The 56,506-nt window shown below is 61.3% G+C and carries 57 protein-coding genes and 2 tRNA genes (2 of these 59 running past the window's edge); 24 read left to right on the forward strand and 35 right to left on the reverse strand.

Annotated features, from left to right (window positions below; all coding sequences use genetic code 11):
* The 4 genes in view from LC298_RS13615 to radC are tightly spaced (at most 38 nt apart) and all read left to right on the forward strand, a layout consistent with a single transcriptional unit that may run on beyond the window.
* Positions 1–65, forward strand: the 3' portion of a protein-coding gene (locus LC298_RS13615; RefSeq protein ID WP_131570562.1) for a PHA/PHB synthase family protein. 1,768 nt of this gene lie to the left of the window's left edge; 65 of the gene's 1,833 nt are visible here — the last part of the coding sequence; the start codon falls outside the window, past its left edge; it ends in the stop codon at positions 63–65.
* Positions 66–84: 19 nt separating this feature from the next.
* Complete coding sequence (gene sfsA, locus LC298_RS13620; RefSeq protein WP_131570560.1) at positions 85–789, forward strand: DNA/RNA nuclease SfsA; 705 nt, start codon at positions 85–87, stop codon at positions 787–789.
* 19 nt (positions 790–808) lie between these two features.
* Entirely contained in the window at positions 809–1,636 is an 828-nt protein-coding gene (map, locus tag LC298_RS13625; RefSeq protein ID WP_131570557.1) for a type I methionyl aminopeptidase, read from the forward strand.
* Positions 1,637–1,674: 38 nt separating this feature from the next.
* Entirely contained in the window at positions 1,675–2,445 is a 771-nt protein-coding gene (gene radC, locus LC298_RS13630; RefSeq protein WP_131570555.1) for a RadC family protein, read from the forward strand.
* Between the two features lie 12 nt (positions 2,446–2,457).
* Here radC and LC298_RS13635 read toward each other — a convergent pair whose 3' ends face one another.
* From LC298_RS13635 to cpaB, 10 genes are all read right to left on the reverse strand, one after another.
* On the reverse strand, positions 2,458–3,246 hold the full coding sequence (locus LC298_RS13635) for an ATP12 family chaperone protein (protein ID WP_131570553.1): 789 nt from the start codon (positions 3,244–3,246) through the stop codon (positions 2,458–2,460).
* 96 nt (positions 3,247–3,342) lie between these two features.
* On the reverse strand, positions 3,343–3,903 hold the full coding sequence (locus tag LC298_RS13640) for a cytochrome c (RefSeq protein ID WP_131570551.1): 561 nt from the start codon (positions 3,901–3,903) through the stop codon (positions 3,343–3,345).
* 98 nt (positions 3,904–4,001) lie between these two features.
* Positions 4,002–4,463: a tetratricopeptide repeat protein gene (locus tag LC298_RS13645; protein WP_131570549.1), complete on the reverse strand. Its 462-nt coding sequence runs from the start codon at positions 4,461–4,463 to the stop codon at positions 4,002–4,004.
* A gap of 108 nt (positions 4,464–4,571) precedes the next feature.
* On the reverse strand, positions 4,572–5,507 hold the full coding sequence (locus tag LC298_RS13650) for a type II secretion system F family protein (protein ID WP_131570547.1): 936 nt from the start codon (positions 5,505–5,507) through the stop codon (positions 4,572–4,574).
* A gap of 181 nt (positions 5,508–5,688) precedes the next feature.
* Positions 5,689–6,654 (reverse strand): type II secretion system F family protein, encoded by a 966-nt coding sequence (locus LC298_RS13655; RefSeq protein ID WP_223385666.1) that lies wholly within the window; start codon positions 6,652–6,654, stop codon positions 5,689–5,691.
* A gap of 1 nt (position 6,655) precedes the next feature.
* Positions 6,656–8,071, reverse strand: a complete 1,416-nt coding sequence (locus tag LC298_RS13660) for a TadA family conjugal transfer-associated ATPase (protein WP_131570544.1) — start codon at positions 8,069–8,071, stop codon at positions 6,656–6,658.
* The gene (locus tag LC298_RS13665; RefSeq protein ID WP_131570542.1) at positions 8,071–9,303 is read right to left on the reverse strand and encodes a CpaE/TadZ family protein; all 1,233 of its coding nucleotides are present in this window, start codon (positions 9,301–9,303) and stop codon (positions 8,071–8,073) included. The genes LC298_RS13660 and LC298_RS13665 overlap by 1 nt, the downstream gene beginning before the upstream one ends.
* A 27-nt stretch (positions 9,304–9,330) precedes the next feature.
* Positions 9,331–9,600 carry a hypothetical protein gene (locus tag LC298_RS13670; protein ID WP_223385667.1) on the reverse strand — a complete coding sequence of 90 codons (270 nt, stop codon included), beginning with the start codon at positions 9,598–9,600 and terminating at the stop codon, positions 9,331–9,333.
* 4 nt (positions 9,601–9,604) lie between these two features.
* Positions 9,605–10,978: a type II and III secretion system protein family protein gene (locus LC298_RS13675; RefSeq protein WP_223385668.1), complete on the reverse strand. Its 1,374-nt coding sequence runs from the start codon at positions 10,976–10,978 to the stop codon at positions 9,605–9,607.
* Positions 10,975–11,967, reverse strand: a complete 993-nt coding sequence (gene cpaB, locus LC298_RS13680; protein ID WP_131570540.1) for a Flp pilus assembly protein CpaB — start codon at positions 11,965–11,967, stop codon at positions 10,975–10,977. Before cpaB ends, LC298_RS13675 begins: the two co-directional genes overlap by 4 nt.
* Positions 11,968–12,203: 236 nt before the next feature.
* On the opposite strand from cpaB, the gene parE reads away from it, so the two are divergent.
* Positions 12,204–14,261 (forward strand): DNA topoisomerase IV subunit B, encoded by a 2,058-nt coding sequence (parE, locus tag LC298_RS13685; protein WP_131570681.1) that lies wholly within the window; start codon positions 12,204–12,206, stop codon positions 14,259–14,261.
* A 33-nt stretch (positions 14,262–14,294) separates the two neighbouring features.
* On the opposite strand, the gene LC298_RS13690 is transcribed toward parE, so the two are convergent.
* The 3 genes from LC298_RS13690 to LC298_RS13700 are packed head-to-tail and all read right to left on the reverse strand — an operon-like array spanning position 14,295 to position 16,268.
* Positions 14,295–15,113 carry a hypothetical protein gene (locus LC298_RS13690; protein ID WP_131570538.1) on the reverse strand — a complete coding sequence of 273 codons (819 nt, stop codon included), beginning with the start codon at positions 15,111–15,113 and terminating at the stop codon, positions 14,295–14,297.
* Positions 15,114–15,123: 10 nt separating this feature from the next.
* Positions 15,124–15,858: a HupE/UreJ family protein gene (locus tag LC298_RS13695; protein ID WP_131570536.1), complete on the reverse strand. Its 735-nt coding sequence runs from the start codon at positions 15,856–15,858 to the stop codon at positions 15,124–15,126.
* Positions 15,859–15,905: 47 nt separating this feature from the next.
* Entirely contained in the window at positions 15,906–16,268 is a 363-nt protein-coding gene (locus tag LC298_RS13700; RefSeq protein ID WP_131570533.1) for a hypothetical protein, read from the reverse strand.
* 103 nt (positions 16,269–16,371) lie between these two features.
* Here LC298_RS13700 and LC298_RS13705 point away from each other — a divergent pair, with 103 nt between their 5' ends.
* From LC298_RS13705 to LC298_RS13715, 3 genes are read left to right on the forward strand one after another with little or no spacing between them, the layout of a single operon-like run.
* Positions 16,372–16,650 carry a metal-sensing transcriptional repressor gene (locus LC298_RS13705; RefSeq protein WP_131570531.1) on the forward strand — a complete coding sequence of 93 codons (279 nt, stop codon included), beginning with the start codon at positions 16,372–16,374 and terminating at the stop codon, positions 16,648–16,650.
* Positions 16,651–16,673: 23 nt separating this feature from the next.
* Entirely contained in the window at positions 16,674–18,005 is a 1,332-nt protein-coding gene (locus LC298_RS13710; RefSeq protein ID WP_131570529.1) for an MFS transporter, read from the forward strand.
* Positions 18,006–18,032: 27 nt separating this feature from the next.
* Complete coding sequence (locus LC298_RS13715; protein WP_223385669.1) at positions 18,033–18,776, forward strand: nickel/cobalt transporter; 744 nt, start codon at positions 18,033–18,035, stop codon at positions 18,774–18,776.
* A 116-nt stretch (positions 18,777–18,892) separates the two neighbouring features.
* Here LC298_RS13715 and LC298_RS13720 read toward each other — a convergent pair whose 3' ends face one another.
* From LC298_RS13720 to LC298_RS13730, 3 genes are all read right to left on the reverse strand, one after another.
* Positions 18,893–20,032, reverse strand: a complete 1,140-nt coding sequence (locus tag LC298_RS13720; protein WP_131570527.1) for a DUF2336 domain-containing protein — start codon at positions 20,030–20,032, stop codon at positions 18,893–18,895.
* Between the two features lie 111 nt (positions 20,033–20,143).
* Entirely contained in the window at positions 20,144–20,764 is a 621-nt protein-coding gene (locus LC298_RS13725) for a flavin reductase family protein (RefSeq protein WP_131570525.1), read from the reverse strand.
* Positions 20,761–21,291 (reverse strand): nitroreductase family protein, encoded by a 531-nt coding sequence (locus LC298_RS13730; protein ID WP_131570676.1) that lies wholly within the window; start codon positions 21,289–21,291, stop codon positions 20,761–20,763. Before LC298_RS13730 ends, LC298_RS13725 begins: the two co-directional genes overlap by 4 nt.
* Positions 21,292–21,440: 149 nt before the next feature.
* Here LC298_RS13730 and LC298_RS13735 point away from each other — a divergent pair, with 149 nt between their 5' ends.
* Complete coding sequence (locus LC298_RS13735) at positions 21,441–22,457, forward strand: hypothetical protein (RefSeq protein ID WP_199223326.1); 1,017 nt, start codon at positions 21,441–21,443, stop codon at positions 22,455–22,457.
* Here LC298_RS13735 and LC298_RS13740 read toward each other — a convergent pair.
* Both LC298_RS13740 and thrS read right to left on the reverse strand, forming a co-directional pair.
* Entirely contained in the window at positions 22,451–23,317 is an 867-nt protein-coding gene (locus tag LC298_RS13740) for a lysophospholipid acyltransferase family protein (protein WP_131570523.1), read from the reverse strand. The two genes, LC298_RS13735 and LC298_RS13740, sit on opposite strands and share 7 nt — an antisense overlap.
* A gap of 60 nt (positions 23,318–23,377) precedes the next feature.
* Positions 23,378–25,372 carry a threonine--tRNA ligase gene (gene thrS / locus LC298_RS13745; protein ID WP_131570521.1) on the reverse strand — a complete coding sequence of 665 codons (1,995 nt, stop codon included), beginning with the start codon at positions 25,370–25,372 and terminating at the stop codon, positions 23,378–23,380.
* 211 nt (positions 25,373–25,583) lie between these two features.
* On the opposite strand from thrS, the gene otsB reads away from it, so the two are divergent.
* Together otsB and LC298_RS13755 are read left to right on the forward strand one after the other, a co-directional pair.
* Complete coding sequence (otsB, locus tag LC298_RS13750) at positions 25,584–26,357, forward strand: trehalose-phosphatase (RefSeq protein ID WP_158284797.1); 774 nt, start codon at positions 25,584–25,586, stop codon at positions 26,355–26,357.
* Positions 26,354–27,745: an alpha,alpha-trehalose-phosphate synthase (UDP-forming) gene (locus LC298_RS13755; protein ID WP_131570517.1), complete on the forward strand. Its 1,392-nt coding sequence runs from the start codon at positions 26,354–26,356 to the stop codon at positions 27,743–27,745. The genes otsB and LC298_RS13755 overlap by 4 nt, the downstream gene beginning before the upstream one ends.
* Positions 27,746–27,785: 40 nt before the next feature.
* Here the strand turns inward: LC298_RS13755 and LC298_RS13760 are convergent.
* A tRNA-Leu gene (locus tag LC298_RS13760) sits at positions 27,786–27,870 on the reverse strand.
* A gap of 145 nt (positions 27,871–28,015) precedes the next feature.
* Here LC298_RS13760 and lipB point away from each other — a divergent pair.
* The gene (gene lipB, locus LC298_RS13765) at positions 28,016–28,777 is read left to right on the forward strand and encodes a lipoyl(octanoyl) transferase LipB (RefSeq protein ID WP_131570515.1); all 762 of its coding nucleotides are present in this window, start codon (positions 28,016–28,018) and stop codon (positions 28,775–28,777) included.
* Positions 28,778–29,002: 225 nt separating this feature from the next.
* On the opposite strand, the gene LC298_RS13770 is transcribed toward lipB, so the two are convergent.
* Positions 29,003–29,935 carry a DMT family transporter gene (locus tag LC298_RS13770; RefSeq protein ID WP_131570513.1) on the reverse strand — a complete coding sequence of 311 codons (933 nt, stop codon included), beginning with the start codon at positions 29,933–29,935 and terminating at the stop codon, positions 29,003–29,005.
* Between the two features lie 116 nt (positions 29,936–30,051).
* Between LC298_RS13770 and LC298_RS13775 the strand changes: the two genes are divergently transcribed.
* The 5 genes from LC298_RS13775 (at position 30,052) to LC298_RS13795 (ending at position 33,944) form a co-directional block, all read left to right on the forward strand.
* Complete coding sequence (locus LC298_RS13775) at positions 30,052–31,161, forward strand: S-(hydroxymethyl)glutathione dehydrogenase/class III alcohol dehydrogenase (protein ID WP_131570511.1); 1,110 nt, start codon at positions 30,052–30,054, stop codon at positions 31,159–31,161.
* Positions 31,162–31,317: 156 nt separating this feature from the next.
* Positions 31,318–31,806, forward strand: a complete 489-nt coding sequence (locus LC298_RS13780; protein ID WP_131570672.1) for a YaiI/YqxD family protein — start codon at positions 31,318–31,320, stop codon at positions 31,804–31,806.
* A complete protein-coding gene (gene fghA, locus LC298_RS13785; protein ID WP_131570509.1) occupies positions 31,806–32,651 on the forward strand; it encodes an S-formylglutathione hydrolase in 846 nt (281 codons plus the stop codon). The genes LC298_RS13780 and fghA overlap by 1 nt, the downstream gene beginning before the upstream one ends.
* Before the next feature lie 11 nt (positions 32,652–32,662).
* Positions 32,663–33,046 carry a helix-turn-helix domain-containing protein gene (locus LC298_RS13790; RefSeq protein ID WP_223385670.1) on the forward strand — a complete coding sequence of 128 codons (384 nt, stop codon included), beginning with the start codon at positions 32,663–32,665 and terminating at the stop codon, positions 33,044–33,046.
* A gap of 61 nt (positions 33,047–33,107) precedes the next feature.
* The gene (locus LC298_RS13795) at positions 33,108–33,944 is read left to right on the forward strand and encodes a class I SAM-dependent methyltransferase (RefSeq protein WP_131570505.1); all 837 of its coding nucleotides are present in this window, start codon (positions 33,108–33,110) and stop codon (positions 33,942–33,944) included.
* A 571-nt stretch (positions 33,945–34,515) separates the two neighbouring features.
* Here the strand turns inward: LC298_RS13795 and mnmC2 are convergent.
* On the reverse strand, positions 34,516–35,169 hold the full coding sequence (gene mnmC2, locus LC298_RS13800) for a tRNA (5-methylaminomethyl-2-thiouridine)(34)-methyltransferase MnmC2 (protein WP_131570670.1): 654 nt from the start codon (positions 35,167–35,169) through the stop codon (positions 34,516–34,518).
* Positions 35,170–35,219: 50 nt separating this feature from the next.
* Here mnmC2 and LC298_RS13805 point away from each other — a divergent pair, with 50 nt between their 5' ends.
* Positions 35,220–36,368, forward strand: coding sequence for an NAD(P)/FAD-dependent oxidoreductase (locus LC298_RS13805; protein ID WP_131570503.1), 1,149 nt, complete (start codon positions 35,220–35,222; stop codon positions 36,366–36,368).
* Here the strand turns inward: LC298_RS13805 and LC298_RS13810 are convergent.
* The 4 genes from LC298_RS13810 to LC298_RS13825 form a co-directional block, all read right to left on the reverse strand.
* Positions 36,349–37,890, reverse strand: a complete 1,542-nt coding sequence (locus LC298_RS13810; RefSeq protein ID WP_131570501.1) for a cryptochrome/photolyase family protein — start codon at positions 37,888–37,890, stop codon at positions 36,349–36,351. The genes LC298_RS13805 and LC298_RS13810 overlap by 20 nt on opposite strands.
* A 9-nt stretch (positions 37,891–37,899) precedes the next feature.
* Positions 37,900–38,622 (reverse strand): SDR family NAD(P)-dependent oxidoreductase, encoded by a 723-nt coding sequence (locus LC298_RS13815; protein WP_131570668.1) that lies wholly within the window; start codon positions 38,620–38,622, stop codon positions 37,900–37,902.
* A gap of 159 nt (positions 38,623–38,781) precedes the next feature.
* The gene (tig, locus tag LC298_RS13820; RefSeq protein ID WP_131570499.1) at positions 38,782–40,215 is read right to left on the reverse strand and encodes a trigger factor; all 1,434 of its coding nucleotides are present in this window, start codon (positions 40,213–40,215) and stop codon (positions 38,782–38,784) included.
* Between the two features lie 81 nt (positions 40,216–40,296).
* Positions 40,297–40,381: transfer RNA gene (locus LC298_RS13825), tRNA-Leu, on the reverse strand.
* Positions 40,382–40,962: 581 nt separating this feature from the next.
* On the opposite strand from LC298_RS13825, the gene LC298_RS13830 reads away from it, so the two are divergent.
* The 5 genes from LC298_RS13830 to LC298_RS13850 all read left to right on the forward strand — a co-directional run bounded on the left by LC298_RS13830 (position 40,963) and on the right by LC298_RS13850 (position 45,389).
* Complete coding sequence (locus tag LC298_RS13830) at positions 40,963–41,109, forward strand: DUF1127 domain-containing protein (RefSeq protein WP_131570497.1); 147 nt, start codon at positions 40,963–40,965, stop codon at positions 41,107–41,109.
* Positions 41,110–41,284: 175 nt separating this feature from the next.
* Positions 41,285–41,572 (forward strand): DUF1127 domain-containing protein, encoded by a 288-nt coding sequence (locus LC298_RS18205; protein ID WP_428977565.1) that lies wholly within the window; start codon positions 41,285–41,287, stop codon positions 41,570–41,572.
* Positions 41,573–41,745: 173 nt separating this feature from the next.
* Positions 41,746–43,164: a methylenetetrahydrofolate--tRNA-(uracil(54)-C(5))-methyltransferase (FADH(2)-oxidizing) TrmFO gene (gene trmFO / locus LC298_RS13840; RefSeq protein ID WP_131570495.1), complete on the forward strand. Its 1,419-nt coding sequence runs from the start codon at positions 41,746–41,748 to the stop codon at positions 43,162–43,164.
* Positions 43,165–43,319: 155 nt separating this feature from the next.
* On the forward strand, positions 43,320–43,742 hold the full coding sequence (locus LC298_RS13845; RefSeq protein ID WP_223385671.1) for an NUDIX hydrolase: 423 nt from the start codon (positions 43,320–43,322) through the stop codon (positions 43,740–43,742).
* 114 nt (positions 43,743–43,856) lie between these two features.
* Positions 43,857–45,389 (forward strand): inorganic phosphate transporter, encoded by a 1,533-nt coding sequence (locus tag LC298_RS13850; protein WP_131570491.1) that lies wholly within the window; start codon positions 43,857–43,859, stop codon positions 45,387–45,389.
* A 23-nt stretch (positions 45,390–45,412) separates the two neighbouring features.
* Here LC298_RS13850 and LC298_RS13855 read toward each other — a convergent pair whose 3' ends face one another.
* From LC298_RS13855 to yajC, 6 genes are all read right to left on the reverse strand, one after another.
* Positions 45,413–46,405: a sterol desaturase family protein gene (locus LC298_RS13855; protein WP_131570489.1), complete on the reverse strand. Its 993-nt coding sequence runs from the start codon at positions 46,403–46,405 to the stop codon at positions 45,413–45,415.
* Complete coding sequence (locus LC298_RS13860; protein WP_131570487.1) at positions 46,405–46,821, reverse strand: hypothetical protein; 417 nt, start codon at positions 46,819–46,821, stop codon at positions 46,405–46,407. The genes LC298_RS13855 and LC298_RS13860 overlap by 1 nt, the downstream gene beginning before the upstream one ends.
* A 76-nt stretch (positions 46,822–46,897) precedes the next feature.
* The gene (locus tag LC298_RS13865) at positions 46,898–47,713 is read right to left on the reverse strand and encodes a phytoene/squalene synthase family protein (protein WP_158284796.1); all 816 of its coding nucleotides are present in this window, start codon (positions 47,711–47,713) and stop codon (positions 46,898–46,900) included.
* A gap of 44 nt (positions 47,714–47,757) precedes the next feature.
* Positions 47,758–48,153: an Mth938-like domain-containing protein gene (locus LC298_RS13870; protein WP_131570483.1), complete on the reverse strand. Its 396-nt coding sequence runs from the start codon at positions 48,151–48,153 to the stop codon at positions 47,758–47,760.
* 9 nt (positions 48,154–48,162) lie between these two features.
* Positions 48,163–50,730, reverse strand: a complete 2,568-nt coding sequence (secDF, locus tag LC298_RS13875; RefSeq protein ID WP_131570481.1) for a protein translocase subunit SecDF — start codon at positions 50,728–50,730, stop codon at positions 48,163–48,165.
* A gap of 119 nt (positions 50,731–50,849) precedes the next feature.
* A complete protein-coding gene (gene yajC / locus LC298_RS13880) occupies positions 50,850–51,200 on the reverse strand; it encodes a preprotein translocase subunit YajC (protein ID WP_131570479.1) in 351 nt (116 codons plus the stop codon).
* A 135-nt stretch (positions 51,201–51,335) separates the two neighbouring features.
* Here yajC and LC298_RS13885 point away from each other — a divergent pair, with 135 nt between their 5' ends.
* Complete coding sequence (locus LC298_RS13885; protein ID WP_131570477.1) at positions 51,336–52,202, forward strand: ATP-binding protein; 867 nt, start codon at positions 51,336–51,338, stop codon at positions 52,200–52,202.
* A gap of 57 nt (positions 52,203–52,259) precedes the next feature.
* On the opposite strand, the gene LC298_RS13890 is transcribed toward LC298_RS13885, so the two are convergent.
* From LC298_RS13890 to serS, 4 genes are all read right to left on the reverse strand, one after another.
* A complete protein-coding gene (locus LC298_RS13890; protein WP_131570475.1) occupies positions 52,260–53,714 on the reverse strand; it encodes a peptidoglycan DD-metalloendopeptidase family protein in 1,455 nt (484 codons plus the stop codon).
* 100 nt (positions 53,715–53,814) lie between these two features.
* On the reverse strand, positions 53,815–54,492 hold the full coding sequence (locus LC298_RS13895; protein WP_223385672.1) for a protein-L-isoaspartate(D-aspartate) O-methyltransferase: 678 nt from the start codon (positions 54,490–54,492) through the stop codon (positions 53,815–53,817).
* Entirely contained in the window at positions 54,489–55,247 is a 759-nt protein-coding gene (surE, locus tag LC298_RS13900) for a 5'/3'-nucleotidase SurE (protein WP_131570473.1), read from the reverse strand. The genes LC298_RS13895 and surE overlap by 4 nt, the downstream gene beginning before the upstream one ends.
* Positions 55,248–55,257: 10 nt before the next feature.
* Positions 55,258–56,506, reverse strand: the 3' portion of a protein-coding gene (gene serS, locus LC298_RS13905) for a serine--tRNA ligase (protein ID WP_131570471.1). 29 nt of this gene lie beyond the right edge of the window; 1,249 of the gene's 1,278 nt are visible here — the last part of the coding sequence; its start codon lies beyond the right edge, outside the window; the stop codon is at positions 55,258–55,260.

Raw genomic sequence — 56,506 nt, forward strand, 5'->3', positions numbered from 1 at the left:
TCGGGAGCAAGAAACTGAAACCGCTCGAGGACGCCCCCGGAAGTTACGTCAAGATTCGCGTCTGATCCCCCACGGAAAATTCATTTGCAATTTGCCCCGCCCCTCGTGTCTGGCCGCCTGGTCCGGCGCTACAAGCGTTTCCTTGCCGACGTGGTTCTGGATGACGACGGTTCGGAGATTACGTGCGCGGTTCCGAACACCGGTTCCATGCTGGGCCTTACCGCGCCGGGTTCCCCGGTATGGCTCTCGACCTCGAACAATCCGAAGCGCAAATATCGGCATACGCTTGAAATCGTGCAGGCCGAAGGGACAATGGTCGGCGTCAATACGGGGTTGCCGAACCGCCTCGCTGAAGAAGCTATCCGGGCGGGACTTTCTTCCGACCTCCACCAATACGCCTCACTGAAGCGCGAGCAGCGTTACGGCACAAATTCGAGGATCGACATTCTTCTCGAGGATCCCGTCCGCGGCCGCGCGTATGTCGAGGTCAAGAACGTGCACTTCGTCCGCGGGCAGCGCCTCGCCGAGTTTCCCGACAGCGTTACGGCGCGCGGGGCCAGGCACCTCGATGAACTTTCGTCGATGGTCCGGGAAGGCCATCGCGCCATGATGATCTATGTGGTGCAACGTTCCGACTGCGACCACCTTCGTCTGTGCCGCGACTTGGACGCAGTCTATTGTTCCGCTTTCGATCGCGCATCGGAAGCCGGGGTTGAAGCAATGGCCATTCAGTGCCAAATCACGGAGACGGAAATAACCCCCTTCAGGACGATACCGATCGTCGACTAGATGCCGCCCGGAGTGATCGATGGTAACCTATCTCGAAGCCGAACTTGCGCCGGTCAAGAACACCGGGCAGATTCGGCTCTATGGCGAGGAGGCGTTCGGGGGCATGCGCCGCGCGTCACGGCTCACAGCAATGGCGCTCGACGAACTGGCCGGCATGGTCAAGCCGGGCATGACGACCGGCGCGATCGACACCTTTCTCTTCGAATACGGAATGGATCATGGCGCGGTTCCCGCGACCCTCAACTATCGCGGTTACACCCACTCCTGCTGCACGTCTATCAATCATGTCGTCTGCCACGGAATTCCGAACGACAAGCCGTTGCGCGAAGGCGAGATCGTCAACATCGACGTGACCTACGTCCTCGACGGCTGGCATGGCGATGCGTCGCGCATGTATCCGGTCGGTGAGATCAAGCGCGCCGCCCAGCGCCTGCTTGAAGTGACGCATGAATGCCTGATGCTGGGGATCGCGGCAGTGAAGCCGGGAGCGCGCATGGGCGCGATTGGCGAAGCGATTCAGAAACACGCCGAGGAGCAGCGCTGTTCGGTGGTCCGCGACTTTTGCGGCCATGGCATCGGCCAGTTGTTCCACGACGCGCCCAATGTCCTGCATTATGGCCGTGCCGACGAAGGCATCGAGATCCGCAAGGGCATGATCTTCACGATCGAGCCGATGATCAATCTCGGGCGCCCGCACGTGAAGGTGCTGGCGGATGGCTGGACCGCCGTCACGCGCGACCGCAGCCTCTCCGCTCAATACGAGCACACCGTGGGTGTCACTGCCGATGGCTGCGAGATTTTCACCCTCTCTCCCAAAGGTCTCGACCGTCCAGGCCTCCCGGGCTAGTCTCGCTCGGCGGCATCGGGCCGCATTGGGGCGAGACCATGCCTGACGAGGGTGACCAGCATGATGAGCGGCTGATTTTCGCGTCGCCGGCGGCGACAGTCTCCGAGCCTTCCCTTCCCGCAAATCATGCTCAGCCCCCCTCGCCGCATGCCGGCCACCGCCAGCGGTTGCGCGCGCGCTTTCTCGACGCAGGGCCCGCAGCCCTCGCCGACTACGAACTGCTCGAACTGGCGTTGTTCCGGACGATCCCGCGCAGGGATACCAAACCCATCGCCAAGGCGCTGATCGCACGCTTCGGCTCATTTGCCGCCGTACTCGGCGCGGATTCTGAACGCCTCAAGGAGGTGGACGGGGTCAAGGACGCCGTTGCCGCCGACCTCAAGATCATCGCCGCGGCCGGGCGTCGCATGCTCAAGGGCGAGATTGCCGAACGAGAGGTTCTCGGCTCGTGGTCGGCAGTGATCGGCTATTGTACCGCGTCGATGGCCCATGAGCCGCGCGAGCAGTTCCGCATCCTGTTCCTCGACAAGAAGAACGCGCTCATCGCCGATGAGGTCCAGCAGACTGGAACTGTCGACCACACGCCGGTCTATCCGCGCGAGGTGATGCGTCGCGCGCTCGAACTGTCGGCCACGGCGCTGATCCTTGTCCACAACCACCCGTCCGGCGACCCCACGCCGTCGCGCGCCGACATCGAGATGACGAAGAAGATCATCGACATCGGCAAGACGCTCGACATCGCCGTCCACGATCATGTCATCATCGGCAAGTCGGGACACGTCAGCCTGAAGGGACTCGGGCTCGTCTAGAGCCTTTCCTCTTTAGACGGAAAGCGCCTTCACCAGCCGGTCGGCGGCATCCATCTCGCGCCAGCGGGCCTCGCGCCGTGCTGCCGCTTCCGCGTCATCGCCCCAATTGGAAATGTTCCAGTCCTCGTCGACATGGGCCGCCGTCCAGGCATCCCCGGCGGAAATCGCACCCTTCCAGACGGCCAGCGCCAGAAGGGCCGAGCCGGTGAGCGTCGTCATCGAATGCAGCGCCGCCATCACCACCGGCTCCTCGACGGTGTTCAGGTGAACGCCCATCGCTGCGATCGAGGCGCGCGGTTGCGCCTGGTGCACGATGCCCTCGACCATCACGAAACGCGCCCCGGCGAGGCCCTCCGCCCATTCCACCAGCGGGTCCCACAGCGCACGCTGCCGCGCGACGAGGCCCTCGGGCCTTTCCGCCCGGTAGAACAGCATGTCGGTGCCGCAATATCTGAGAATATCCTCCAGCACCGCCTGCATGTCGGTGGCGACGCCGTCGATCGCCGTATTGGTAAGCCGGTAGCAGGGCATCGCCGCCGGGTCGATGAATTCGCCCTGTGCGTTGAACTCGCCGGCGATGAGATCGGCGGCGGCCGGTGTGCTGAATGCCAGGGCGTTCTGACCCGGCGTCCTGACGGCGCGCCCGTCGAGCAGGACATGATGCATCCCGTCGCGCTCGCCGACCGATGCCGCCTTGTAGAAGCGCTTCGGCAAGGTCCGGCGCATGTTTTCCTGCGCATCGCGCACAGGATCGCGCGGCGACGCGTTGTCATTGTCGGGATTGCTGAGAATATCGCGCAAGGAGAGGAGTTCCGGCCGTTTCGTTGCGGCCGGATACACCACTTCAACTTGGCGATTGCAAGGCGTCAGCGGCCGGCGGGACCACCTGACCGGGCCTCACTCCTGTTTCTGCCGGTATTTCGAGTGGCAGCTCGTGCAGGTGTCCAGCACAAGGTGAAAGACATGCTCGGCCGGCAAGTCCGCCGGATCTTCGTCAGCTTTCTTCATCCGCGCCCCGAGAAGACTGCCGCCCAACATCGGCTGGTTGCTCATCCTCATTTCATCGCTGAGAACGTTTGGCGCTGCATCGGCAGCGGCGGAAAGCGCCGTCGCCAGTTCCTCCAGCCGGTCGGCGATCCTGTCGAATGCCTCGCGATCGGTGGCGATGTCCGCCTTTGCCGCGGACGGCGGGCCGAGAGCGTCCTCGGGAAACTGCGCCTTCATGGCCGCGCCGGAATGGACGCGCACCGTTTCCGCTGCTTCCTTCAGCGCCGTTCCGGAGTAAGGGCGGGTCCCCTCGAACATGCCGGCGGCCGCCTTGGCGGCTGCGGCCATCGCCTTCATGGCTTCCTGCCGTTCTTTCACGATCGCGTCGCCGGCGGCCTGCGCACCGGCGACCGCCGCCAGAACGCCTATCGTCCCGGCGAATGCCGGCCATCGCCATGAACCTTTGCCCATCACCGGAATCCCGATTGCCCGTTGCGGCGCACGGTCGGCTGAATCACCTCCATTCCGGCGCCGTTCGCCGGATAATGCAGATCGATGGCGGGATTGCGTCAGCCTGCGGCGGCGAGTTGCCAGTTGCCCTCGATGATGGTGCTGGACGGCGCCAGCGACTTCGCCTCGCTCAGCACCCGCCGCGCCTTAACCAGATCGCCGCGCAGAAGGTAGGAATACCCCTGATTGTTGAGGATCGAGGCGCGCCGCCCTTCCAGCTTGATCAATTGAGCGTAGGCGCGGTCGGAAAGGTCGAAACGCCCGAGCTGGTCATAGGAGGCGGCGAGACCGAGCCAGGCCGTGCCGTCCTTCGGCGTCGCCTCCACCGCCTTGCGGTAGCTCTTCTCGGCGAGACCGTAGCTGCCCTGGGCGAAGTGCTTTTCCGCGAGCGCGAGCTGCTCGTCGCTTCTGTCTGCCTGAAACGACGCCGTCATCGCGGTGTCGATGTTCGCCGTCTGGCAACCGGAAATTGCTGTCGCCAGAATGGCGGCCGCAACAAGTCTTTTTGCGTTTCTTGCCATGTTGAGCACCCCCGCCCCGTCCGGTCTGTCCGGATCTTTCGGCGAGCATACTCCCGGGGTGTAAAGATCGCGTCGGCAAACGCGGTTAAGAATGCCCGAAGGAACCGGTTACATGTTGAACCGAACGATGATCGGGATGATCGCGATCATCACGACCACCGGCAGAATGCAGACCGTAACCGGGATCGACATCTTCGCAGGCAGCGCGTGGGCCTTTTCCTCGGCCGCCGACATGCGCTTGTGACGCATCTCCTCACTGAACACCTTCAGGGCGGTGGAAAGGCTCGTTCCCAGTTCTTTCGACTGCTGCAGCAGCGTCGCGAAGGCCCGCACCTCCTCGACGCCCAGCCGCTCGGCCAGCGCCTTCAGGGTCTCGTTGATGCTGCGGCCGGCGCGCAATTCGAGCGACACCAGCACCAGATTCTGGCTGAGCGCGGGATAGGTCATCGCGATTTCGCGCGAAACGCGCTCGATCGATGCCTCGAGGCTCATCCCGGCATCCGCGCACACGATCATTAGGTCCATGAAGTCCGGGAAGCCGTTTCTGTATTCCAGCATCCTTTTGTTGACCTGCTGTTTCAGCATGAACGCGGGAAGAAAGTAACCGGCGAGCGACAGGCCACCCAGCGCCAGGATGCCGCGTTGCGAAAACGGCGTGATATTGATGAAGAAGATCAAACCGAGGGCCAGCGCCACACCGCCGCCCATCGACATGAAGCGGACCAGGAAGAACCTGCCGAGCGCGTCGGGATCGAGATGTCCGGCCCGCATGAGCGTCTGGCGCAGCCGCACGACGTTCTCCGGATCCGCGGAAGCATAGAATGCGGCCGCCCTTTTTGCCGCCTTTTCGGCAAGTTCAGCCTCGACGGCCTTCTTTTCCTCGACCTTCGCCACAACCTCGTCGGGATCGTCCAGCCGCACTTGCAGCCGGCTGATCACGCGTTCGCGCCGGGTCTGCTCCTGCCGGTAAGCCAGGAACAGCGCAAGGGCGCCTAGGGCGACGACAACTGCGCCTGCGGGAAGAATGAGGAGTGAATAGTCCATCGGGCCGGTCCGCTAGAGCTGTTCATTCTCGAGTGGAATCGTCTGAACACCGGTATTTCGCGGTCCGGCAAGCAGAGTGAGGCGACGCGGTGCGGGCACCGTTCGTCTCGCGCAATGGCCATATCGGGCTGCGCTTTTCTTCTCGCCGGAACAAAATATCCATTCCATCAATTTGCTTCCCCTAGAACTTGAAGCTCGCCATCTTGAACATGATGGCGTTGCCCAGAAGTAGCCACATGACCGAGCCGCCGACCAGCATCCACGTTAGGCTGATGTCCGCCACGTCGGCATAGTAGCTCGGCATCAGCACCAGCACCGCGAGCACAAGCAGCACCGGAACCGCTGTCAGGATGTAGGCCGACAACCGTCCCTCGACCGAGATTGCCTTGATCTTTCTGCGAAGTTTGCCGCGCTCGCGGATGACTTCTGAAAGTCCTTCCAGGATCTCGCGCAGATTGCCTCCGGTGGTCGATTGAATGGACACTGCGGTGACGAAAAGCGGCAGATCCTCGTGCCCTACGCGCTCATAAAGGTTGCGCAGTCCCGTCACCATGTCCGAGCCGTATGTTACCTCGTCGGAAACAATTCCGAATTCGGTGCCGATCGGGTCCGGCATTTCCCGCGACACCATCGACACCGCAACCGGCACCGGATGCCCCGCCTTCAGGCCCCGCGTGATCAGATCGAGCGCTTCGGGCAACTGGACGCCGAAACGCTTGTGGCGTCTCTTGCGCAGAAACCGCAGGACGAGGATTGGAAGCAATGGAACGAGCGCAACTGCAACCAGGGCGCCGATATGCAGCCGGTTGAGATAGAACCCGCCCGTAATCCCGATGAGCAGGGCCACTGCGCTGGTAATTGTGAGGAACGTCGAGAGCGGCATCGTCATTCCCGATTGGGTGCGGAGCAGCGTCAGGGTCGCCATCAGCGAAAAGCGGCTGGCCCCGTCCAGTCCGCGCTCCTTGCGCAACTGGACAAGCACCTCCTTCTGGTTGACTGTGCGTTCCTGCAGGCGGATCCGGCGGTTTACTGCGCGGCGCTGTTCCTGCCCTGTGGCCAGCAGCATGTACGCCGCTTCGGCCAGCATGATCCCGGCAATGGCGGCAAATGCATAGACCGCATAGATTGTGGCGTCGCTGAACTCCATGTCATTCCGGCTTCTTGTGCGACGGATCGAAATAGTCGCCGGGGAACTCGACTCCCATTGCGAGCAGATCGTCCAGGAATCGTGGGCGTATCCCGGTCGCCTCGAAATGCCCGACGATTCCGCCGTCGGCGGTCATGCCGGTGCGGCGGAACGTGAATATCTCCTGCATCTGGATGATATCGCCTTCCATGCCGGTCACTTCCGCGACACTTGTCACCTTGCGCTTGCCGTCGGAAAGCCGGGTCAGCTGCACGATCAGCCCGATCGCGCTGGAAATCTGGCTTCGAATTGAGGCGACGGTCATCGGCATTCCGGTCATGCCGAGCATTTGTTCCAGCCTGGCAATCGCGTCGCGCGGCGTATTGGCGTGAATCGTTGCCATCGAGCCTTCGTGACCGGTATTCATTGCCTGCAGCATGTCAAAGGCTTCTTCCCCGCGGCACTCGCCCAGGATCACCCGGTCCGGACGCATCCTGAGCGCGTTCTTGACGAGATCGCGCTGCTTCAGTTCGCCGATACCCTCGGCATTTGCGGGCCGCGTCTCCATGCGCGCCACATGCGGCTGCTGAAGTTGAAGCTCGGCCGCGTCTTCGATTGTGATCAGCCGCTCGTCTTCGGGGATGAATGCCGAGAGTGCGTTGAGCATCGTCGTCTTGCCCGTGCCCGTGCCGCCCGAGATGATGGTCGTGATGCGCGCGAAAACCGCGGCTGCCAGCACTTCAGCCATCGGTTGGGTCAGGGCGTCGAACTCCACCAGCTTGTGCAGGCCCATCTTGTTCTTGGAGAACTTGCGTATCGACACAAGCGGGCCGTCGACGCCGACCGGCCGGATTGCCGCGTTGAAACGGGAACCGTCGAGCATGCGGGCGTCGCACATCGGCGAAGATTCATCGATGCGCCGGCCTACTGCGGCAACGATCTTGTTGACCACACGCAGCAGATGCGCCTCGTCCTTGAACGGAATGTTCTCTTTCACGAGCTTTCCGGCGCGCTCGACGAAACAGTTTTCATGTCCGTTGATCAGGATATCGCTGACCGTCGGGTCCTTGAGCAGCGGCTCCAGCGGACCGAGGCCGACCATCTCGTCGACCAGATCGTCGATCAGCGACTCGACCTCCGCCCCGTTCAGCGCGAGACGTTCCTGCCGGACGTAATCATTGACGAACGTCTGCACTTCCAGCCGCATGCGGTCCGGGGGCAGCGCCTCGAGCGCCACGAGGTTGATCTCTTCGAGCAGCTTGCGATGAAGCTTGACGCGCGCATCGAGCGTCCGCTCCTGTGGTTTGGGCGCGGCGCGCACGGGTGCCGGCTTGGCCGCCCTGACATTCGGGATCACGACGGGGCGTTCTTCGACGTTTGGCGCTGCGCTCCGCTGGGCCGGTTCGCGCGTCTTCAGCTGTGTGAAACGGTTCGCCATCAGCCTGCCTTTCTGAACAGGCCCTTGCCAAGGCCAAGGAGGCCCCGCGGGCGGCTCCCCTCGAGTGACATTTCCTCGGGCAGGATGATACGTTTCAAATCCTGTACAACATTGGCGTGGGGATCGACCTCGTTAAGCGGCACGCCGCGGTCAACCGCCTCGCGCACCAGCTTGTAGTTGTTTGCGATTCCCCCGGCGAACCGATCCCCGAGAACATCCTCAACATCGCTGGAACGGACCCCGCCATCTGCCCCGCCCGGCGCATACCGGTTGATGATGACGCGCGGTTTGATGTCTTTGCCGACCTCGGTTTCGATTGCGTGCAGGAGTCGCTGGGTATGACGCAGGCACGGCACTGTCATCTCGGCGGTGATGAAGACGTTGTTGGATCCGCGCAGCACAAGTTCGGTCCAGGGGAACCATGTGCGCGGCATGTCGATGACAACATTGTCGAAATAGGCCGACACGAGGTCGAGAACGCGGATAACGACATCCGCATCGAACGACCGCATCTCCGCCGGGCTGTTGGGCGCGGCGAGAACGGCAAGGCCGGAATCATGCTTCGATAACAGCGCGTCGAGAAGCTGTCGGTCGAGCCGGTCGACCTGATTTTCGATCTCGGCGATGTTGAAGCGCGGTTCGAGATCGAGATACTCGGTACAGGATCCGTGCTGGAAATTGAGGTCGACCACACAGGTCGAGGCCGCTCTGGTCGCGGAGCGGTGCAGCAGAAATGCTGTCTGCAACGCGATGGTCGTGTTGCCCACACCGCCGCCGGCCGGCATGAATGTACTGATGTCGGCGTCGCCGGCATCGTGCTTGTCCATGCCCTTGAGCGCGCGGATACAGGACCGCACCAGGTCTGTTGTCGTCACCGGCTTGATCAGGAAGTCTGACACCCGCAACTGTACGATCACCCTCACCATGGCAGCGTCGTGGCTGCCGGCGACGACGATGACCGGCACGCGATCGGTCAGCCGGCGCGTGATCCGCTGCAACGCCTCCAGGTTTTCAAGCGTGGACTCGCCGAGGTCGACAATCACAGCCCCGGCCTCAGCCTCTTGCGCCTCATTGTGCAGTTCTGCGACCGGTTTCTCGATCACCACCAGTTTGATCGCATCGGAGGCGGAAAACGCCGACTGCGTTGATGCGATGAACTGCTTGTCCGTCGACACCAGGACGATCCGGTTGTTGTCCTGCTTTGCGCTGGTTTTTTTCTGCTCTGAAGCCACTGTCGTTGCCTGCCTTGACTCGCCGGTTCAGCTGCCATCGAGGGAGATCGGGGACGTCCCCAGATCGCCCGCCGGGTAAGCGTTGGCCGCCGGTCTGTCGGCGGGCACGATCAAATCGGTATCCTGAACGCCGGGCGGCCAGGGGTCTATTCGCTGCAGGACGTTGTTATGCGCGATTGCGTTGCCGCCGCTGAAGCTGATTCCCTCGATCCGCTCGTCCTCGGCGGTCGAGGAACATCCGGCAACGGCCGCGACCAGAGCAAAGATCGAAAACGCCTTGATTGCTGTTTGCCGCAAGATCCTATCCCTCGATTTCAAGTGTCAGAATATGACCCGTCGTGCGCGCGGGAACTGTCTGCGCCGTTCCCACCTCTTCCACCTGAAGGGTCTGCGCCTCATGGACGGTCGCAGGACGCGAACCGTCCAGCGGCGTTGCCATCGGTGTGCTGGGTTCTATCGGCCGGACCAGATGCGGCGTCACGATCATCACCAGATCGGTTTCGCGCCGCTGAAACTTCTTGCTCGAGAACAGGGCGCCCAGGATCGGCGTCTTTCCGACACCGGGAATGCGATCGTTGTTGACGCTGTTTTCGGCTTGGAACAGTCCTGCCATCATGAAGCTCTGCCCGCTTTTCAGGTCGACCGACGTGCGTGCGCGGCGAACGGAAAGCACGGGGAAGCTGGCGTCGAAGGTGCGATCGATCGCGGAGACTTCCGGTTCGATCTCAAGAGCGATCAGCCCGTCCTTGAGCACGGTGGGCGTGAATTCCAGACCGACGCCGAACTTCTTGTACTCGACCCTCACACCGCCGTCATTGTCGTTCACAACGATGGGAAACTCGCCGCCTGCGAGAAAGCTTGCTGTCTCGCCCGAACGGGCGATGAGATTCGGTTCGGCGAGCCTGCGCGCTACGCCGCGGTCTTCCATCGCCTTGATCGCGATATCCACGTTCAATCCGCCGCTCACCAGACTCCCGAAGAAGTTCCCGCCCGGCGAATTGAAGCCGATGAGCCCGGCATCGCCGTCCCGCGTGGTCGAGTAGCTCAGATCCTTGATCTTGACGCCCAGTTCCTGTCCCGCGTCGCGGTTGATCTCGACGAAGCGGACGTTGAGCTGCACCTGCTGGGACGATGTGACGTTCACCGAATTGATAATGTCCTCATCGGCGAATTTCTCGGCGATTTTCTTGGCCCGGTCCGCCGAAACCTGGTCGGGCGCATCACCCGAAAGGACCACCTGTCCGTTGGTCGTCGTCACCTTGATGTCGGCATCGGGCACGTTTTCCTGGATGGCGCTGCGCAAGCGCGTCGTGTCGACGCTCACTTCGACATCGATCGAACCGATCAGTTCCTTGTTTTCGTTGAAAAGCGCTATGCCGGTCGTTCCTGCTGAAATCCCGAGCACGTAGAACGAACGGTTGGTGAGCGGTTGCACATTCGCGATCTCCGGATCGCCGACAACGATCTCGTAGAACGAGGCGTGGGTGCGCACCGTCTTCGGCTTGCCCCTTTCGACGGTGAGCAGCCTGTTGCTGTTCGTCGAGACGGTGAACACGTTGGCGTTGGCGCCGGCGCCGGTCGGACCATCAGCAAGCGATGGCGGCAGAGCGCTGAGGCAAGCTGCTGCGGCTCCGGCTGCAACCGCCAGCCCGCGGATCATTCGTCCCTGCATCATCTCGCCCCCTCGTCCCGCACATCGTATGTCGCCGCATCGCTCTTGCGGCGAACCGTGACCTTGGCGAGGCCGGTCACGAAGCCCTCTGTGGGAGCGATCCGCTCAGGCGCAATCCGCTCCGGAGCGACACGTTCCTCGGAATAGGAAGCCGTCGGAATCTCATCGAGTCCCAGCGGCGGCAGCGGAGGCGGTGGAAATTCCGTCGCCTCGACGTCCCCGGCGCCGCGCAGGTGCAGCGACAGGCTGCCAGCCGATTGCGCCGCGGAAATCGCCTTCGCGCCGATGGCGTCGACCTCGAGCGTCACCGCACGCACCACCACCGGATCCGACTGCCGTTCGTCGGCAATCTGGTCGATCGACAGGATCTTGACGTTGCGCAGGACAATCGTCGTCGCAACGAAGCTGTCCGGATCGCCGGTATAGGTGCGGTCGCCGGCCGGCGAAAGTTCGATCGGCGCGTAGTCCTCGCCGCCCGACTCGTCCTTCTTCTCGATCTTGAACGTCCTTGTCAGCGCGATGTCGACCCGGTCGCCCGGAACCACGAAGCCGGCAACGCCGCTGATGTCGTCGACGCGGATGGTGACGGCCCGCATGCCGTCCTCGATCCTGCGCGAAAGCGTCGCCTGGCTGCCCGGATCGGTGATCTTGGAGACGAGGATCGGCTCGTTCGGCTCGATCGCCGCCAGCGCCACCCGGTTGCCCTCGCCGACCAGGTCCTGGATCGTCTGGAACGCCCCCGCCGGCAGATCCTGCTTCGGCCAGGGCAGTTCCTTGACCATGCCCGGATCGATCACCGCGCCGTAGCGCATCGGCTCGGCGGCGACGACGATGCTGGAAAATTCGACGACCGGGGTCTGCGCCTTGGTATCCATCTCCGCGGTTTCGATGGCGCTTTGGACATTGCTCTTCAGCCAGTAGTCTGCCGCGATGACGGACAGGCCGCCGAACACGATTGCAATACCACCCATGATCAGGAATTTCTTGTTCACGTCGCCCCAGCCTCAATCCGCCCGGCGGATTCCCGGATTCCCCTGCCTGTTTGCGGCAAGATTGACGTGGAACGATAAATATTGGGGTAACGCGTTGCCTAAAATCGCAGCAATCGGCAAACGAGGTTAAAGCGTTGTAAATGCGGCGTGGGGCCCGCCCCCCGTTCGCCTTTCGCGCGGCGCCATGCCATATTTCCACTGATTCGACCGAGCCGGACAGACACCCGCCCATGACGATGGACAACAGCACCGATCTCTTCGGCGGCCAGCCGCAAGCCGACAAGCCGGCCGAGGCCGCGCCCCAGCCTGCCCGCGCGCGCAAGCCCGCAGCCAGCCCTGCAGCCAAGCCCGAAACCGACCCGAACGGCGGCTACGACGCCTCGGCGATCGAGATCCTCGAGGGGCTGGAGCCGGTGCGCCGCCGCCCCGGCATGTATATCGGCGGCACCGACGACAAGGCGCTGCATCACCTGTTCGCCGAGGTCATCGACAATTCGATGGACGAGGCGGTCGCCGGCCACGCCACCTTCATCGAGGTCGCGCTCGACGCCGACGGCTACGTCTCGGTCGCCGACAACGGCCGCGGCATCCCGGTCGACCCGCACCCCAGGCACAGGGACAAGTCGGCGCTCGAGGTCATCATGACGACGCTGCACGCCGGCGGAAAGTTCGATTCCAAGGTCTACGAGACCTCCGGCGGCCTGCACGGCGTCGGCATCTCCGTCGTCAACGCCCTGTCCGACGATCTCCAGGTCGAGGTCGCCCGCAATCGCCGGCTCTACCGCCAGGCCTTCTCGCGCGGCCATCCCGTCTCCAGACTGGAGGACCTGGGCGACGTCCAGAACCGGCGCGGCACGAAGGTCCGTTTCCACCCCGACGCCGAGATCTTCGGCAAGTCGGCCCGCTTCGAGCCGGCCCGGCTCTACCGCATGGCGCGCTCCAAGGCCTATCTCTTCGGCGGCGTCGAGATCCGCTGGCAGTGCGCGCCCGAACTGATCGGCGAGAAGGACGAGACGCCGGCCAGGGCGGTGTTCCACTTCCCCGGCGGCCTGAAGGACTATCTGGAGGCCAGCCTCGGCGGCGAGCAGAAGGTCACGCCCGAGATCTTCGCCGGCAAGGGCGCGCGTCCCGGCGGCCACGGCTCGGTCGAATGGGCGATCACCTGGCACGGCGGCGACGGCTTCGTGAACAGCTACTGCAACACCATTCCGACCCATGAGGGCGGCACCCACGAGGCGGGCCTGCGCATCGCGCTCACCCGCGGCCTCAAGGCCTATGCGGAACTCACCGGCAACAAGCGCGCCGCGTCGATCACCACCGACGACGTCATGATCTCGGCGGCCGCCATGCTCTCGGTGTTCGTCCGCGAGCCGGAATTCGTCGGCCAGACCAAGGACAAGCTCGCCACCACCGAGGCGCAGCGCATCGTCGACACCGCGCTGCGCGATGCGTTCGACCACTGGCTCGCCGATTCCCCGCAGCAGGCCAATGCCCTGCTCGACTGGGTGGTCGAGCGCGCCGACGAGCGCCTGCGCCGCCGCCAGGAAAAGGAGGTCAACCGCAAGTCGGCCGTCCGCAAGCTGCGCCTGCCCGGCAAGCTCGCCGACTGCAGCCAGAATTCCGCCGCCGGCGCCGAGATCTTCATCGTCGAGGGCGATTCGGCCGGCGGCTCGGCCAAGCAGGCGCGCGACCGCCGCACCCAGGCGATCCTTCCGCTGCGCGGCAAGATCCTCAACGTGGCCAGCGCCGGGCGCGACAAGCTCTTGGCGAACCAGCAGATTTCCGATCTCATCCAGGCGCTCGGCTGCGGCACGCGCGGCAAGTACCGCGAGGCGGATCTGCGCTACGAGCGGGTCATCATCATGACCGACGCCGATGTCGACGGCGCGCATATCGCGTCATTGCTGATCACCTTCTTCTATTCCGAGATGCCGGAGCTGATCCGCGAGGGCCATTTGTTCCTCGCCGTGCCCCCGCTCTTCAAGCTGACCCAGGGCGGCCGGACGCTCTATGCCCGCGACGACGCCCACAAGGACGAATTGCTGGCCAGCGAATTCACCGGCCGCGGCAAGGTCGAGATCAGCCGCTTCAAGGGTCTGGGCGAGATGTCGGCGAACCAGTTGAAGGAAACGACGATGGACCCGGCCGTGCGCACGCTTCTGCGCGTGGAGATATTGGAGGGGCAGGACGACGCGACGAAAACGGCGGTCGACGATCTGATGGGCACCAAGCCGGAATCGCGCTTCCGGTTTATCCAGGAAAACGCCGCCTTCGCCCGCGACCTCGATATTTAGGCATTTCTCGGCTCGCCGCCTTGGGTCTTGACCCTAGGCGGTCCGCTTTAGTTCCCGGTATTCCCCGCGGGTGCGCAAGGTCAGCGTTACCGGTGCATCGGTCCGGTTACGCCAGAACCAGCCGTGATTGCCTTGGAACGCTGCTCGCAGCACGCCCTCGTCCTCCGCGATGCCGCGACCCTTCTCGTAACTGACCGACTGGCCGCCACCATCGCCATGTGTATCAAAGTTCAGCACCGCGCCATTTGCAGTCCAGTGGAACTCCGCCTCGGCATCTGCCTCCATTACGAGCTTCAATTCGGCACCTTCCCCCGGGGCCAGCACAATTGAAACCTCATCAGCCCATTCATTGGCTGGTGGATCTGCGGGAACGGGCACACCGGGCGTCTCGTCGAGGACCGTGGCCACATCCTGCGCGTCCCGCTGATCGGCTTGAGTCGGGGCATCGCTGTTCGAGAGCGAATCCGGCGTTCCGCCACCCTGCGACTGCTGTTGGCGGACAAGCAGGGCGACGATTGCGTCAAGACGCTGGTCGATCGCGGACAGCCGACCTTCAACCGCCGCACTTGCTGCCTGCGGCACCGGCGCTCCGGGATTCGACAGTGTCTGCTGGACGGCCTGTTCGGTCGCCCTGCGATCCGCCTCGGCCTCTTGGGCGAGCTGCGTCTTGATCTCGCCCATCTCGGTGACGCCCAGCATCCTGCCGATGCGGGTCGGGTCGATGCCGTATTCGGCGGGCAGCACCACCGTGACGAGCAGCGCCGCCGCCACGATCGCCGCGATGATGGTGGAACGTTTCAATCTCGCCGAGGAGGGAAGTTCGGCGCGTGTGGGCAAATCGGTGTTGTACATTGTTCAAACCTCAGGAATTTACAAACAGGCCGGTCAGCTGGTAGCCGATCAGGACGAATCCGGCCGCCATCATGGCGACGTTGGCCGTGTAGGCGTGACGCCAGAAGCTCTCGGTCTTCCGCCAGAACCCCATGACGATCAGGATTGCCGACAGGGCGAGCAACTGGCCGATCTCAACGCCGACATTGAAGGCGAGCAGGTTCGGAACCAACCCGTCGGAAGAGATCTCGTATTCGATAATCTTCGTCGACAGTCCGAAGCCGTGGAAGAAGCCGAAGATCAGCGTGGCGGCCTTGGTGTTCGGCTGGAAGCCGAACCACCGCTGGTAGGCGCCCATATTGTCGAGTGCCTTGTAGACAACCGACAGGCCGATGATCGCATCGATGATGTAGGAGTTTATGCCGACGTTGAAATAGACGCCGAGCAGCATCGTCGTGGAGTGGCCGATCGCGAACAGCGACACATAGAGGCCGATATCCTTCATCCGGTAGAGGAAGAAGATTACGCCAAGCAGGAACAGGATGTGATCGTATCCCGTGACCATGTGCTTCGCGCCGAGATAGATGAACGGCAGGAAGTGTATGCCGCTGATTTCCTGGATATAGCCCTTGTCGCCCTCGGCGACCGCGTGGGCGAGCGCGTCCGAGCCGCCAAGGAACGGCAGGCTCAGAAGCGCTAGGCAAACTGGTATTACAGGCCGCCAGCGCGCGTGGCATGGCTGCCTTGAAGAAAAGGATCCTTGCATGGAAAGTCCAATTGTCGTCGTTAAAGATGGCCACGGAGCGGCCGCGATCAGGTGACGAAGATCGGTCTTGGGGGACGGTCCAGGCGGGAGCCGGCTTCAAAATATGGGAAGCCGTGCGCCAGCGGATGCCAGTCGCACCCGTCGGGCGGCATGACTGAAACCGCACCAGCATAAGGGCTCGGTGTTTCATGTGAATGATCGGCCGGATGATGGCCTTGGCCGGGCGCGTGCTCGCCTTCGCCCGCGTCGTCGTGAACATGGCCATGTTCGGCGAATTCCGCCTGCATCTCTGCGTGATGCTGTGCTTCTGCGAACGCGGTCGGAAAGGCGTTGGCAGGCGACAACAGGCTGAGCGTCATCGCCAGTGCAATAGCGAGGCGCAGAACTGTGCTGTGAGGCCGAAACGACATGCTTAACGAATACTCACCACGGCCTTAACAATCTGTTGCTTCGCCAGCTTCAAGGCGATTCTCTCTCCTTGCTATATCCCCTCCAGGGGGATAGGTTCAAGGCATGGACCAGCCTCATCGCCATACAAGTCATCCCGCCCTCGTGAACCGCCTGAAGCGGGCCGAGGGCCATCTGCGCAAGGTCACCGGAATGATCGAATCAGGACAGCCCTGTTTAAAGATCGCCCAGCAGATGCAGGCGGTCGAAAATGCCATCGCCAGCGCCAAGAAGACCCTGATCGAGGATCATCTCAATCACTGCCTCGATGAAGTTGTCGGCCCGCTCGACGCGAGACAGCGCGAGGAAATTGACGACTTCAAGGCCATTGCCCGGTATTTGTAGCCGGGACCTCGGAGTCGGCCGCCATTCTGGGTATCCTCTCAAACACAGCTTACCGGAACCTCTTCTCGGCGCAGGTCGTGGCCCTTCTTGGTACCGGTCTGTTGACGGTTGCGCTGAGCCTTCTGGCCTATGATCTCGCCGGTGAGCGCGCCGGGGCTGTCCTGGGAACGGCGCTGGCGATCAAGATGATCGCCTATGTGGGCTTGGCCCCCGTAGCCGGCGCGATCGCGGAAAATCTGCCGCGCAAGGCAGTGCTGATCGGTGCCGACCTCGTCCGGGCGTCGGTCTCCCTGTTCCTGCCCTTCATCGACGCGGTCTGGCAGATTTACCTGCTGATCTTCATCCTGCAGGCAGCATCTGCGACCTTCACTCCAACCTTTCAGGCAGTCATTCCGGATATCCTTCCGGACGAGAAGGACTATACGAAGGCCCTTTCGCTATCCCGGTTGGCCTATGATCTTGAAAATCTGGTTAGCCCGGCGCTCGCCGGCATTCTCCTCTCGATAATGAGTTATCATTGGCTGTTCGGCGGCACTGTCGTCGGTTTTCTGGGGTCAGCCGCCCTGGTCGCGGCGACCCTTGTTCCGGCCCTGCCGCAAACAGCCAAGGCACGCCCCTTTTTCGCGCGCCTGACGCGCGGAACGCGCATCTACCTGGCGACGCCACGCCTGCGCGGTTTGCTGGCGCTCAATATGGCCGCGGCCGCCGCAGGAGCTTTTGTCATCGTCAACACGGTCGTTCTTGTCCGGTCCGGCTACGGCGCGGGCGAAACCCAGGTAGCGCAAGCGCTTGCCGCATTCGGCGGCGGCTCCATGCTTGCGGCGCTTTCCCTGCCGCGCCTGCTCGACAGGCTCCCGGACCGGCTGGTCATGGTCGCCGCCGCCTTTCTCCTCGGCGCGCTCACGCTCGGCCATGCGGTGTACATGTTTGCAGAGGGGTTGCCTGGATGGACCGGATTTCTGCTCGCCTGGGCGGCGAGCGGGACACTTTATTCTGCGGTCCTGACACCATCCGGACGTCTGCTGCGGCGCTCTGCCCATGCGGAGGACAGGCCGGCCGTCTTCGCCGCTCAATTCGCCCTGTCCCATGCCTGCTGGCTCATCACCTATCCGCTTGCCGGATGGACCGGCGAAACCTTCGGCTGGTCCGCTGCGATGGCAATTCTCGGCGCATTGGCGCTCGCCGCCTCGGCGCTGGCGCTTGCACTCTGGCCGGCAGGTGATCCCTCCGAGCTTGTCCACGATCATCCCGACCTTCCGGCGGGCCACCCGCATCTCGCTGGCGCCCCGGGGAAGCGCCACCGGCACCTCTTCCTGATCGACGACGAGCACCGCGCCTGGCCGACCCATGGCTGAGGCGGCGAGGACCCGAAGGCGGGAACCGTGAACTGGCTCCTCGGCCTGTATGCGGACGCGGTCTCCGCTCAGCGGGACATCTATCTCGCATTTGCCGACCGGATTCGCGAGTTTTCGGAAACCGGCGACTGGACCCAATTGGCGGTCTTTCTGCCCGTGGGAGTCGTGTTCGGGGCCATCCATGCGGCAACACCCGGGCACAGCAAGACGATTCTCGCCAGCTACCTGGCCGGTTCGCGCCTGGCCGCCTCGCGGGCGCTCGCCGTCTCTTTTGTCCTGTCGATGACCCACGTTTCGATGTCGGTCCTCATCGCCCTGCTTTCTCTTCCGCTCGTCTCCATCGCCTTTGGCGAGGTCGGCCGCGCCCCCGCGCTCGAGAACCTCAGCCGAGGCTTGATCGGCATGATCGGGTTGTGGATGGTGTGGCAGGCCCTGCGCCCGCCAGGAAGGCACGATCACGCCGCCGGGCAGGGTCTGGCCCTCGGTTTGACGGCTGGGCTGATACCCTGCCCGCTCACGCTCTTTGTCATGACGTTCGCAATTTCCAAGGGCGCGACCGAGGCCGGCATCGCCTTCGCAGGCGTGATGATGCTGGGTGTCGCGCTAACGCTGGCGTTGGTGGCAGTGACGGCCGTTCTGTGCCGGGACACGCTTTTGCGGCTGATGGAACGCCGTCCCGCAACGCTGTTGTTCACGGCGCGGCTGCTCCACGGGATCGTCGGAGTCATGTTGGTTATTATAGCTTTGAACGAGGTCTTCCCGCGCGGCTGATGACCCGCCGCATCGTTAAAATGATTTAGGTCGGGACCCGCTCCATGTGGCGATGACAGAAAGAGCGGTACTCGACCTCCAATAGGGACCATTCGGTCAAGGCGTGATCCTTCCCCCTAAGCCGCAGCTAGATCCAGCGCGTGGCGGCGGGCGTTCTGGCGGATCATGTCGAGATGGATGTTGCGCAACAGCGCGGCGATGTCGTCATTGTCGTGATCTCTTGCCGACGCGTTATCGGCGTCGAACGCCTCGATGATCATCCGCGTCACCTCCTGCGCCCCGGCGTTCAGCCTTCCGTTGGCGACGTCGCGCCAGATCCCGATCGCCGTCAGGAACAGCGGATGGACGCTGCGCGCCAGCCCCGCCGCGTCGAGCAGCGCGCGAAGCTGGTTCTCCCGCTCGTCGACGAGGATCGCCGTGATCCGCGCGTAGCCCTGCCCCGAGAGATCGGAGAGGATGCGCGCGATGAAGTCGATCTTGCCCGCGCACACGGCCCGGATCAGCAGCTTGGTCGTCAGCGCGCCGCTGTCGCGCAGCGCCGCGATCAGGTCGCACACGCCCTCGTCCATCCGGCCGGAGGCGAGCAGCACCAGCGCATTGGAGACCGCTTCCCCCGGCACGCGCTTGGCCCCGCCGCGCCCGAGCGCGTGGCCGACGAGGTTCGAGCCCGCCAGCGCCTCCCCGCAGGCCTTCAGCACGCTGAGGCGCAGCACCGGCGAGAGGTCCGGATCGTCGAGCAGCGCGCCGCGCGTCGCGGCGTCTTCCATGTGCCGTCCGGCGATGGTCGCCCGGCAGGCGTCGCAGACATCGGCATTGGCATTGCGCAGCAGCGCCACCGCCGCCGCCTCCTGGCCGAATTCGCTGATCGCGCGCGCCAGCCGGTTGGAGATTTCCGGCCGGTTGGCGATCAGGGTCTGGATGCGCGGCTCGGCGATCTCGACGCGCGCCGCCAGATCGGAATCGCGCAGGATCGGCGAGCGGGCGATGACGAGGCTTGCCACCTCGTACTGGTCGCCGGCAAGCGCGGTGACGATGTGCGGCGGCGCGGCCCGGCTCGAGGCCAGCGCCTCGGCCAGCGCGTAGCGCACCTTCGGCGAAGGGTCGTCGAGCAGATAGGTCATCGCCGCATCGGCCGCGCAGCGCTCCTCCACCTCCATCTCCGAGAGGAGATAGGCGCGCGCCAGCGCCGACGCCGCGGCCGTCCGCCGCGCCACGTCTGCCGACCTGCTCCATTTCAAAAACTGCTGAACGATCATCAACGCGCCTCGAACCCGTACCCGAGAGGTCAGGCTAGGCAAAAATGGTTTACGCTTGGTTCACCATGTTTTCGGGGAGCGCGCGGATTTCCGGGCCGCGCGGGTACGGATCTACGCCTTGCGCGGGCCGTTCGGGCGGGCAATCGCGGTGATGGTAAACCCGCTGCCGTAATCGAGATAGCCGAGCCGGGCGACCGGCTTGGCCTTGGCGAGGTCGAAATAGCCGTCGGTCAGCGCGGCCTCCGAGAGGTGGACGCCCACCACCTCGCCGAACACCAGCCAGTTGTCGGTATCCGCGCCGCCCCGGTCCTTCACCGGCATGATCACCGTGACCGCGCATTCCAGCGCGGCCGGCGCGCCCGCCACGCGCGGCGGCTTGACGATCCGGCATTGCGCTTCCTCGAGCCCCGCATCGGAGAATTCCGAGACCCCGCGCGGATAGGCGAACGACGACTGGTGCATCGCGTCGCGCTGCGCCTCGCCGACGTAATTGCACACGAACTCGCCGGTTTCCTCCGCGAAGGTGACGCTGTCCTTGCGCCCGGTCGAGGAAAACATCACCACCGGCGGATTGTCGGCGACCGCGTTGAAGAACGAATAGGGCGCAAGGTTGATCGCGCCGGACGCCGAGCGCGTCGAGATCCAGCCGATCGGGCGCGGCGCGACGATCGCCTTGAACGGGTTGTGCGGCAGGCCGTGGCCCTTTGCCGGCTCGTAGAAGCGTTCGCTCATCCGCGATATTCCCCGCTATAATCCGAGATCAGCGCGTCGACGTCCGGGCGCGGGCGCTCGGCGATCTCCCGGTCGCAGGAGCCTATATGGACGATGCCCGCCATCCGCTCGTGCGGCGCAAGGCCGAGGATCGCGCGGCCGCGCGGGTGGTCGCAGAACCAGCCGGTCACCCAGTTGGCGGCAAAGCCGCTGGCATTCACCGCGTGAACGAGGTTCATCGCCACCGCCCCCGCCGACAGGAACTGCTCCCACTCGGGGATCTTCTCGTGCGGCGCCGCCGTCGACACCACCCCGACCGCAACCGGGGCGCGGCGCAGCCGGTTGCGCTCGCGCTCGCGCTGGTCGTCGGCCAGCGGCCCGTTGACCTCCTCGGCGAGTTTCTCGACTTTATCGGCAATTTCACCGGCGTTTTCGGCGCGGTACACAACAAACCTCCAAGGGACCAGGCGACCGTGGTCGGGCGAGCGCGCCGCCATTGCCAATATATCTCGCAGTTGCGCCGGATCCGGTCCCGGCCCGGTTATCATGCTCAGGGGCACGGACTTGCGCGTCTTGAGATAAGACGCGACTGCATCGTCAGGTGTCACGAAAAAGCTCGAATCTTGTTTACCGTTGCGCCCTGATATGGCGCAGCGTTCGCGAAAATGCCAGCGTCCGAGGGGTTTACCGACATACCGTGCAGAAATTCACCGACATGCTTCGTCCGCTCTCCCCCTCGCCCGCTACGCCTCACCTGCTTGCCGCCTCACCCGCCATGCCTCGCGCGCTTCGCGCATTGGTCTTCGTCTTCTTCTGTTTCTTGTCTGTCCGCGCGGCCACCGCCCAAGAGGCGCAGTTTTCGGCCGAAGTGGAACTCCCGGGCATCACCAACTACGCGCCTCCATCCAGCCAAGCCAGCCCAGCCTCCACAACAGGGGTCGACCTTTTGCTGGACGCCCGGCTATCAGCCGAAGCCAAGACCATAAGCGAGGGAATGGTCTGGCGCGTGTTCGGTTCAGAACCGGAGCAAGGAGGGAAGTTGCCGCTGCTAGCGATCGCTGAAGGCGGTCCAACCCGTATAACGCTCAATCCGGGGGAGTATCTGGTTCACGCCGCGTTCGGACGGGCGGGTGCGACCACGCGTATTACGCTCGGCAACGAAGCTCGCCACGAAACGATGATACTGGACGCTGGTGGCTTGCGCCTCGAAGGAGTGTTGCCGGACAAGATACCGATGCGCAATGATCGCCTTCGCTTCGACATCTACCATGCTGAAGAGGACGAAAATGGCGAACGGCGTTTGATCTTACCGGACGTTCGCCCAGGACGCACGGTCCGCCTGAATGCCGGAACTTACCATATCGTTTCGAATTATGGCGATGTAAACGCCACGATACGGGCGGATATCCGGGTCGAGGCGGGCAAAACCACTACGGCCCAAGTCGAACATAGGGCGGCACAGGTTACCCTCAATCTGGTGCGGGGGGATGCCGGTGTCCCATTGGCGGATACGGCTTGGTCTGTGGTTGGGCCCTCCGGGGAGGTCCTTGCCGAGAACGTCGGGGCTTTCCCCTCTATGATCTTGGCAGCGGGTAACTACACGGTGATCGCGAAGAACAAAAACCGTGTTTTTCAACGCGAGATCGAAATCCGCGCAGGTCGCGATACCGTCGTCAAGCTGGACGCCGAATCCGCAGAGCAGCTAGATCAGTAACCCTCAGCAATCTTTGCCACCTCACGGCCCTTACGCGGGCGTGGCTCGAGTGAAAACACTGCATCGTGAAGTTTCTCCAGCAAGACTTTGCGGTCCTGAATATCCGCCAATTCCTCCCACGGGATGGTCTTGCCGATCCACGCCTTGATCTGCTTTCCGTATAGACGCCGGAATTCGCGAATGAGCAGCGAAGTGCGCAAGGTCAGCGAAAACTGGCTAACGAACTGGAATACGCGTCCATTCTGACCTTCGAAATAAATCGGTATCACCGATGCGTTGGCGGACTGAATCATTCTTGCCGTAAACATTTTCCATGGCAGATCGTGGGCCCTCCCCAGCCCCTTGTGGGCCGTCGCGACGCCACCCGCCGGAAAGATCACGATCGTCACCCCTTCCTTCAGCAAACTCACCGCCTCTTTTCTAGTCTGCAGGTTTAGTGCGACAGCATCTTTCGACTCCTCGAATGAGATCGGCAGCGAGTACGGACGGATTTCGGGAACCTTCAAGAGGTCGTTGTTGATGACGACGCGAAACGGCCGGCCCAATTTTTCGGCGAGCGAAAGAAAGGCAATACCGTCACCGATCCCGTAGGGGTGATTAGCGACCATGACAATCGGTGTGTCTGGGATATTGGTAGGAGGCCACAGGCCGTCGGCGCTAAACTCCACCTCGATAAGATTCAACATCTCGGTAAAAACGCTCTCGCTCTTCCCGAATATCTCGTTTCGCCAGTACTCGTAGAGATCGGCCAGCCGGTCGCGCCCCGACAGGCTTTCGATCATCCGGATAAGCCATCGCTTAAGCGGCGGGTCGTCCGGACGGGCGTAGGACAGTTCAGCGAATCGTACGGTTCTGTTCATCTCTGGGCGCACGTCCCCAATATTTTCGTCCTTAAAGACGTGTGGTACGCACGTCGAGTTTCAAGCGAATCGCGGCATGTTCTCCAGATACGCTCGTTTGCGAGCGATATCCGGCGGCGTGGCCTCGACCGCCAGCGCTGCCGTGATATCCTCTAGCGTCCGTGATTCCTGATCCCGGGAGCCCAGCCTGCGGACATTCACGGTCCCCTCTTCCGCCTCCCGACGTCCACACACGAGAATGACCGGCACCTTGGCGTGCGAATGCTCGCGAACCTTGTAGTTAATCTTTTCGTTGCGGAAGTCGGTGGCCACTTGAAGCCCCGCGTCACGTAGTCTCTGCGCGACCTGCTCGCCATATTCGTCCGCATCCTGCGTGATCGTCGCAACGACCACCTGCAAGGGCGCGAACCAGAGCGGAAAATGGCCGGCATGGCTCTCGATCAAGATGCCGAGAAAACGCTCCAACGAACCGACGATGGCGCGGTGAATCATGACTGGCTGCTTCTTCTCCGAATCCCGGTCGATATAAAACGCGCCGAAACGCTCGGGCAGATTGAAATCAACTTGCGTCGTACCGCACTGCCATTCTCGTCCGATGGCATCTTTCAGCGTGTACTCGAATTTCGGCCCGTAAAAGGTGCCCTCGCCTTCATTGATACCGGCCTTGATCCGCCCTCCGGATTCAGCCTCCATCCTGGACAGTGCTCTCCTCAGGATATCCTCGGCATGATCCCACATGGCATCGGTGCCGACCCGCTTTTCCGGGCGTGTCGCCAGTTTGACTAGCACCTCGTCGAAACCAAAATCAGCGTACACCGACATCATCAGATCGTTGATCTTAAGAATCTCTGCTTCCAGCTGATCCTCCGTGCAGAAAACGTGCGCATCGTCCTGCGTGAACCCGCGCACACGCATCAAGCCATGCAACGCACCAGACGGCTCGTAACGGTGGACGTTTCCGAATTCGGCCAGCCGTATCGGAAGATCGCGGTAGGATTTAAGTCCGTGCTTGAAAATCTGGACGTGGCCGGGACAGTTCATGGGCTTTAGCGCGAAGACACGTTTGTCCTCTGCGTCCTCGTCCGCACAGGCGACTGCAAACATGTTCTCGCGATACCAGCCCCAATGACCGGATGTTTGCCACAGCGAGTTGTCAAGCACCTGCGGTGCATTGACCTCGTCGTATTCGCCTTCGAGCCTGCGTCGCATATAGGCAAGCAGCGCCTGGAACATCCGCCAACCCTTGGCGTGCCAGAAAACAACCCCGGGACCTTCCTCCTGAAAATGAAAGAGATCCATTTCGCGGCCCAGGCGCCGGTGATCGCGCTTCTCCGCCTCCTCCAGCATGTGCAGATAAGCGTCCAGTTCCTTCTGGTCGTGCCAAGCAGTGCCGTAAATGCGGGTGAGCATCTCATTGTCGGAATCACCACGCCAATACGCGCCGGCGACCTTCATTAGCTTGAAGGCATTGCCGACTTGCCCCGTTGAGGCCATATGGGGTCCGCGGCAGAGGTCGAACCAGTCACCCTGCGCGTAAATCTTGACGTCTTGGTCTTCGGGAATCGCATCAAGAAGCTCGACCTTGTAGGTCTCCCCTTTCTCGGAGAATACGTCGCGGGCTTTGTCACGCGACCAGATCTCCTTGCTGAACGGCTTGTTGCGTTGGATGATCTCGCGCATTTTCTTCTCGATCACCGGCAGATCGTCAGGCGTGAACGGCATTTCGCGCTTAAAGTCGTAATAGAAACCGTTTTCGATCACCGGGCCGATCGTCACCTGGGTCCCCGGGTAGAGTTCCTGCACAGCTTCGGCCATCACATGCGCCGCATCATGGCGGATCAGTTCGAGGGCGCGGGCATCATCTCGCGTTACGATTTCAATCGCGCCATCCTGCACGGGATCGGAAAGGTCGCGCAACTCGCCATTCAGCGAGATCGCGACAGCTTTCTTGGCCAGCGATTTCGAAATTGACTCCGCGACATCGCGACCGGTCATGCCGGCATCATATGCACGCACGGAACCATCGGGAAATGTCAGGGAAATGGCGTCAGCCATCGGCGGTCTCCTTTTCCAGTCCCGCCAACGAACGCGGGTGGCCACACAATTGGGAGCGTATCTATGCAGTCTCTCAGGCGGCGTAAAGGCGTGAAGGGCACCGCCGCCGAAAAATTCCCAGCGGCGGAACCATGTTCTTTCGTTATCGTTCCGCCTGTGTCGACAGGTACAATTCCCAAAACGAGCGCCAACGCGCTTCCACCGGATAATGATGAGCGAGATACCCCACCTGGACTGTGGCCAAGCCGCGTTTTTTTTCGACTTCGACGGAGTCTTGGCGCCTATCGTCGACGATCCGCTGGGCGTCAGTGTATCGCCGATTATTCGGCAAGGATTGCGGGACATCCATAACCGAGCGGGGGGCGCCGTAGCGATCATTTCCGGGCGGGAATTAGCCCAGATCGACCGTTTCCTTGCGCCTCTCGAACTTCCTGCTGCAGGAATTCACGGTGCCGAACGACGACGCCCCGACGGACGCTTCGAACACGATGAAATCGACGCCGCGATACTCAAACACGCCGGGGAGCGCGTCATGGCGTTCACGTCACGTCATGAGGGGACTCTTGCAGAAACCAAGAACGCTTCGGTCGCAGTTCATTTTAGGAAACGCCCCGACCTTGAGGCAGCGGCTCAGGAGTTTATGCGCGATTTGGTTGCCGAGTTGGGCCACGGAAAACTCGTTTCCGGGAAGATGGTGGTCGAGTTGAAGTTCTCGGATCGAACGAAGGGTGACGCGATCCTGCACTTCATGGAAGCGGACCCGTTTTCCGGCCGGCGCCCGGTATTCTTCGGCGACGACATTACCGACGAAGACGGCTTTCAGATTGTAAACTCAATGGACGGAATTTCTGTTAAGGTTGGATCAGGTGAGACCCGGGCCCGCTACCGGCTGGACGACACGTCAGCGGTCGAATCCTGGTTCACAACGGTTTGCCGCCATCCAAGGGGCGAAGCATCGCACAATAATTTGGGGAGGGCGTCATGAGGCTCGTGGTTGTGTCAAACCGCGTCGCTGATCTGCGGAAAACCACTCAATCAGGCGGCTTAGCAGTCGCTCTCGCAGACGCGATGCGTGACCGCGGCGGTGTGTGGTTGGGTTGGGACGGTCAAAGTAACGAAAAAGCAGAAAGCGAGCCGCAGGTGGAAGACGTGGGAAGCGTCCGGGTGATCTCGCTCCCGCTTCCAAAAGATGAGTATGAAAACTACTATGCAGGCTACGCCAACAGCGTGCTTTGGCCGCTTTTCCACTATCGACTGGATTTGATTTCATACGATCCCGCGTACCTCCGCGACTACCACGCCATCAACCAGCGTTTCGCGGACGCGCTGATTCCTCACCTACAGGAAGACGATCTCGTCTGGATTCAGGATTACCATCTGATCCCGCTGGGGGGCTACCTGCGCCAGAGAGGATGCCGAAATCGGCTGGGCTTTTTCCTGCACATACCGTTTCCCCCACACGACCTGCTCGCCGCAGCGCCCGAGCATGCCGATTTAATCAAAACTCTGATGGCTTACGATGTGGTTGGGATGCAGACCGAGACCGACGCGCTTCACTTGAAACACTATCTCGAAGCCGAAATGACAATCACTCCTGATGAAGAAGGCTACGTGACCTCTCCTGGGGGCCGGCGTTGCTTCATCGGGAGGTTTCCTATCGGTATCGACGTTGAACAGTTTCGCCGCATGGCTGAAGACATGCCGGACGACGTTCACTTCGATATGATGCGAAACCAGATCCTCGACCGAAAGCAGGTTATCGGCGTCGACCGGCTCGATTACTCGAAGGGTTTGCCCCAACGCGTTGACGCGGTCGACCGTTTGCTCACACGTCACCCGGAAATGGAAGGCCGGTTCAGTCTTTTGCAGATCTCGCCCCCGACACGCGAAAATGTCGAGGCGTATGCGAATATTCGAGACAAGCTTGAGGCGATGACGGGGCGGGTCAACGGAAAATATTCAGATTTCAATTGGACGCCCGTAAGATACATTCACCGAAGCGTTTCCCGCGACAAACTCGCCGGCCTTTACCGGGCAAGTGCAGTCGCATTCGTGACGCCACTGCGCGACGGAATGAATCTTGTGGCAAAGGAGTTCGTGGCGGCACAGGATCCCAATGATCCAGGCGTACTTGTTCTTTCCCAATTCGCTGGCGCGGCAGAGGAAATGACTGAAGCTTTGATCGTCAATCCGATCGACGTCGACGACATGGCTGAAAAGCTTTACCAAGCTCTCACAATGCCGATCGAGGAACGAAGGCGCCGTCACGAATGGCTTTACGAGTGTATCCGTAAATCGGACACGAAAATCTGGCTCGAAGATTTTCTCGCGTGCCTTGCGCCCCCCATGGATGATGCTGCGGCGGCCGCGTAGCTTGATCAGCAATTCCGGATCAGGCGAATGATCGAAGTATTGGTGCGGTCGAGAAGACTCGAACTTCCACGGGTTGCCCCACAGCGACCTCAACGCTGCGCGTCTACCAATTCCGCCACGACCGCAAGCCAAGGACGAAGCCGGTGAACCCGGCTCGCGGCACTTAGCAAATCGGATTCACCCGCACAAGGGTTTGCCGGTGTTTTTTGGCGCGTCCCCCGAGCGGCGGGATCACTTGCATCCAAGCCTGCGATAGCCCATGTCACGCCAATGCCATTGTCGTCCTCAGATACCGACAGACCCAACGTCCGCAATGCTCTTGCAGACGGCGGAACGTTCCTCCCGGCGAGCGGAACTCCCCCGGTTGAATGGCGCATCAGCGACGGTCTTGTCGAGTACGAAGACGCGGTCGCGGCGATGGAGGCCCGTGTCGACGCAATCCGGAACAACGGCGCGCCGGAACTGATCTGGCTGCTCGAACATCCGCCGCTATATACGGCCGGGACAAGCGCCAAATCAGACGATCTCCTTGTTTCCGACCGCTTCCCGGTATTCCGCAGCGGGCGGGGCGGCGAGTTCACCTATCATGGACCAGGCCAGCGCGTCGCCTATGTGATGCTTGATCTGAAGCGTCGTCGCGAGGACATCCGCGCGTTCGTGGCAGCCCTTGAGGAATGGGTTATTGGCACGCTCCGCAGGTTTAACGTGAAGGGAGAAAGGCGCGAGAATCGTGTGGGCGTGTGGGTGGTAAGACCTGACAAAATACCGACCGTGCACGGAGCTTCCGCAGAAGATAAGATTGCCGCCATCGGCATCCGTCTGCGCAAATGGGTTTCTTTCCACGGGATTGCCATAAATTGCGAGCCAGACCTCGATCACTACAACGGCATCATTCCTTGCGGGATAGCGGAACACGGGGTTACGAGTCTCGTAGATCTCGGTCTTCCCGTTACCATGAACGACGTCGATCTTGCATTGCGCGAGGCGTTTGAAGAAGTTTTCGGAGCGGTAGATTCGACCGGCCGGCGCTAGAGAAGTTGCTCTACAAAACGATTGGCCGTTCCAGCAAGCATACTCGCCGAACGATGCAGCGCTCCAGCGACGCGGACCCCGGAGCCGTGCAGAACACAGGTTCCGGTGAACAGATAGATCGCGGCCAGCATAAATCATCCCGTTTTGAAGCTCAGGCTACTAGCACCTCCTCAGAGTTTGTAGGCAAAGCCAGAAAATATCAGCTTTTCGCCGGTGTCTCAGACGTCAGCTTCGGGCGGCCTTGTTTTCACGCCAGAAAACGTAAAGCCCGGCCCCAACAATCATCGCAATGCCTAACCACTTTGACGCGGTCGGGAAGTCGCCGAAAAGCAGCAAACCCGCACCCGCGGCACTGACGATTTCAAGATACTGAAACGGCGCGAGCAGCGAGGCGGGCGCAACGCGAAAACCGAGCAAGATCAAATGATGTCCGAACATGCCGATCGCGCCCGCGAGAAACAATAGGCCCCAGATCGAAGGGGGATAGTCGAGGCGTAGCGCAAGATTTTCAACGCCCGCCATCGTCCCCGCGCCTGATGCCGCCAGAAGAACAAGCGACCCGCCCGCGCCGGCGGCGACCTGCATGGTCATCGCGCTGTCCTCGGTACCCCCGAGGCGATTCAAAATCAGGTAGGTGGCAAACAGCGTCGCCGTGCCCAGCGGCAGCAGGGAGACCGGTCCAAAAAGCTCGAAGCTCGGCTGGATGACGATCAACGCGCCCGTGAACCCGACGAGAACCGCGGAAATCCGTCGCCAACCGACTTTCTCCCGCAGCACGACTACGGAAAGGACCGTCAAAATGAGGGGTTCGACGAAAAACACGGCAATCGCGTCCGCGAGCGGCATATATTTGACCGCCAAGAAAAAAAGCAGGCTGGCGATCGCGAGGATCGCGCCGCGCATGACGTTGAACATCGGCCGCTTCGGCCACAATCCGCCGATCCCTGCCGCCGCGATCACGAATGGAGCCGACAGCAACGCCTGAACCACGAACCGGGCGAGCGTGATCTGCCCGGGCGAAACACCTTCCACGACGGCCAGCCATTTGGCGACAGCGTCCATCAGCGGGATGATGAGCATACCGGCGGCACAGATCACCATCCCGCCCAGATGTTCGTCAAGTTGCGGTTTTACCGCACTGGGTTCCGCCTTGCTCATGGAGCCGGGTCCTTGAAAGCCCGAAAGCCGCACGCGCTGTCAGCGACGCCGCCCCTCCGGGTTGAAACCCCTCACAAATCCTGAAACTGTTTGCCGGTCAACCGGAGAGCATTGCAATGAAGTCACGCGCCGCAGTCGCCTTCGAGGCCGGAAAGCCGTTGGAGATTGTTGAAGTCGATCTGGAAGGGCCACGGGAAGGCGAGGTTCTTGTTGAGATCAAGGCGACGGGTATCTGCCATACGGACGAGTTCACGCGTTCCGGTGCCGATCCCGAGGGCATTTTTCCGGCAATTCTCGGCCACGAGGGCGCTGGCGTCGTTGCCGATGTGGGCACTGGTGTGAGAAGCCTTAAAAAGGGCGATCACGTCATTCCGCTCTATACGCCGGAGTGCCGCGAGTGCGAATACTGCCTCAATCCGAAAACCAACCTGTGTCAAGCCATTCGCTCCACACAGGGGCAAGGCCTGATGCCGGACGGCTCGAGCCGTTTTTCCATCGATGGCAAGCCAGTATTCCATTACATGGGAACCTCGACCTTTTCCAACTTCACAGTACTGCCCGAGATCGCCGTGGCAAAAATCCATCGGGACGCACCCTTCGACAAGGTGTGCTACATCGGCTGCGGGGTGACGACCGGCATCGGGGTTGTAATCAACACCGCAAAGGCCGAACCCGGCTGCCGCGGTGTCGTGTTCGGTTTGGGCGGTATCGGACTGAACGTTATCCAAGGCTTGCGCCTTATCGGCGCGTCGCAGATCGTCGGCGTTGATCTCAACAACGACAAGAAGGAGTGGGGCGAGCGCTTCGGCATGACGCATTTCGTAAACCCGTCAGAGGTCGATGGCGATCTTGTCGCACATCTCGTCGAACTGACCGGCGGCGGAGCGGACTACTCGTTCGAATGCATCGGCAACGTAAAGGTGATGCGCCAGGCGCTCGAATGCGCGCACAAGGGTTGGGGCCAGTCGATCATCATCGGGGTTGCCGGAGCGGGTCAGGAGATTTCCACCCGCCCATTCCAGCTGGTCACTGGGCGTTCCTGGCGCGGAACGGCGTTTGGCGGCGCCCGAGGACGGACCGACGTTCCGAAAATCGTCGACTGGTATATGGACGGCAAGATCGAAATCGACCCGATGATCACGCACAAGCTATCCCTGGACAGGATTAACGAAGGCTTTGATCTTATGCACGAGGGGAAATCGATCCGCGCCGTTGTGGAGTACTGACCGGCGCCGATTGGTAAGGCGCTCAGCCGCCCAATGCTTGGCCGAAACCCGATGGTGGACCAAGTCACGGCTGGCCTGCAGCCACTCAAAATCGTCCTCACCGCGGCTCCCTGCGCGGACCACAAAAATTACGGAATGAAGCCACGCGGTCTGTCGATGTCAGAAACGAGAAGCTCCACCATCTACGTCGATGCCGATGCGTGCCCGGTCAAGGAAGAGATCCTGAAGGTGGCCGAGCGGCACGACTTGCCGGTAACGTTTGTCGCCAATGGCGGCCTTCGGCCGTCCCGCGATCCGATGATCCGCAACGTGATCGTGCCCAATTCCGCTGACGCGGCGGACGACTGGATCGCCGAACGCGCCGGACCGGGCGACGTGGTCGTGACACAGGACATCCCGCTTGCGGCCCGGTGCGTCGAAAATGGCGCTCACGTGCTTGGAAATACGGGTCGCGAGCACACGCGCGAGACAATCGGCATGGCCGTCGCCATGCGCGACCTGAAACAGCATCTGCGGGAAACGGGCGAGGACCGGGGGTTTAATCGGGCCTTCACCCGTGACGATCGATCGGTCTTCCTCCAGGCGCTTGATCGCGTATGCCGACGCGCAAAGCGGCAATCGGAAGAAGCGGACAGGAACATTTGATGAAAACAATTTCTGAATCGAGGGCACATGGAGGCATCCAGGGAGTCTACAGCCACGGTGCGATGTCCACTTCATGTGAAATGACGTTCGCGGTCTTCGTACCGCCGCAGGCGAACGATACCCCCTGCCCGCTCGTATGGTATCTGTCGGGGCTCACCTGCACCCATCAAAACGTTATGGACAAGGGGGAATACCGGCGCATGGCGGCGGAACTCGGTCTCGTGATCGTGTGTCCCGATACCAGTCCGCGGGGCGATGATGTCGCCGACGATCCGGATGACTGGCAACTGGGCAAGGGCGCGGGCTTCTATGTCGACGCGACCCGTAAACCATGGTCCGGACACTACCGCATGTACACATACATCACCGAAGAACTGCCCGAGTTCATTGCCGGCCAATTCCCGGTCGACATGGACCGCCAGGCGATCTTCGGCCATTCGATGGGCGGGCACGGAGCGCTGACAATCGCGCTGCGCCATCCCGAACGTTTCCGCAGCTGTTCGGCCTTTGCCCCGATCGTCGCACCCTCGCGTGCCGAATGGGCTCGCAAGGCTTTCACCGCCTATCTCGGCGAAGACGAGGACAGATGGGTCGAATATGACGCCACGCGTCTGGTCGAGAGCGGCAAGTCCTTCAGCGAATTTCTGATCGATCAGGGAGACGCCGACCCCTTCCTCGAAGAAGGTCTCAAGCCCGAGCTCTTTCAAGCCGCATGCCGCAAATCGGGCATCCCTCTGACGCTCCGCATGCAGTCCGGATACGATCATTCCTATAACTTCATCTCGACCTTCATGAACGATCACCTCCGCTGGCACGCCGAGCGGCTCACCGCACCGATAAGATGATGGAACGCACGATGCCCAATGAGAACATGTTCAGCAGCCCGCCCGATGTCGATACGCTCGGAGGGCGCCTCTCCCGTGCGCGTGACGCCAGTGGCATGTCCGCCGCCCAGTTTGCGCGGCGGCTCGGTGTCAAGACGGCGACCGTTCAGGCTTGGGAGTCAGACCGGTCGGAGCCCCGGTCCAGCCGCTTGTCCATGATCGCCGGCATTCTCAATGTCAGCACGCCCTGGCTCCTGCACGGCGTCGGCTCGGCCCCTGCGGACGATCCGCGCAATGATGCGATCGCTGTGCTTCGTGGTCAGGTCAACAAATTGCGGCAGGCGCATGATGAGGCCGGCGCGATCCTTCAGCGCGTTGAAAACGAGCTGGTCCGGCTCCAGCGCCAAGGCGATTGATGCCCCGTATCCGCGGCACCTTTCGTTTCGCAAGCGCGTACGGATCGGTTACGCCGGTCCGATGATCGCCGCGAAGAATTTGAAGCAACTCAGCAAAGTCTATGAGCGCGCCCTCGTTCTTGAAAAGGGAGGCGCGGGCGACGAGGCCGCTGAACTCTACCGCAAATGTCTCGAACTCGATCCGGACGACCACTGCGGCGCCTCTGTCCGCCTGGCGTCGCTGGGCCTTGGCGACCCGCCCGACAAGGCGCCGGACTCCTATGTCGCGATGCTCTTCGACCAGCATGCGGAGGCCTTTGACGATATCCTGACCGGCGATCTGGGCTATGCGGTGCCGATGCAGCTGGCCGAGGTTCTTGCGGCCGACGAAGGCTCGCATTTCAGCCGTATGCTCGATCTCGGCTGCGGAACGGGCCTTTCGGGCATGACACTCGGCCACCTTTGCGATCACGCCACGGGTGTGGATCTGTCGGAGAAGATGATCGATCTTGCCGACGAGCGGGCCTGCTACGACGAACTCTTCGTGAACGAAGCGGTGCATTTTCTCGAGGAGTGGAAGAAGTCCGCTGTTCCAGAGCACAGGCCTTTCGACTTGATTGTCGCGACCGATGTCCTTCCCTATGTCGGAGCATTGGAACCGCTCTTTGCGGGCGCTGCAGCCAATGCCAATCCCGGCGCATGCTTTGCCTTTTCATCCGAGACCCTGCCGGATGAAGCTTTTGCGGGTCATCCATGGCGCGTTACGCCGAACCAGCGCTTTGCCCACCACAGAAATTACCTGAATAAACTTCTTCAGAATCATGGATTCACTCGCATTTCCTCCTTTGAGGCAATCACGGTCCGGATGGAACAGGGTACCCCGATCCCGGGCTGGCTGGTTGTCGCCTGGAGAGAGTGAGACACACTTCCTCATATCCAAGCCTCTCCGTTGCCACGCCGGTTCTTTGTCCCGCCCTTAAGCTCCTCATTTCATTCGTCGCTGGCGGGCCCCTTGGGCGCACCTCTCCATTGCCACGCCCTGTCTCCAGTCTGGCCATTGAACATTCATGGGAAGCGGGCGGTCGTCGTCACGCTTCTATGAATGGTTTGGTGCGATCGGATCGACCGCCCGCCGGCTGCTCACCCGCCTCCCGGCCACGGCTCGCGGTCCCGTAGGACCGGCCGAAAAGCTGAAGGCTAGGGCCCGGCCGTAAGCTCTTGCCAGGCGTGAACCGCACGCCCCAGCCGGCACCGCATCCCTCCGCCTGGCCATCCGGTCCATGAACCCGGCTTCCCGTGGAGGAACGTGCCACAAGTATGCGGGAGGTTTCGGAGGTGTTGATGGAAATCGGGCGGAAAAAATAAAATATCGAGACGGGACAACGAGTTAGAGAAAACCGGGCAAAAAACTTATCAACGTCCCGGAATCCCTCACGCTGGGAGAATGGAATGATCGTCCTCCCTGCTTTCCCCTCGTGAACAGACGCAATTCAAGCGGGCAGCCGGCCGCGGATCATCTCCCGCTTCCCGCCATGGCCGGGCTGCTTTTCAACCGCGAAGCCGGCCGCTCCCAGATTTCGGCGCACCCATCCGGCTGCGGTATAACTGGCGAAGGTGCCACCTGCCGCCGTCTTGTGCGCGACCGCTCTCATCAATTCCGCCGACCACATGCCGGGGTTCCTTGAAGGAGCAAAGCCGTCGAGATACCAGGCGTTCGCCTTACCGTTCCATTTCATCACGCTCTCGAGAGCATCACCGACGACAACGGTGAGCCGCGTGTGGTCGTCCAAGTCCCACTCTTGCGGCGCATCGGACAGGGACGACCAGCGCTCCAGAAGCCTCTCGGCCAGCGGCGCGAGGTCAGACCAAGACGAAAGCGCGCGCCGAATCGCGGCTTCTTCCAGCGGATAGGCTTCAAAGGAAACGAAATGGAGCCTCTGACCGGGCTTCCGGCTCTGCCACCACGCGCGCCAGGTTTCGAGGAAATTCAAACCGGTGCCGAAGCCGAGTTCTCCAATCACGAAAACGGCCGAACCGGACCAACGCTCCGGAAGGCCATTGCCTGCCATGAAGACATGACGGCATTCGGCGCGACCATCCCTTCGAGAATAAAAATGGTCGCCAAAGGTCTCCGAAAACGGCATATCGCCGTCGAGCCACGAAAGCCTGTCTCTTTTCAGTTCAGCCAAAGCACATGCCGTCCGCAGTCAACCCGTCGAATTCACCCGACATCCTTGTGATCGGTAGCGGGATCGTCGGCCTATGGACTGCATATTACGCCGCCCGGCAAGGCGCGTCCGTCAAGCTTCTCGATAAAACAGCGATCGGAGGCGGCGCGAGCGGAGGGCTGCTTGGTGCGCTGATGCCGCACCAGCCGATCAATTGGAGCGACAAGAAGCAATTCCAGCTCGACGGACTGCTCTCGCTGGAAAGTGAAATCGCCGATATTGAGAATCGCACGGGGCTGGGGGCCGGATACCGGCGATGCGGGCGCCTGATGCCTATCCGCAATGCGGAAAAACGCAGGCAAAGCGTACAATGGGCTGATTCCGCCGGGACCGTCTGGCCCCAGCCGTATCGATGGTCCGTTATCGATGACTATTCATCAAAGGATTGGCTACCCGAAACCGAGATGCCGCATGGTGCAAACAGCGACACGCTTTCGGCGCGGGTCGACCCGCGGGCGTTGGTGTCGGCGCTTGCAGCGGCAGTGGCCAACATGCCGAGCGCCGAACTGGAAATCGGTCGCGAGGTTGCCGCCATCGGCGCGGACGGAACCGTCTCGCTCAGTGACGGAACGGCCATGGACGCGGGCCACGCAATCCTCACAGCGGGTGCGTCGAGCTTCGATCTCCTCATGCCGTTCTCTACAGCGGTTGCCGGGCGCGGCGTCAAAGGCCAGGCCGCGTTGCTGAAACCCGCCCGTCCGGTCGACCCCGCCTTGCCGATCCTCTACGACAACGGCACCTATGTGGTGGCCCATGACAGCGGTCTCGTGGCGGTCGGTTCGACATCGGAGAACGATTTCGAGAGCGCCGGAATGACGGACGCCAAGCTCGATGAGGTTATCACGAAGGCACGGACGCTCTGCCCAGCCCTCGAAGGGGCAGAGGTCACCGAGCGGTGGGCCGGCTTGCGCCCCCGCGCTACCGGACGCGACCCGCTTGTGGGCCTCGTTCCCAGTGCGAAAAACCTTCTTGTGGCGACGGGCGGGTTCAAGATCAGCTTTGCGATCGCCCATTTGATGGCGAAAGCTGCCGTCGCTCTTGCGGACGATCGGGAGCCAGACTTTTTGCCCGACGCGTTTGCTCCGGAAAATCGGCTCACACCTCGTTCCGCCTGAGCGCGCGAAAAAACCGCTCGCTGTCGTGCTTCACCGCGTCGATCTTCTCTCCAGTCATCTTGCCAAGCGTCCCATAGACCATGCCCATGCGATGATTGTCTTCCAGGCTCTCCCGGTTCTCGATCAAGAAGTTCCAGTAAAGATAATTGAACGGGCACGCCTTCTCGCCGTTCTTTTTCTTCACATTGTAGCGGCAGTTGCCACAGTAGTCCGACATCCGGTCGATATAGGCCCCCGACGCGGCGTATGGCTTCGACGCGACCACCCCTCCGTCGGCGTAGAGGATCATGCCCACCACGTTGGGCATCTCCACCCACTCATAGGCGTCCTGATAGACAAGAAGATACCACTCTTGCACCTGCTTCGGGTCGAGCCCGGCAAGAAGTGCGAAATTGCCGATCACCATCAATCGCTGGATGTGGTGCGCGTAGGCGTTTTCCCTCGTCTCGGTGATGGACTGACGCAGACAGTTCATGTCCGTTTCTCCCGTCCAGAAGAAATCTGCCAGATCGCGCCGGGCATTCAGTGCATTCTCGTCGCCATAGCCCGGCATCTTGAGCCAGTAGATACCCCTCATATATTCGCGCCAGCCAATGATCTGGCGGACGAACCCCTCAACAGCATTGAGCGGCGCACGGCCGTCGCGAAACGCCTTCTCGGCCTTCTCGCAACACTCCCGCGGATCGAGCAATCCGCAATTGATCAGCGCGGACAGATGCGAATGGAACATCAGCGCCTCCCCCTGTTTCATCGCGTCCTGCCAGGTGCCGAAACCGGGGAGCGCCTCATCGACGAACCAGTTGAGGTAGTAAAGCGCCTGGCGGCGCGTGACGGGATAATTGAATGGTTCGAGGTCCCCGAAATGATCGCCGAAGCGGGCGCCGACCAAGGTCAGCACGTCCTCGGTGACGTCATCGAGCGAAAAGTCCGGCCTGTCCGGGAAAGTCGCGTTCTCCGGCAGCGGTTCACGATTCTCCTTGTCGTAGTTCCACCGCCCTCCCTCCGGTTCACCGGCGGCGTCCATGAGGTAGCCGGTCTTCCTGCGCATCTCGCGGTAAAAGAGCTCCATGCGGAGTTCCTTGCGGTCCTTCGCCCACTCGGCAAACTCTTCCCTCGTGGCCATGAAACGGTCGTCGGGCAATATCTCTACGTCGACGCCGGTCTCGTGCGCCCAGCCCTGCTGCATCTTCAGGACCCGGTATTCCGACGCTTCGGTTGTGACGACTCGCTCGGCGCCGTGACGCTTCACCGCCCGCTTCAAAGCCTGCGTGAAGGAGATCGCGGTTCCGTCGGCGTCCTCGAACCTGAGATAGTCGACTGTTTGCCCGTCCTCTTCGAGTTCGGCCGCGAAATGCCGCATGGCCGAGAACAGAAATGCGATCTTCTTCTTGTGATGACGCACATAGGTCGCCTCCTCGGCCACCTCGCACATCACGATGACATCGCTTTCGCAGAGATCGCGGAGGCTCGGCAAATCGCGTGAAAGCTGGTCGCCCAGCACAAACCGCAGGGTTTTGCCCATAGGCCTGGCTTACCCCTTTGGACGGAGCGTGGAGCGCCCGCCATCGACACCGATCACCTGACCTGTGATCCAGCCTCCGGCGGGGGTCAGCAACACCTCTGCGAGCGCCGCCAGATCCTCCGGCCGCCCAACGCGCGGGATCGCGTGCATGCCGGCGATCGCCTTTGCCATCTGCTCCGACGACGTCACCGCTTTGGACAAGCCCGTGTCAACAAGGCTCGGGGCAATCGCATTCACGCGGACATGCGGCGCCAATTCCGTCCCAAGCGCCCGTACGAGGCCCTCCACGGCACCCTTCGCCATTGAAACGGATGCGTGCGCGGCAAACCCCTGGGAAACGGCAATCGTCGAAAAGAGCAGCACCGAGCCGCCCTCCCCGGCCTTGAGCGCGTCGAGTGACGCCTGAATCGCATTTACGGCACCGAGGGCATTGATGCGGAAATCGTTCAGGAAGTCGTCATCGCTCAGGCGCTTGAGGGGCTTAAGGTTGATCGTGCCGGGCGCATAGACCAGTCCCGCGAGGTCCGCTCCCGCCTCATCCGCGATGCGTGAGATGTCGTCGGCGTTCAGGACATTACCAATGCTGTACGTCGCACCAAGCTCGGAAGCCAGAATGTCCAAGGCGTCCCCATTGCGGCCCGTCAGATGCAGTGCGGCGCCCGCGGATGCCAACCGGCGCGCGATCGCACTCCCGATCCCGCCATTTGCGCCATAGATCAGATACTTGCCCATTACCGCCTCTATCGAACCCATCCGCCTCCGGCCCCCCAATGTCCGCGGATCGTCTGAACGAGTAACTAGGCCCCGATATGTGGCTTCAACCCTGAAACGCAAAAACCGGCCGCAGCTTCTGCTGTCGGGCGGTTTGAACCGAGCACATGCAGTTTGGGCTTAGCTCTCTGCGTCGGCCTTTTTTTTCTTCGGCGCGGCTTTCTTCTTGGCAGCGGGCTTCTTCTTCGCCGGCGCAGCTTTCTTGGTTTCGGTCGCCTCCTCGTCATCGGCCATCAGCTCTTCCTTGCTGACGGTCTTGTCGGTAACCGAAACCTGCTCGAGCAGGTGATCGACGGTCTTCTCTTCGAAAATCGGCGCGCGCAGGTTCGCGACGGCATCCGGGTTGCCCTTGAAGAATTCGAAGACTTCCTTCTCCTGACCCGGGTACTGACGCACCTGGTTCATCACGGCCTGCTGCAGTTCCTGCTCGCTGACCTCGATGCCCGCCTTCTCGCCGATCTCGGAGAGAACCAGCCCGAGGCGCACCCGGCGCTCGGCCAGACGCATATATTCCTCGCGCGCTTCCTCTTCGGTGGTGTCCTCGTCTTCGAAGGATTTCTTGGCCTGCTCCAGATCGTTGGTGATCTGGGCCCAGATATTGTTGAACTCCGCATCGACCAGTTTCGACGGTGAGTCGATCTTGTACTGCTCGTCCAGAGCGTCGAGAAGCTGGCGCTTCACCTTCTGGCGGGTGACATTCCCGTACTGGCTTTCAATCTGCTCGCGAACGACCTCGCGAAGGCGTTCCGCGCTTTCCAGACCGAGCTTCTTGGCAAGTTCGTCGTCGATGACGATCTCGCCGGCGCTTGCGACCTGCTTCACCTTGACGTCGAAAACGGCGTCCTTGCCGGCGAGGTGCGCGGCACCGTAATCGTCCGGGAAGGTCACCTTGACCTGCTTTTCGTCGCCGGCCTTTGTCCCGACGAGCTGATCCTCGAAGCCGGGAATGAACTGGTTCGAGCCGAGCACCAGCTTGGCGTCCGTGTCGGTCCCGCCTTCGAATGCTTCGCCGTCGACCTTGCCGGCGTAGTCCATGGTGACCTGGTCGCCATTTTCCGCCTTGCCCTTCTTGGGCTCGTATTCGACGGCCGACTGGGCGATCCGCTTGACCTGCTCCTCGACTTCCTCATCCAGGATCTCGACGACTTCCCGCGTCACCTTGATCGAAGAGAAATCCTTGATCTCGATCGGCGGGATGACCTCGTATTTCAGCGAGAATTCGAAATCGGCGTCACCGGTAAGAACCTTCTCGGCTTCCTTCTCGTCCTCGGTCATGTCGACTTCGGGCTGCGTCGCGGATTTCTCGCCGCGGTCCGAAAGAACCGAGCGCGGCGTCTCGTTCAGGATTTCGTTGACGATCTCGGCCATGAACGACCGGCCGTACATCTTGCGCAGATGCGCGACAGGGACCTTTCCGGGCCGGAATCCGTTGAGACGGACCTTGCCCTTGGCATCCTCGAGGCGTTCGCCGAGCCTGGACTGGAGATCCGCCTTGGGAACGACGATCTTGATTTCCCGTTTCAGCCCTTCATTGAGGGTCTCGCTAACCTGCATTGTTCAACCTTCGTTTCTCTACCGCCCGTTTGGCGACATGCCGTCAAGCAAATCGCGCCGTTTGCCTTGCCGGCGGTGTGGTGGTGCGGATAGAGGGAGTCGAACCCCCACGCCTTGCGGCGCTGGAACCTAAATCCAGTGCGTCTACCAGTTCCGCCATATCCGCAGTGTTCGTGGACATGACAGGGCATGCCGCTTGATCGGGCGTCTATATCACCGCTCGCGCACCGATCAATGAAAAAATCCGCGCATTCGCGGCGAAACAGGGCTGTCTCGATCAAAACAGGCGTTCAGTATAAAGCGTTTCGCCCTCCTGGCGAAGCCCCTTGCTGCGCCCGGCCGTTCCCGCCGAACGCAACGACGACTTCCGTGATAGCGCCTTCGCGCATCCTATCCAGACCGCATCGGAGTTGGCCGGTAGTCCGGGCCGCCTTCGCACCATTCGAAGCGCCGCCACCTGCCCCTGCGTCACGGCGCAAGTTATCTGCCGTTGGCGGCATCGATAACGCCGCGTTTTTGCCAATCATCGACTTGACGCTCGATCAACGTTGCCAAACGGAAGCTCTCTCATTTCAACTGCTTAGCACATGGCCGAAGCATTTTGAGGTCCGCAGTTACGCCCGGCATTGTGCGATGCACAATTGCATGGGTGCTATGCGTTTTCACGTCTTATCATATTCGACAGGGCGACTATCTTCCGGTCACAACAAAACAAAAAAATGACCAACCAAGAACGAGACTAAGAAGATGAATATCGCACGCTCTTTCAACGAATGGCGCCGTTACCGCGCGACGTATAACGAACTGACACGCCTTTCCAGCCGTGAACTGAACGACCTCGGCATCAACCGCGGCGACATCCCGTTCATCGCACGCAAGGCATCGCGCGTCTGAAGCACCGACGAAATTCCGTCCGGACCGATCCTCCTCCCCGGTCCGCGCGGATTTAAGGGACGCGGCCCTATCCTCCTCCCGGGGTTCGCGTCACCGAAATGAGACACCCGCTGCTCCTCCCGCAGCGGGTGTTTTCGTATGCCCCGCAGGGGGTACCTCGAATATCGCGGCCAACATGAAACGTATGGCGCACTGCATCGTATGCATGGCAGCTTTGCTGAAACGGGCCTTATCAAATCGTTTGAAACCCTTATCTTGCAAGCATAACGAAAACGAAAAGACCACCGAAGCAGCCCAACCGAGAAAGGATCTGACTATGAACCTCGCACGCTCCTTCAACGAATGGCGCCGCTACAACGCGACGCGCGCGCAGCTCAACCGCCTCAGCAGCCGTGAACTTGAAGATATCGGCATGAACCGCGGCGATATCACGGAAGTTGCCCGCAAGGCGGCTCGCATCTGAGAGCACTGAATTCCGGGTGAACCGTTCCTCCTCCCCGGTTCATCTGGCTGACGGGGCGCAGCCCGACCTCCCTCCCAAGGCCCGCGCCATCCGTAACAGACACCCGCTGCTCCTCCCGCAGCGGGTGTTTTCGTTTCTTGAAGCAGGCTGCCGAAAGCGGTATTTCCGGTCCCATGTCTCATTCCCCGGTTCATATCATTGGCGGCGGGCTCGCCGGATCGGAAGCCGCGTGGCAGATCGCCGCCACGGGCGTTCCGGTCATCCTCCACGAAATGCGTGGCGTTCGCGGCACCGACGCTCACAAGACCGATGGGCTGGCGGAGCTTGTTTGTTCCAACTCGTTCCGCTCGGATGACTCCGAGCACAACGCGGTCGGGCTGATTCATGCCGAAATGCGCGCCTCCAACTCGCTCATCATGCGCTGCGCGGATGCCAACCAGGTGCCCGCTGGTGGGGCGCTTGCCGTTGATCGGGATGGATTTTCCGATGCGGTGACGCAGGCCATCGCGTCGCATGACCTGATCGACATCGTTCGCGAGGAAGTCACCGGACTCCCGCCCGCCGAATGGGATCAGGCGATCATCGCGACGGGCCCTCTGACGGCTCCCAGCCTTGCGGACGCGATCGCCAAGGCTACCGGCAGTGATGCGCTCGCCTTCTTCGACGCCATAGCGCCGATCGTCCATTTCGAGAGCATCGACATGCAGACCGCATGGTTTCAGTCGCGTTACGACAAGCCAGGACCGGGAGGAACGGGCAAGGATTACATCAACTGCCCGTTGAACGAGTCGCAATACAACGCGTTTGTCGACGCCCTTATCGCCGGCGATACGACCGAGTTCAAGGAGTGGGAAGGCACGCCCTATTTCGACGGGTGTCTGCCGATCGAGGTGATGGCCGAACGTGGCCGTGAGACCCTTCGCCATGGCCCGATGAAGCCAATGGGCCTCACCAATCGTCACAATCCGCACGAAAAGCCCTACGCAGTTGTGCAATTGCGTCAGGACAACGCTCTCGGCACGCTATACAACATGGTCGGGTTCCAAACGAAGCTCCGCTACGGCGCGCAAGCGGAAATCTTCCGCATGATTCCGGGTCTTGCCAAAGCGGAATTCGCACGTCTGGGCGGCCTGCACCGCAACACCTATCTCAACTCGCCAGTTCTGCTTACACCGGATTTGCAGCTTAAGGGTCGCCCGGGGCTCCGGTTCGCGGGTCAGATCACTGGCTGCGAAGGCTACGTGGAATCCGCCGCGATCGGTCTTCTGGCGGGCCGCTTCGCCGCTTCAGACCGCCTCGGGAAACACAAGGCTTTGCCGCCAACGACCACCGCATTCGGCGCGCTCCTGAACCACATTACCGGCGGACACATCGTTAGCGACGACGAAAAGAAGCGTTCATTCCAGCCAATGAACGTCAATTTCGGACTTTTTCCGCCGCTGGAGCCGGGCGCGCTGAAGAAACCTGAGGGCCATGTGGGCCGCTGGCGCGGAAAGGAAAAGGCGGTCGCCAAGAAAAAGGCCATCACGGACCGGGCAAAACGCGATCTCCAAGAATGGATGTCTGGCGGTGCAGTAATGGCCGCTGAATAAGCTCCGTACCGGGAACGTTCGGCAATATCCCCTCCTCTTAACGCTTCGCCTTTTTTCGCGAATCGTCCCATATATTGGGAATGGGCCGACGAAAGAACAAAGTATCTCTCCTCAGGCGGGCATCTCATGCTTTCAAGATGCCGGCGATACTGACCATGCCTCCGCGAGTCCAGTATGGCGCCCTACCCTGGCGCATGACGAACGGCACAATGGATGTCATGCTGGTTACCAGCCGAGGAACCGGTCGCTGGATAATTCCCAAGGGCTGGCCGATCGAAGGCTATTCTTCGGCCCGGACCGCCGCGCAGGAAGCGTACGAGGAAGCCGGTTTGGTCGGCGAGACAAGCGATCAACCGATCGGATCATATCGCTACATGAAAACCCGCGAGGAAGGCGCGTCCGTGGAGTGCGTGGTCCATGTTCACGCCTTGCAGGTTACCGAACAACGCGATGATTGGCCCGAGAGCGCCGAACGCAACACGATCTGGTTTCCCCGCAATGACGCCGCCCAGCGCGTCGACGAGCCGGAGTTGAGCGAAATCATTTTGAGATTCGCGCCGCCCTCTCCCCTCGGCTGACCAGCGGAGCCAATCTTTTCTAGATATCCCGCGTTTTCGGCGCTGATTCGGATTTTGCGTCTGTTCCTTGGCACGAGCCATTGCTAGAGACGGCGCAATCGCAGGGAACCTTTCATGAAAATCTCTACCGACACGGCCAAGAAGCCAACTCTCGACAAGGACCTCGACAAGATCGTTCGCATCGAGGAAGCCGCCGGCTTTGTTTCGCGCGGCTTCGCTGGCCCCGGCCTCGCGCTTCTGTTTCTCGCCGCTGCCGCCATTTTCGCCGCTCTCTACATCGGCGCGGGGCAAAGTGGCCTTTTCATCGTAATCGCAGCCGTCCTTGGCGGCTATATGGCGCTCAACATCGGCGCGAACGATGTTGCGAACAATGTCGGACCCGCTGTTGGCTCGCGCGCCTTGACGATGGTGGGAGCGTTGTTGATCGCTGCCGTATTCGAGAGCGCCGGTGCGCTCATTGCAGGCGGCGATGTGGTCGGAACCATTTCCAAGGGAATAATCGATCCTGCGAGCGTTGCGAGCCCTGACACCTTCATCTGGGCAATGATGTCCGCGCTTATCGCCTCAGCGCTCTGGGTAAATCTTGCGACGATCATAGGCGCGCCGGTTTCCACCACGCACTCCGTCGTCGGAGGCGTGATGGGCGCCGGTATTGCCGCGGCGGGTTTCGGCGCCGTTAACTGGCCGATGATGGGAACCATCGCAGCGAGTTGGGTGATCTCGCCCGTGCTGGGCGGTGTCATCGGCGCGATGTTCCTCGCGTTCATCAAGGTCATGATCATCTATCGGGACGACAAGATTGCCGCTGCCAGGCGCTGGGTCCCCGTACTCCTGGCGATCATGGCCGCAGCGTTCGCCGGCTATCTGGCGATGAAGGGACTGAAAAAAGTCGTATCCCTGAGCGGATGGCAGATCCTTGCAATCGGGGCAGTCGCGGGATTGGCCACATATTTCGGTACGAAACCGCTCATCTTCCGGCAATCCGAGGGTATGGAAAACCGCAATCAGTCCTTGCGAACACTCTTCCATATTCCGCTGATTTGCTCGGCAGCACTCCTTTCCTTCGCGCACGGGGCAAATGACGTCGCGAACGCCGTCGGTCCACTCGCTGCGATCGTCCACACAGCCGAGGCAGGCGAGGTTCTCGCCAAAGTCTCGATTCCGTTTTGGGTAATGCTGATCGGCGCGGCCGGAATATCGATCGGGCTTGTTCTATTTGGGCCACGCCTTATCCGGATGGTCGGAGAACAGATTACCCGGCTCAATCCCATGCGGGCTTATTGCGTCGCGCTTTCCGCGGCCATCACCGTCATTATCGCGTCATGGCTGGGGCTGCCGGTTTCCTCGACCCATATTGCCGTTGGGGCTGTGTTCGGCGTTGGCTTTTTCCGCGAGTGGTTCACGTCGCGCTCCAGCCACCGGCGCGAATACCTGGCTCGGAAATATGAGCGTGGCCGAAAGGAAAACAACCAAGCCGAGGCCGGCGAGCAACCACGTCGCAATGGCATGGCGCCGGAAGAATCTCGCCGCCGCGTTCTCGTCCGGCGGGCGCATTTCACGACCATCGTAGCGGCGTGGGTCATTACGGTGCCAGCAGCTGCGCTTCTTTCAGCGGCAACGTTTCTCGTGCTCAACACACTCTTCTAAAGGCGGCAATACCGGCGTCCGCCTCACTCGCCAGGCGCAAGCGCAGGGTTCGCCACCGTCGGTCTGCCGCTGCGGGGGAGCCCGGGCTTCCCGGCTTCATCCGGATGCAAACGGACGTAATCCGCCTTCAATGCCTCGGAGCCCTTGCGGCTGCCGTCATGGCTCCAACCGGGTGGCATGAACAGATAGCCGAGCCGCTGGCGCAACGTCAGGCCGGACGAGAACGCGTCTTTGAACATGGCGACCCATTCGTGGAACGCCACCTTCACCGGATTGAAGGTGCCAATATTCCGAACGATCCCGTAGCGCGGGACGTCTTCCTGGAGTTCCTCCACGAAAGAGCCGAACATCCGGTCCCAGATGATGAGCGTGCCTGCGTAATTCGCATCGAGATAACGCGGATTGGTTGCGTGGTGGACGCGATGATGGGACGGCGTGTTGAAGATCAGCTCGATCGGCTTCCACATTTTGCCGATCGCCTCGGTATGGATCCAGAATTGGTAGACAAGATTCAGTCCTCCGACAAAGGCGATCAAAACCGGATGAAAGCCGATCAGGACCAACGGAACACGCAAGATGAACATTCCGGTGAACGTGCCGGTCCAGCTTTGCCGCAATGCCGTTGAAAGATTGTAATGTTGGGAGGTGTGATGATTGACATGCTCTGCCCACACCCACCGCGAGCGATGCGCAATGCGATGATACCAATAATAGCGTAAATCATCGAGCAGGAAACAAAGCAGCACCGCCCACCAGGAAAAGCCGAAATCGTAGATGCGGTACTGCCACGCCCACATCAGGACCGCAAAGGCGACGAAACCGACCAACAGGCCGGAAACCACGTTTCCGGTTCCCATCAATAACGAAGTCAGCGTATCGCGGGTCTCGAAACCCGCCTTCTTCTCTGCACGCGACAGCTTGAGGTAGAGAAGCTCGGCAAGGATCGCGATGATGAAGAACGGGATCGCGATCTGTGTCACGTCGGGATAGTCCGGGATAAGCTCGCTTAGGTTCATCAGGCTGCCTTCTCTTGCGCATCAGCGAAAAGACCTGCCACGGTCCCGGCCGTCCTCGCATCTTCGAATGCCAGCCGCACGCGCGGCAATGTAAAGTCGCGGGTCATGAGTTCGACGATGCGCCCATCGGCCGTGGCCACCATCTCTCCGCAGGTAACCAGCCGGGTCAGTTGTTTGCTCCCCAACACATGCACGAGCCCGATGTGACCGTCGGCAAGTTCGAGAACCACGTCTCGCCCATCGCTTGAAACGTGGCCCTCATGAACCACCGCTTCGGGAAAATCGATCTTGAACCGGGAGATCGCTTCCGCGGCGGTAGCAAACTTCACCGCAGCACTGCCGCCGCTCAAATGTACCGAAAGAACGATAACAGCTATGCCGATAGCGACCACTGCAACAAGTACCGGCAGGCTCACGCGATCCTCCAGACGCTCCCATTCCCGAACAAATCCTAGCGTTTTTGACGTTGACGTCAAAGTAATTTGTTGAGATCTACGGCCCGATGGCGCGGCGCAATATCCGCCACTGTGCCGTCAATGGGGAGAGCCCCGCCGTTCCGGCGGAGACCCTACCCGGCCTCCTTTCGATCCTGGCCAATGTCGGCTTGACGATCGCGAGCGGAAGGAAGGCTGGCTTAACGAGCGGGTCGAGCTTCGCGAGCGCCATCTCGGCCCTGGTCAAATGGTCACGGGCAAGCGCCGTCATCATGGCGACAACACGTCCGGCCGCCTCGGCGTCCTCGCCCTTCAACCAGGTTTCCTTATCGGTTCCCGCAGCAGCCAGAAACTCCTCGGGCACGAACACTTGCTGGTAACGGCGGTGAAACACCGTACGGCGAAGAATGCCGGTCAGCCCGAAAGTGACACCAGCATGGCCGGCGGCATCGGAAGAGCCCGGGTCGCCGCCGTCCATCAGGATCTGCGCCGAGAGTTGAAACAGCACCGACACCGTTTCTCCCAGATACCCTTCAAGGCTCGTCTGGTCGGGCATCGGATCATTGTAGAGATCGAAAATGCGCGCCTCGAGAAGGTTCGCCAGCGCGCTTTGCGGCAGCCTGTAGCGCGTAATCGCCCGCTGCAGGGCCGCTCCCACCGGATGCTGCATCGCTTCGGCCGCTCGGTCGCCGGAAATCGCGTCGCGCCACCATTGAAGCCGGATCTCGCCCGGCATCGGTTCAGACACGATCTCCCTGATGCGGCTCGTCTCGAGATTGAAGGCAAAGAGCGCCGCCAGCCCCGGCCGTCTGGATTCCGGTGAATAGAGCACCGTCAGATAGCGCTCCCGGTCACCCTCGCGGAGCAGACCCATGCAATATTCGAAGTTATCCGGCATATCTGACAAGCTGAAGCCGTTCAGGCCGCGTCCACAGCGATCAGCGCCGCAGCAACCGCCCGGTCCTCCGCAAGCAGGACATTGTAGGTGCGCACGGCAGAGCCCGTGCTCATCGGCTCCGCCATGATCCCGCTCTCGCGCAACCGCGCCTGCAGGGCCGGATCAAGTCGGCGCAAGTCATGCCCGGTTCCAACCAGAAGAACTTCGATCTGCGAAGACTGATCGAACACGGATTGCAGGCTCGTGGCGGTGATGTCCGCAGCATCCGTCACATCCCAGCCGTGGACGCCGGACGGAAGGCAAAGGATCGAGCCGCGATGTGACATCTCCGCAAATCGAAAACCGCCCGAACCATACGCATCGATCGGCGCACGGCCGGGGAAATGCGCCTCGCGAATTTCGATGCCCTTCGCCAACCGACGCGCCTAGCCGGCGTCCAGATCGACGGCCTGGGTGCGCGCGGTCGCCGCCTTTTCGCTGTCGTCCCGGTCAAGGGCGCCGGGCCGGAGCTTGAACAGGATGAGCAACGGCGCGGCGATAAACACGGACGAGTAGGTCCCAACGACGACACCGAAGATCATGGCCGCCACGAACGACCGGAGCACTTCGCCTCCAAAGAAGAACAACGCCAGCAACGCCAGGAGCGTGGTCAGAGAGGTCAGGATGGTGCGCGGCAAGGTCTGGTTCATCGATAGGTCGAGCAGATCCGGCAGAGCCATCTTCTTGTAACGCCGGAGATTTTCACGCACCCGGTCGTATACGACCACCGTATCGTTCAGTGAATAGCCGACGATGGTCAGAATGGCCGCGATACTGGAGAGATTGAACTCGAGCCCCGTGACCACGAACATTCCGATCGTCAACAGCACATCGTGCGTCGTTGCGACGATCGCGCCGATTGCAAACTGCCATTCGAACCGCAGCCAGATGTAAACAAGGATGGCGAGCAGAGCTGCCAGAACCGCTATCGTGCCCGCCTGAGCAAGTTCACCGGACACCGTCGGTCCGACGACTTCGACCCGCCTGAATTCGTAGTCGCTCTCCAGCTCGCCGCGCACCTTGGTGATTACGGTCTGTTCGGCGTTCTCGCCAGCGCCCTGCGATTCCACGCGGATCAGAACATCGCGGTCCGAGCCGAAGCCTTGCACCTGAACGTCGCCGAGATTTAGGCTGGACAGCCGCGAACGGATGTCGCCCGTGTCGGCGACGGCCTCTTTGGATTGTACCTCGATGAGTGACCCGCCCTTGAAATCGATGCCGAGGTTCATGTTGACGGTCGCGAACAGAGCCATCGAAACAAGTACTACGAGCGCCGACGCGGTGAACGTCATCCTGCGCAGCCACATGAAGCGTATAGCCGTCCCGCTCGGCACCAGCGTTATTGGAGCTTTCGGCAGTTCTTTCGGCTTCTGGCGGCGTACCCAGAACGCGATCATCCAGCGGGTCAACACGAATGCGGTGAAAACCGTGGTGACGATACCGATGGCCAACGTGACGGCGAAGCCGCGGATCGGGCCGGAACCCAGGTAGAACAGGATGACGGCCGCGATCAGTGTCGTCACGTTTGCGTCGATGATCGTCGTCAGCGCGCGCTGGAATCCGGTGTCGATGGCCTGAATGACCGAGCGCCCACCTGCCCTTTCCTCGCGTATTCGCTCAAAGATAAGCACATTTGAATCGACCGCCATGCCCACTGTGAGCACGATACCGGCAATGCCGGGCAATGTGAGCGTGGCGCCCAGTCCGGAAAGAACTGCGATAACAAGAATGACGTTCACGATCAGGGCGATATTGGCGATGAACCCGAGAAAGCCGTAAGCGAGGAACATGAACGCGACGACGAGGATCGAACCGATGATGCCGGCAATTTCGCCCGCGGCGATCGAATCCGCGCCAAGGCTCGGCCCGACGGTGCGTTCCTCGACGAAGGTCGGAGTGAGCGGCAATGCACCTGCGCGCAAGAGGATCGCGAGGTCGTTGGCGCCCTCGACGGTGAAGTTCCCGCTGATCTGCCCGGAACCGCCCAGGATTGGCTCGCGGATCACCGGCGCCGAAATCACCTGATTGTCCAGCACGATGGCGAAGGGACGACCGACATTTTCCTGCGTCGCCCGGCCAAAACGTTGCGCACCGGTCCCGTCGAAACGGAAGCTGACGATCGGCTCGTTGGTGCGCTGGTCGAACGCCGCTTGCGCATCTTCGAGATTTTCGCCAGTCACGATCTCGCGTGTTTCGAGAAGATACGGCACCGGCGGGTCGTCCGTGGAGAACATCACTTCAGTTCCTGCTGGAGGACGCCCATTGAGTGCATCCTCCACCGGCGTCGAGACGTCTACCATCTGGAAGGTCAGCCGCGCCGTCGTGCCAATCAGCTCCTTCAACCGCTCAGGATCGTCAAGGCCGGGAACCTGAACCAGGACACGGTCCGTGCCCTGCCGCTGGATGACTGGTTCGGTCGTTCCGAGTTCATCGACGCGCCCGCGGATCACCTCGACGGTCTGCGCGACCGCCTGCGCCATGCGATAATCCAGCCCGTCATCCGTGATTTCCACATGGAAAAGGCTCGGCTCCGGCTCGGTAATGACAATTTCCCGCACGATACCGCCACCCAGAAGGCCGGCGGCAACCGGCTCCGTCAACGGATCTAGAATTTCTCGGGCCTGCGCGACATCGCCGGTATCGCGAATCCGAACCGTGACGTTTTGGCCGCGACCGCTAAGGCCGGTGTAGCCGATGCCTTCCGCCCTCAGCAGGCGCCGCACTTCGTCGCGCACCGACTCCAGTCGAGCCTCGACGAGTTCCTTCCGATCCAGCTTCAGCTGGAGATGAACGCCGCCCTGCAAGTCGAGGCCAAGCGCCAGCTTGCTCTGCGGCAGAAATGAAGGGAACGACTGGAGGGCCGTATTCGAAAACAGGTTCGGCAGCGCGAACAGGATGCCTGCCAGCACCGCAAGCCAGATCAAAACGGTCTTCCACGGAGAAAAATAAAGCATATCGTTCCTGGTTTCGTCAGCTGATACGACGACACCGCTTATCAGCGGAAATCACGGCTTACATACGGCGCGGGCTCACGCCGCTGGCAGAAAATCGCGAGCAGCGGCTCCCTGGTGCGTTATTTCTTGCCTGCGTCGTTGGCTGCCACCGGCTCGCCCTTGACCCGGACTTCGGCGACCATCGCCCGCATCACACGGATCTTCGTGTTCTGGGCGATCTCCACCTCCAGCTCATGATCGTCGATGACTTTGGTCACCTTGCCGAGAATGCCGCCGCCGGTAACGACCGTGTCGTTCCGGCGGATCGCCTTGAGCATTTGATCGCGCTTTTTCATCTGCGTGCGCTGAGGCCGGATAATGAGGAAATACATGATCACGAAAATCAGCAGAAACGGCAAAATGCTCATGATGATGTCGGCACCGCCGGCCGAACCACCGGCGGCCTGCGCATAAGCGGGGGTTACGAACATGAAAAACTCCGTGAATGCGTGCATACGCACGCCTTGAAAATTTGCCGCGAATATAGTCAGCAGAAGGGCCATTGCAACCAAAAGCGGAGCCCGTCTCCGGGGCACGCCGCACGCGCGCCCGACGAACAGCCAGCCATGCCAGACCCACTCGAAATACTCAATGCCAAACTGGACCTGCTGATCGACACTCTCGGTCGACTCGGGCCTGCAACGCGACCGGAATCCGACCTCTCGGCGGCCGAGTGCTTCGTCTGGAACGCGGAGGCTGGCTTTGCCCAGCCAGTGCGGGAGGTGAACCGGGTAGACATCGGCCTGATCAAGGGCGTGGATCAGGTTCGCGATATCCTTCTGAAGAATACGCAGCGCTTCGCCGACGCCCTTCCCGCCAACAACGTTCTTCTCTGGGGCGCACGCGGCATGGGAAAATCGTCACTGGTGAAGGCGGTCCATGCCGAAATCTCAAAAACTACAAGTAACTCATTGAAACTTATAGAAATTCACCGGGAAGATATCCACGCCCTCCCCCAACTGATGCATGCTCTCCGAGCGTCCGAATTTCGCTTTATCGTATTTTGCGACGATCTCTCGTTCGACCACGACGACACGTCCTACAAATCCCTCAAGGCGGCGCTCGACGGAGGCGTCGAAGGCAGGCCGGAAAACGTTATCTTCTATGCCACTTCGAACCGCCGGCACCTGCTGCCACGTGACATGATTGAAAACGAGCGCTCGACGGCCATCAACCCATCTGAGGCGGTCGAGGAAAAGGTGTCATTGTCTGATCGTTTCGGGCTTTGGCTCGGATTCCACAAATGCAGCCAGGAGGAATATCTCGACATGGTGCGTGGATACGTCGCTTACTACGGCCTTGAAATCGGTGCCGACGAACTCGCGCAAGACTGCCTGGAATGGGCGACGACACGCGGGAGCCGCTCCGGCCGCGTGGCATGGCAGTACATCAATGATCTAGCCGGCCGTCTCGGCCAGCCGCTGCAAGGATAGTTATAACCACACCGCTAAGCGCTTGAGGGGTCACCGCCGAGCTGCAAGAGTCACTGTTTATTGCAGATACTTGACTGGATTAACGGGGGCGGAATTTTTGCGCACCTCAAAATGAAGCTGCGGCTTCTTGGCCGAACCCGACATGCCCGACGATGCAATCTGCTGCCCCCGGCGCACTGTGTCTCCGCGTTTTACGGCGAGTTCCGACACATGACCGTAAACCGTCACATATCCGTCGCTATGGCGCACAAGAACCGTCTTTCCCAATTCCTTCAGGCCGTCGCCGGAATAAATCACGACACCGTTCTCGGCAGCCTTTACCGCCGTTCCCGTCGGAACGGAAATATCGATCCCGTCGTTTGGCTTGCCGCCCTCGTTTGAGCCAAAAGCGCTAACAATGCGACCCTGCACCGGCCAGCGCATCGTTTTCACGCCCGTCGCGTCCGGGGCCCTCGCAGTCTCCTGCGTTTCAATCTTTTCTATCGAGCCGCCTCCATCACTCGTCTTTGCGGAGGTCGGCGGAGTGTAAGCGGCAACCTGCTTTGTTTCCGATTGAGCCGCCGCGGATTTGCTCGTGACGATCGGATCGAGGTTCTTGGCGGCAGCAACATTCATCGCTCCGCTATCGGACAGCCCCGGGATTGTCAGGCTCTGGCCGATACGCACGGTATCCGAGGAAAGTCCGTTGACGCGCTTGATTGCAGCCACGCTGGCGCCTGTCCGCCGCGAAATGGCCGAGAGGGTATCGCCGCCGACAACCGTGTACCGTCCGCCATCGGCTGAAACCCGCGCCCGCTCGGGCGCCGCTGCTGCCGAGGGCCTTGCCGGGATGGAGCCGAGAGAAGCTACCTGTGTATTCTCTTCCGCAACCCGCGGAGCGCTCGGCTTGGCGTCGCCACCCGCACGCGCAAATGTCGGGATGAGCACAGCCTGGCCTGCAGAAACGGATCGGGCATCGGCAATGCCGTTCGCGTCCATTATTGCCTTCGACGGAACGCCGTAACGCTTGGAAAGGGAATAGATCGTTTCGCCCTGGCGCAACGTGACCTGCGTGGCGTTTGCGGACGACCACCCACCGGTTCCCGTAGAAGGAGCTGAGGTCTGCTGCCGGGCCGAAACCGACCCGCGCGGCGAGGCGTTTCCGGTAGAAGCGACAGTAGCGCCGGTCGGAGCTCGAGGCGCGGGCATGGCGCCCTGCGCGGCGGTCAGGGGCGCGGCCGGTTGCGGTGCCGCTACTGCCGCACCGTCCGGACGGGGTAGAGCGGCCCTTTGCACGGGAGCTATACTTCCCGTAATCGATTGATCCAAACCCGGCTGGTAGTTCGGCGTGCCGTAGTTTTCAGTTGCCGCACTCGCGGCAACGACGGCGCGCTTCGGAACGGCCCCCGTGTAAAAACCATCCGAAAACCGGATCACGTCGGAACTGCAACCCGCAGAGATACCGCCGACCGAAAGAACCGTCGCTGTTTTCAGGATCTGCATCAGTTTGGATTTGGTGAAATTTCTACGCATCACGCCACTCACATCCGTTCCGGATCATGAGTTGATTAAAGCGCGTTAATGTTACCGGGCAGTTAAGCGATTGTTATGATGAGTGAGTCCAGGGCCGGATTCAAAGAAAGGCCGGCAGTCCGTGCTCGATCGGCTGAAAGCGCACTGCTCCGATATCCTCGCGCTCGAAGCGGCTGCCGACTTTCGTCATGCGGACGAGGTTCTGGGGCTGGTCGGCTGGCCCAAGCGGGCAGACCATCCTCCCTCCGGACACCAGTTGCTCGACGAAGGCGCGCGGCACGGTCTCGAATGCGGCCCAACACACGATTCGATCGAACGGTCCTTCGCTGCTTCCGGCGGCTCCATCGCAATGCTCGGAAACGATATTGCCGATTCCCAGATGACGCATCCGATGCATCGCCTCGCCGTGGAGGGTCTTGAACCGCTCGACGGTATAAACCCGCTTCACGAGTTTGGAGAGAACGCAGGCCGTGAACCCCGTTCCCGTGCCGATCTCGAGCACGCGCTGACCTGCATCCAGATCCAGTTCGTGAAGAATGCGCGCCTGCAGATCCAGTCCCTCGAGCGTCTCGCCACAGCCAATAGGGATCGTGCGTGAACCCATCGCTACATGATGAAACTGCGGTTCGACGAACTGACGCCGCGGAATGGCTTCGATCGAACTCATCAAGGACTTGTTGTCGATGCCTGCCGTGCGCATCCGCAGGAGGAACGCGGCAAACCCTTCCCGGTCGGCGTCCGACACCACTTTCGGTCCGGACGCGGCTCGTTCACTCACGCAAGCGCCTCCCTTAATCGCGATACCGCCTCATGCGCGGTAAGATCCAGTTTCAGCGGAGTTACGGAAATCATATTCCGTCGCAGAGCAGCGATATCGCTTGTATCAGGTGCCTCGACCGGGGAACGCCCGAAGCGTATCCAGAAATAAGGAAATCCGCGCCCGTCCGCACGCTCCTCCACCGAGAGGCCATGCAACAGCTTGCCCTGATGGGTGACCACAGTCCCCGCCACATCGTCGATTGGGCAGTTCGGAAAATTGACATTCAGGAACGTACCCGGCTCGAGCTCGATGCCCAGCAGGCGCTTCAACAGATCCGGCGCGTGGGTTTCCGCCACTTCCCATGGAATGAGCCGACGCTGGTCCTGGAAGCTGTAGGCCTGTGAAACGGCAATCGAGCGGATGCCGAGCAGCGTGCCCTCCATCGCTCCGGCCACCGTACCCGAATAGGTGACATCATCGGCGATATTGGCACCGGAGTTGACGCCGGAAAGCACCAGGTCCGGCTTGTCCCCCATTACGTGCGTCACGGCCATGATGACGCAGTCGGTGGGAGTGCCGCGCAGCGCGAAACGCTTCTCGGATATCTTGCGCAGGCGCAGCGGGTCGTTGATCGTCAGCGAATGCGCCAGTCCGCTCTGGTCGGTCTCCGGGGCAACCACCCAGACATCGTCCGAAAGCGTGGCCGCGATGCGCTCCAGTACCGCAAGTCCTTCCGCGTGAATGCCGTCATCATTGGTGATCAGTATTCGCATGCGGTGTCCCTCATTCCCCGATAACGTCGATACCGCCCATATACGGCTTCAGCGCATCGGGGACGCGGATCGTTCCGTCTGCGTTCTGGTAGTTCTCCATGACGGCAATCAGTGCGCGACCGAGTGCGACGCCGGAGCCGTTCAATGTGTGCACGAAGCGCGTATCCCTGTCGCTGTCCGGCCGATAGCGGGCATTCATGCGCCGCGACTGGAAATCCCCGCATACCGAGCAGGATGATATCTCGCGATACGCATTCTGACCCGGCAGCCACACCTCGATGTCGTAGGTCTTGCGCGCGCCGAAGCCCATGTCGCCTGTACACAGCACCATGGTGCGGAAGTGCAGCCCGAGCTTTTCAAGCACTTTTTCGGCACATTCCGTCATTCGCTCGTGTTCATCGAGACTGGAATCCGCGTCGGTGATCGAAACGAGCTCGACCTTGTAGAACTGGTGTTGGCGCAAATAGCCGCGGGTGTCGCGTCCCGCTGAACCGGCTTCCGAGCGGAAGCACGCGGTCAGGGCGGTCATGCGTATCGGTAATGCATCCTGGGCAAGAATATCGTCGGCGACCGTGTAGGTGAGCGGAACCTCCGCCGTCGGAATGAGCCAGCGTCCATCGGTAGTGCGGAACAGGTCATCGGCGAATTTCGGCAATTTGTCAGTCCCGTAGGCGGCCTCATCGCGCACCAGCAACGGCGGCTGGACTTCCGTGTAGCCGTGCTCGCCCGTGTGCAGATCGAGCATGAACTGGCCGAGCGCACGCTCCAGACGCGCGATCTGGCCGCGAAGCACGGTGAACCGCGAGCCGGATATTTTCGCCCCGGTCTCGAAATCCATACCGCCCAGCGCCTCGCCGAGCTCGAAATGCTCCTTCGGCTGGAAATCGAACGCAGGCTTCTCGCCGCCTCGGCGCACCTCGACATTGTCATTCTCATCAGCGCCGACCGGGACGTCGTCGAGAGGAATGTTAGGCAAGCGCGCCAAGGAGTCGTTCAGTTTTTCGCTCAGCTCTCGCTCGGTGGCTTCACCCGTCTGAATGAACGACTTGATTTCCGCTACTTCCGCTTTCAGCGCTTCGGCCTTGGCGGGGTCGTTGGCAGCCATCGCGGCGCCGATTTCCTTGGACGCTGAATTGCGTCGCGTCTGGGCTTCCTGCAGCTTGGCGATATGAGTGCGGCGGGCTTCGTCGAGGGCGATCAGCCTGGCGCTTTCAGCCTCCGCCCCCCGCGACCGCAGCGCCTCGTCGAGTTTTTCCGGA

Origin of the sequence: Oricola cellulosilytica, from assembly GCF_019966575.1 — a bacterium.
Lineage (GTDB): Bacteria > Pseudomonadota > Alphaproteobacteria > Rhizobiales > Rhizobiaceae > Oricola > Oricola cellulosilytica.

Bases quoted from the DNA above. Each gene is read 5' to 3' on its own strand.
- LC298_RS13845 (WP_223385671.1), top strand. From the start codon at position 43,320: ATGCCTCCGCGAGTCCAGTATGGCGCCCTACCCTGGCGCATGACGAAC.
- radC (WP_131570555.1), top strand. From the start codon at position 1,675: ATGCCTGACGAGGGTGACCAGCATGATGAGCGGCTGATTTTCGCGTCG.
- LC298_RS13830 (WP_131570497.1), top strand. From the start codon at position 40,963: ATGAATATCGCACGCTCTTTCAACGAATGGCGCCGTTACCGCGCGACG.
- fghA (WP_131570509.1), top strand. From the start codon at position 31,806: ATGAAAACAATTTCTGAATCGAGGGCACATGGAGGCATCCAGGGAGTC.
- LC298_RS13725 (WP_131570525.1), bottom strand. From the start codon at position 20,764: ATGAGCGAACGCTTCTACGAGCCGGCAAAGGGCCACGGCCTGCCGCAC.
- LC298_RS13730 (WP_131570676.1), bottom strand. From the start codon at position 21,291: ATGATAACCGGGCCGGGACCGGATCCGGCGCAACTGCGAGATATATTG.
- LC298_RS13645 (WP_131570549.1), bottom strand. From the start codon at position 4,463: ATGGCAAGAAACGCAAAAAGACTTGTTGCGGCCGCCATTCTGGCGACA.
- lipB (WP_131570515.1), top strand. From the start codon at position 28,016: ATGCCATTGTCGTCCTCAGATACCGACAGACCCAACGTCCGCAATGCT.
- LC298_RS13865 (WP_158284796.1), bottom strand. From the start codon at position 47,713: ATGGGTCTGCTCCGCGAGGGTGACCGGGAGCGCTATCTGACGGTGCTC.
- LC298_RS18205 (WP_428977565.1), top strand. From the start codon at position 41,285: ATGAAACGTATGGCGCACTGCATCGTATGCATGGCAGCTTTGCTGAAA.
- tig (WP_131570499.1), bottom strand. From the start codon at position 40,215: ATGCAGGTTAGCGAGACCCTCAATGAAGGGCTGAAACGGGAAATCAAG.
- LC298_RS13885 (WP_131570477.1), top strand. From the start codon at position 51,336: ATGCCAGACCCACTCGAAATACTCAATGCCAAACTGGACCTGCTGATC.
- LC298_RS13690 (WP_131570538.1), bottom strand. From the start codon at position 15,113: ATGTACAACACCGATTTGCCCACACGCGCCGAACTTCCCTCCTCGGCG.
- LC298_RS13720 (WP_131570527.1), bottom strand. From the start codon at position 20,032: ATGATCGTTCAGCAGTTTTTGAAATGGAGCAGGTCGGCAGACGTGGCG.
- LC298_RS13890 (WP_131570475.1), bottom strand. From the start codon at position 53,714: ATGCGTAGAAATTTCACCAAATCCAAACTGATGCAGATCCTGAAAACA.
- LC298_RS13790 (WP_223385670.1), top strand. From the start codon at position 32,663: ATGCCCAATGAGAACATGTTCAGCAGCCCGCCCGATGTCGATACGCTC.
- secDF (WP_131570481.1), bottom strand. From the start codon at position 50,730: ATGCTTTATTTTTCTCCGTGGAAGACCGTTTTGATCTGGCTTGCGGTG.
- LC298_RS13700 (WP_131570533.1), bottom strand. From the start codon at position 16,268: ATGTCGTTTCGGCCTCACAGCACAGTTCTGCGCCTCGCTATTGCACTG.
- LC298_RS13695 (WP_131570536.1), bottom strand. From the start codon at position 15,858: ATGCAAGGATCCTTTTCTTCAAGGCAGCCATGCCACGCGCGCTGGCGG.
- LC298_RS13740 (WP_131570523.1), bottom strand. From the start codon at position 23,317: ATGAACAGAACCGTACGATTCGCTGAACTGTCCTACGCCCGTCCGGAC.
- parE (WP_131570681.1), top strand. From the start codon at position 12,204: ATGGACAACAGCACCGATCTCTTCGGCGGCCAGCCGCAAGCCGACAAG.
- LC298_RS13770 (WP_131570513.1), bottom strand. From the start codon at position 29,935: ATGAGCAAGGCGGAACCCAGTGCGGTAAAACCGCAACTTGACGAACAT.
- LC298_RS13795 (WP_131570505.1), top strand. From the start codon at position 33,108: ATGATCGCCGCGAAGAATTTGAAGCAACTCAGCAAAGTCTATGAGCGC.
- map (WP_131570557.1), top strand. From the start codon at position 809: ATGGTAACCTATCTCGAAGCCGAACTTGCGCCGGTCAAGAACACCGGG.
- LC298_RS13655 (WP_223385666.1), bottom strand. From the start codon at position 6,654: ATGGAGTTCAGCGACGCCACAATCTATGCGGTCTATGCATTTGCCGCC.
- LC298_RS13755 (WP_131570517.1), top strand. From the start codon at position 26,354: ATGAGGCTCGTGGTTGTGTCAAACCGCGTCGCTGATCTGCGGAAAACC.
- LC298_RS13660 (WP_131570544.1), bottom strand. From the start codon at position 8,071: ATGGCGAACCGTTTCACACAGCTGAAGACGCGCGAACCGGCCCAGCGG.
- LC298_RS13855 (WP_131570489.1), bottom strand. From the start codon at position 46,405: ATGAACCTAAGCGAGCTTATCCCGGACTATCCCGACGTGACACAGATC.
- otsB (WP_158284797.1), top strand. From the start codon at position 25,584: ATGAGCGAGATACCCCACCTGGACTGTGGCCAAGCCGCGTTTTTTTTC.
- surE (WP_131570473.1), bottom strand. From the start codon at position 55,247: ATGCGAATACTGATCACCAATGATGACGGCATTCACGCGGAAGGACTT.
- LC298_RS13810 (WP_131570501.1), bottom strand. From the start codon at position 37,890: ATGGGCAAAACCCTGCGGTTTGTGCTGGGCGACCAGCTTTCACGCGAT.
- thrS (WP_131570521.1), bottom strand. From the start codon at position 25,372: ATGGCTGACGCCATTTCCCTGACATTTCCCGATGGTTCCGTGCGTGCA.
- LC298_RS13705 (WP_131570531.1), top strand. From the start codon at position 16,372: ATGGACCAGCCTCATCGCCATACAAGTCATCCCGCCCTCGTGAACCGC.
- LC298_RS13640 (WP_131570551.1), bottom strand. From the start codon at position 3,903: ATGGGCAAAGGTTCATGGCGATGGCCGGCATTCGCCGGGACGATAGGC.
- LC298_RS13775 (WP_131570511.1), top strand. From the start codon at position 30,052: ATGAAGTCACGCGCCGCAGTCGCCTTCGAGGCCGGAAAGCCGTTGGAG.
- LC298_RS13675 (WP_223385668.1), bottom strand. From the start codon at position 10,978: ATGATGCAGGGACGAATGATCCGCGGGCTGGCGGTTGCAGCCGGAGCC.
- yajC (WP_131570479.1), bottom strand. From the start codon at position 51,200: ATGTTCGTAACCCCCGCTTATGCGCAGGCCGCCGGTGGTTCGGCCGGC.
- LC298_RS13850 (WP_131570491.1), top strand. From the start codon at position 43,857: ATGAAAATCTCTACCGACACGGCCAAGAAGCCAACTCTCGACAAGGAC.
- trmFO (WP_131570495.1), top strand. From the start codon at position 41,746: ATGTCTCATTCCCCGGTTCATATCATTGGCGGCGGGCTCGCCGGATCG.
- LC298_RS13650 (WP_131570547.1), bottom strand. From the start codon at position 5,507: ATGGACTATTCACTCCTCATTCTTCCCGCAGGCGCAGTTGTCGTCGCC.
- LC298_RS13815 (WP_131570668.1), bottom strand. From the start codon at position 38,622: ATGGGCAAGTATCTGATCTATGGCGCAAATGGCGGGATCGGGAGTGCG.
- LC298_RS13780 (WP_131570672.1), top strand. From the start codon at position 31,318: ATGTCAGAAACGAGAAGCTCCACCATCTACGTCGATGCCGATGCGTGC.
- mnmC2 (WP_131570670.1), bottom strand. From the start codon at position 35,169: ATGCCGTTTTCGGAGACCTTTGGCGACCATTTTTATTCTCGAAGGGAT.
- LC298_RS13805 (WP_131570503.1), top strand. From the start codon at position 35,220: ATGCCGTCCGCAGTCAACCCGTCGAATTCACCCGACATCCTTGTGATC.